The organism is Curtobacterium sp. MCLR17_055, assembly GCF_003234305.1.
Lineage (GTDB): Bacteria > Actinomycetota > Actinomycetes > Actinomycetales > Microbacteriaceae > Curtobacterium > Curtobacterium flaccumfaciens.
In genome coordinates, this window is the sequence record NZ_QKSX01000001.1 from 55,169 (window position 1) to 112,839 (window position 57,671).

Genomic DNA, 57,671 nt, shown 5'->3' on the forward strand with positions numbered 1-57,671 from the left:
AGCGCAACAGCGACCACTGGATCAAGGTTCGGTGCGGTCACGGCGAGCTGCGCGTCGCCGAGGAGTTGCGGTTTCGCGGCGCCCGCCCATGCCGTGATGGCGTCGGTACCAAAGGGAACGACGCACAGCGCTCGCACTCGCCGATCGTCCGCGATCTTCGCGAGGTGATCCCGGTCTGGCCAGGCCGCGAGGACGGGGCCGCCGCTCCAACCGGCGATGGTGCCGCGCCATCCAGTGGTCACGACTCCATTCTCCGCGGCAAGGCGCCCGATGAGGCCGTTCGAATCCGTAATGTTCTGCTTCGTTGGACCGTAGATGAGCACCTGACCGCCGACGGTTCGCGCCTGCTCAAGTACCCACTTCACTGCGTGTCGTTGCGCATCTTCGGGACGCTTCGAGCCGTCAACTGTGACAGCTGCCGGGTAATCACGATCGTGCTCAAACATGCGCCCTCCCTCTCATTGTCCGGGATGGCTCCCGTGGTCGGCATTGCCATAGTAGTCGGGTGTTTGTTGAGGTACGCTCCCTAACAGGCATCCCAAATTATCTATCGGCACTTATGTAATGTCGACAAGAGCACTGTCGCGGGCTAAACGCTCGATCACGCGGGGCGGGTGAGGTCGGGCCTGTCAGAACCTTCCGAACTGCCGGAGGTGCGGTCGTGCTTCCGTTCCGCCCGCTCGGCTCGCTCCTCGGCTTCTTCTAGCCGCTTTTGTAACGCATCGGTGTAATCCCGGAGATTCTTTACCTGCTGCCGCAGGCTGGCTGGACTCTCCTCAGAGGCGCTCCCGAAGGAGCGGTCGTGGGTGACCGCCCACCTCGTGACGAGAACCTGGACTGCGCCGACCGAAAGTAGGAGAAAGGCTAGTCCCCAGCCTGCCAGATGCCAATTTTGCGTCGCACCAAAAAGGTAGACGACCGCGAACGCAAGGCCGATCGCACAGACGTCAGCGATGGAACGAGCAGGGAGGGTTGCGGCGAGAGTAATCGCTAGCGCAACGAACGCGGCCGAAAAAGCGTACGCGCCTCCGGCTGCGTCAGCCGCGCCTCTTGCTTCCCAAAACGCCCCAAGGGCGATGGTGACTGCTGCTAGGAAAAAGGCCAGCACGAGGAAGATGCCAGAGACGCCCAAACGCCCTCGGCTCGAATCTGCGCGGCCATCGATCGTGTCGTCTCGCATGTCGCGGTCAGCTGATCTCGTCACCGGCGGACGCAATCGGTCTGACCCAACTGGCCCAACCACCCTCGATGGAGAACCATGCTGTCCCGACTACGCGTAGTCCCCGAGCCGCGACCAGGCTGTCAACGGCAGCACGGTCGTCGGCCCGACTGACAGACAGAAACTGATCGAGTTGCCGATTCCAAGCCGGTGCGCCGTCATATCGTAGTTCCCAGACACCTGCGAAGTCATTGCGGATGAGGACGACCCTGTCGTTCTCATCTTCAGCCTCACGCCGGTCTTTCTCGTCCAAGATGGCATTCGCCATCGCACGATCAACTTCATCCCTGTCCCATGACACGGACTCAGCTTAGGCGAACCGGGCTGCGGGCACGGCCTCCCGATCGATCCGGTCGCGTTCAAGTTCGACGACGCAGCCCGTCCTCCTTCTCAGCGCACCGACTGGCGAGTCGGCGCGGGCCGGAGCGATCCCTCTTCCGACCGCCACTTTCACATGGTGTCGCCGAGATCGAACGCCAACTGATTGGGGTCGTCAACTGCCTTCCGACGGCTCGATGGCTGCTTCGCTGGGAAGCACGGGCCAGGCAGGTAGGTAACGGCGGGACCTCGTTGGGCTCCCGCCTGTTTGACGAGAAGCTCCCGGTCAACCAGATCCGTAATCAATCGAGAGGTAGATCGAGTGTCCAAATCAAGCATGACCTTGATCATCCTCGCGTTCACCGTCCCGGCTTCGCGAAGCAGCTCAATAACCTTCCGATCGAGCTGATCGGTGGTGCGTCGCCGGTAGGTAACTGCAGCCCCCAACGCACTGAGCGCCCCTTCTCGCAGACGATACCGGGGATGCGCGCGCCGGACGCTCTCACGCGTCGGTTCCAGGAGCATCACCGGGTCTCCCTCGAGTCGATCTAGCACCCCCTGCGCTTCTTCAGGAGAACTCTTCTGGAACAGCAGGGCGGCGGTGTCGGCGTTGATGGTGCGATTTGTCAGCAGATGCAAGAGCACGAGCATCGTGTCCGCATCCCCGGCTTCTTCCGGGGGCAGCGTCGCTACGAAACGGGTGATAGCGGTATTCGGAGCACCGCCAGCGAGAGAGACACGGACCGTATCGCCCTCCAGTAAGAATGTGGGCGGCTGATGACCAACACGGACCATTTCCGCGTACATCTTGTCCACGCCGGTACCAGCAGCTTCGGCCAGGTTCAACGTTCGTAGTGCCTGCGCGAGTTGCGTATTCCGAGTTCGCGAGGACGTCGTGAGCAAATTGTCGGGCCGGACCCCGCTCACGAACGCGCCCGGTGAGGTAACTGCCAGCTGAGTCTGCGTGTGTTCGATCGTGACGCGCCCGTTTTGTCGATACTCCCGATGCATCACTGCGTTTGCGACAGCCTCCCGGACGGCGGCTTCGGGCAAGTCGGAAACATGCACCTGCTGTCCCTTACCGATCGACACGGCTGTGCTGTCGAGGCGACTCTCAATCAACTCGAACGTGCGGGCAACTGCTGTGAGAAGCGGCGCGGTCAGCTGTTCGTTGGCTACGAGCGCACCGGCGGGTGTTTTTCGATGGATGTATGCGATCTCCTCGCCTCGGTTCAGCTGGCCAGTGAAGAGGAGCGCGCCCGCGTTCGTGAGCGTCTGGCTACTGGTCACCACGCCGAGCCCCCGGAGGATGTCTGCATCGGAAGCGCGCGCGAGCCGGCGAAGGGCGTCCTTCGAGTGCCGCTCGAGCATTGACCGTGCGGTGGCGATTGCGAGCGCGTCCGCTTCAAGCACCGAGATTGCAGAGTCGCCAGCCGACCAGTCCTCCCCTCGACGCTCGGCGACAACCGAAGCGATCCGTTCCGCGGTCATCGGCACGCAGTTTGAGCCCACCCGCTCGGTCGGGAGGTGCTTCTTCATGGAGTGGACTGCAACGCCACGTTTCACCTCGATCGCGAGGACCTGCACCCCTTCGTAGTCGACGTTCTCGGCATCCAGGACGAGTCGTGGCTCGGTGATCTCCCAAATGCGGTGGCGCGTCTTGTCGGCGTCCAAGCGCGTTCCAAGGAACGCATCCGCGCCGGACACCTTGTCGTCCACGCCGACGATGAGAAGACCTCCGTCGGCGTTGGCGAAGCATGCGGCGGCGACCGCCAGGTTCTCCAGGTCTGCCTCCAGGGAACGACCATCGGTCTTGAACTCGAGGGCCTGTCCCTCGATGGCGTCCGCGACCGCACCCTCCCGGATCCGGTCAAGAGCCGTCCGCACATCGACGGCGATCGTATTCGCCAAGTTTTACCCAACCCTTCACTGTGTAGGGTTTGGTAAAACTAGTGGAAAACGCTCGCGGCCGCAACGATGCCCGTGAGACGGCGTCGCGTTTGCAGGAGAGGGGGCAGGTATCAGCGACTACCTGAAGTTCAAGCACGCGGTCGGCCAGTACGACCGTGGGCGACTGCTCGTGCACGTTGCTCGGGCATCGGCGCGGTATGAGGCGAAGCGCGTTCGCGGGGAGCAGCCCGATGGATGGCTGCCGTGGACCTTGAGTGCTGTCGCGAAGGAATCGGTACTCGGCCCGAACCGATCGCGCTTGGCCCCGGTCCAAGAGACTGTCGAGGCGCTTGCCCGGATGTACTGGGACATCATCGACACCGACAACGAAACGTCTTTGGACTCACTGCTGACCCCGATCATGCACGAGCAGCTTCCGTACGCGGAATCGATGTTCGAGGAGCTTGCGCGCTCGCTTGCGCTTTTCGACATCGCAGTACCGGGCCTCGATCCCGTGCCCTGGGACGAAGTGCTCGGACTGCCGCTGGAACGAGCCCTCATGTCGCTGTTCATCATCAACGTCGGCGTATTGCAGGACGACGGGCGCTTCAACGCGTCGCTGGTCGACGAACCGCAGTTCCGTGCGGCGCTCAGCCCTCAGGCGCGGGCGGATGTGCAAGCCACCATCCGCCACCTCTCCGGTACCCCCTCGCAGCATCAGGCTGCCTTCCGCAGTGCGCAGGAGCGTCATCCCATCGCAGGACGGCTGTCGTACAACCCGCTCACCACGCGACCGCTTGTGGACCTCGGGCCTCGAGGAACGTTGGCGCCCAGCGCACCATTGGTTCCACAGGCGCTGTCAACTCGGTCGCTCTACTACCTCGGTATGCGGCGATGGGAGAATCAGTTTGCGATCGACCTCGGACGTCGAGTGGAGGCGCTCACCGGCGCTCTCCTCCAACAGGTGCCGAATGCGCAGGCGTTCCCCGATACGGTGTGGCATCCGGACGGGGGCAAGCGGACCGCGGACTGGACGCTCGTCACTCCCACCGCCGTTGTCGTCATCGAGTGCAAATCCGCGCGTCCCAGCATTGGCGCCCTGGCTGGTGAGGCGATGACGGTGGCCAGCCAGCACATCGTCAAGGCGCGGAAACAACTCGACCTCACGGCACAGCTCATCCGTGACCGCAACCCGGCCGTCGCGCACATCCCGACTGACCGACCGATCGTCGGGCTGGTCGTGACGGCGGAACAGTTCTATCTCGCGAACTCTCAGCTGCCCTCGTACGGTACAAGCGGGCAGACACCGTCGATGGTCGTTTCGCTGCGCGGCCTGGAGCTTTTGACACGGCTCCCGGCGAGCGAGATCGGGAGTCGCCTATTGGGGATACTCGAAGACGAGCGGGCGACTTGGATGCTTGAGCGTGCGCTCGGTGACATCTCACAGTTCGAGCGCAACCCTGTCCTCACAGCGGCCTGGGATCGGTTCACAGACGTCCGGAACATCGCTTCCGACGCGGTGCTTTACGAACGCTCTTTAGATCCCCGCTTCCGGCTGAGCTGAAGCACCTGCTCAGCTACCGCTGCGGGAGGGGCGCTGCGTAGGCGCTGTGAGCAGCCACGCTTTGTTTCGTCGATTTCGCTGCAGTCGGTGTCGGGGTCAGGCGGTGCCGATGACGAGGGTGCCGCGGGCTGCTTCGGCGACGTCGTTGGCGACGACCTCGATCGGAGCGGGATACTTTTTGCCGATCACAAGATCCGCCCAGCCGGAGTGCGGCCACCTCGACCACGACGTGCACCGGCGACACCATCGCGCGAGCGCTGCCTCAGAGCTTCCGACACTGGTGGGCCTTCGGCGCTAAGACACAGAACCGGAGCAAGACACCAGTCAGGTCACGGCTCCTCGCTTCTCGCCCGGTTATCTCGGTTGCCGGACAGCACGGTTGCGGTGTTTGGCGGTTGGGAGACTGAGTAGATCCGTCCGTGATTCGAACAATTGCTGCAGTGCAGCGATGGAGATGGCGACTGCGTCGGAGGCCATCTGTCGGAGGGTCCAATCGTCCAATTCACTGTCGCCGTGCACCACGCGGCTCCGAGCGTTGTAGATATCCCGGAGGTGCTGTTTGTTGGCCTCCTGATCCTGGCCCGGTCGGTGCAGCAGGTGATCGAGTGCCTCCGTGACACCCTTCGTCGTGCCGGGCGTGATGCCGAACAAGCTCTCCCATACGATGACCGCGTCAACGAGGATGTCCTCAGCGCGCTTACGCTCGTTGATTGCCTGCAGCAACCGTCGGACGGCAACGCCAACGTGAGGGCGGTGATCATGTACGGCGACCGCCCACCGGCGCCAGGAATCGACCTCTGCTCTTGTCAGTCGAGCGGGCAACAGGCCCACGGCGTTTACCGGATCGCCCCAGTTGACAATGCGGCCGTAGCTGAAGGGCTCCACGGCTGCGCGCCATGTGGGGTAGATCGACGATTGAGGATTCCCGGTGCTCAGCAGCAGTGCGAGACGGAGTGTCTCGGCGGCCTCTTCGATCGCGGTAGTCGTCTGAAGCAGCGGCGGGATCCAGGGCTGGTCTGCGGGACGGTGGGTGATCGACGCTGTGTAGGGCGCCGACGTCTCAAGGACGAGGTCGCCGCTATAGGCGATGGCGGTTGTATAGCCGTCCTCGTCGGTGGTGCTTGTGCCGCCTGATATCCGAGCGATGTCGGCGAAGTAGCGATCGCGTTCGTCGACGCGTCGGAGGGTGCCCCAGCCGAGATCGATTCTCTCGACATCGCGAGGGAGCAGCACGCCGGTGAAGCCGATTCGTACTGGAATCTGAACAGCGCCGTCGAGCGCCTCGCGTGCGCGCTCGAGCTGGAGTTCGACTTCGGCGGCGAGATCATCAGGAGTCGGGACCGGCGACTGCAGCTGCGCTCCGATCCAGGCCGCTGTCACCAGTTGGTCGACAAATAGGGACGGTTGGAACGTGAACCCCTGCCCCACGCTGCGGTACAACAAGTCCTGTTCGTTGCCTGCCTCGCGCCCGATCGTGAAGAGAGGCCCGAGTGCCTCGTCCTCCATGGCCGCCGCTTGGAATCGCTCAAAGAGAGGATGTGTCCTCAGCGACACCATCGACATACCGAATCCGTCGGACCTGAAGCTGTCGTGGAGCAGCAAGCTCGGGTACGCGTCGACAGCGATCCGTGTCAGGAGGGTTGCGAGGGACAGACCCGTCACATCGAAGCCGTGGGCGGCGCCTCCGGCGAGTATTCGCCAGACTGTGCCGAGCCCGCGGTCGTCAATGTTTGCGCCATCGATGAGTACTTGTGACCAGGTGGCCTGCGGGTGGCTCCCGGATGACTCGATGCGGACAGCTCGAGTGAGGTTGAGCTGCTCGAGGACCGCGAGCTGCGATGGACCTAGCGTATCCAGTTCGATTTGACTGTCCCATGCGACGACGGCGCTCAAGTCTGCGCCGAGCAGGTACGCAAGGGTGCGGGGGCCGAGGTCTTCGCGCAAGAGGGTAAATCGATCCGGGGTCACCAGCAAACGCTAATTCACTATCGTGTGGGACTGCTGCAGGTTCGGTTGACCTCCTGAGAGGTAGGAGCATTGGCTCCTGCTGGAAGGACGTGCGCCATGGTGAAGGCGTATCCGGAAGAGTTCCGCCGAGATGTGATCGCGGTCGCCCGAAAGGGCGAGACGTCGGTGCGGCAAGTCGCGAAGGACTTCGGCGTGTCCGAGTCTTGCCTGGCCCGCTGGTTGCGGCTCGCTGACCGCGACGACGGCATCAATGTTGCAGCGGCGCCGTCGGCGAAAGCGGTCGAGCAAGCCGACCTGCGGGAAGCGCAGAAACGTATCCGGCTGCTCGATTAGGATAACGAGATCCTCCGTCGGGCGGCGGCGCACTTCGCCCAGTCCCAGCTCATGCACTGGTGGTCCGGCCCGGGTCAGGCCCCGTTTCTTCGCGTGCAGTGACCAGAGCCGCTGCTGCGAGCACGGTCGCCAAACGTGCCGCTCCGAGACGAGCAGGCCGGCTGCACGGAGGTCATCGGCGATGAACCGGCACACAAACGTCGGGTCGTCGCGGTGCACGTCGGCGGCGGCGACCGGGCGCGTCTGCGGTCGACGTTAGGCTGCCCGCATCCGATCAGGTGCTCTGCACCTTCCCGGCTGAAGGGCAACGATGACGCAGGCAACAGATCTTCTCGCGCAGCGCGGCGTCAATCTGCTTGCGCAAGAGGTCATGAAGCGCGGATGGATCTTCCGAGAGACAAGCGCAATCGACCAAGGCATCGACGGGCAGATCGAGATCGGCACCGACGGCATCGGCGAAGGGCAGCTCATCGCCGTTCAAGTGAAGACGGGTAAGGCCTACTTCAGCGAACGAACCGCTAGCGGATGGCGGTATCGGCCCTCACAACGTCACGCCACCTATTGGACGCAGGGAACCCTGCCGGTGATCCTGGTGCTCGTTGACCTCGATCGGGATGAAGCATTCTGGCAAGAAGTCACTCCCGCCGCGTTGCGCCCCACCGGGAAGGGCTTCGCGATCGACGTCCCCGAGACACACTCCTTTCGACACGAGGCAACCTGGAAGCGTCTCCAGGAACTCGCGCGCTGGAGCGCCGAGTACAGAACCTTCACCGACGACCTCACGAAGCTCCCGCCGGTGGCCGCTCACCGTCTCCGCGACGCGGAGCAATACGATCGGCGCAGTGCAGAACGACTCACCAGGCTGCTGTCCACAACCGACAACCCGGCAGCGATCTGCCGGTCCCTCGCCGATCAGCCGCCACACTGGCTCACCGCTCACGCCGCCCCACTGTGGGCAGCGATCGCCGGCTACGCAGAAGAGCACGGCCTGTGGGACGACGCTCGTCGCGCGCTCGAACGGATCGGGACGGGCAGCGATCAGGGAGCCGCGGACCGCGCCAATATTCGGCTGGCAACCATCGAGATGGACAACAGTCCGAAGGAAGTAGTCCGTATCCTCGACCGTCTCAGCGCCGCCGCCGATGGGGTGTGGGCTCGGATTCTCCGCCTGTGGGCTGAGGATCCTGAACACGGGGAACGAGCCTTCGACGCCGTTGATCTCACCACTCCCGAGGCGCTGGAGAACATCCACATTCTCGCGATGCGCGCAGAGTTCGCCTACCGCGGTGGCAACGTCAACGACGCAGTGCGATACGCGAACGACGCGCTCCGCCGAGCACCGTTCAGCAGCCCCACGATGCGGATGCTGGCACAATTCCTCCTTGCCCGCTCCCGAACAGTGCACGCCGAACGCTCCGACGTGGCGCAGGCGATCGACGCGTTGCAGGCAGCGGTCGATCAACGGCGGTCGTGGCGTGGCAGCACCGCCGGCTACCTCGACCTCCTCGCGCGCCTGTACGGGCTGAACGGACGCAACGACGCGGTTCTCCGTCTGTGCTGCCTTCCCCCGGTCGGACAAGCGCACCCTGAAGAAGCCAGCCGGCCAGAGGTCGCGCAGATGGCGATGGCGGCGGCGACCAACTTGGGCCGGCGTGATCTTCGGCCAGCGATCGTCGGCGCAGTCGACGATCGTGACGCCGCTCGACGTATCGAGGTCACGTTCGAACCTGCCCCACACGGAAGTGATCAGTACGTGGCGTACTGGGTGGAACAGCTCGAAGCTGCTGTCCGCGGCGGTGAAATCGCTCAGGCGTTCGACATTGTTCAAGAGCTGGCCTGGGCCGGACAAAATCACACTCTCGCGCTGCAACCATTCGTCGAGGCCGGCCAGATAGAAGCCACCCTCGTCGAGATCGTGGGCGCTGACGCCGACGCGGTAGCAGGGAAGCCCGGCGGTCGAGCGCACCTTCGAAGACTCGCCCGTGAGCGACTGGAAGCAGCCTCCAACCTCGTGATCCTCTACCAGCGCGAAGGCAAGCTGGCTGAGCTGTGTTCGGTGGCACGAGCCGCGGCGGTGCAGTTCGACACAGTCGAGCTGGTCGACCTCGAAGTGAAAGCGCTCCTCCACCTCGGCCGTATCGATGACGCCGCGACCGTGGCTTCGGGCGCGTTGCAGACCGGACGCGTCGTTCCCGAGGTACGTCCGACGTTGCACCGCGCGCTCGCCCAACGCGCCGCCACCAAGGGACAGTGGGGCGCCGCCGAAGCTCACTATCTCGATTCGCGAGCTGAACAGCCGGTCCTCGCGGTAGAGGACGCATGGAATCTCGTCCTCGTCCGGCTGCGCCTCTACCGATACGACCGAGCAGCCCAACTCATCGATGAAGAACACCTTGAGCCCGCCACGGACTACCAGGCTGAACTCTGGCTGTCCGCACGTATGGCATCCGAGTGGCAACCCGCAGACGCGCGCACCGCAATCCGCGCCGCCGAAGCGCACTCCGACCAGCAGATCGCTGGGACGCTCACATCCAATGTGGTCACTCGCGTCGACCTCAGCGACGCAGGTTGGGACGAAGTCGAACCTGGCACAGCTTCCTCGTGGCGAGACCGTTTCATAGCGCTGGTCACGCAGCATGCAACGTCAACTGAAGGAGCACCGCTTCGACCGGTCCCGAACCTGTCTGAAGAACTTGCTGCGGCCACGGAGCAAGCGCAGCAAGATCAGGAACGTCGGCGCCTTGTGCAACGGACGCTCCGACGCGGAGCCCCCATCGGGATCGTCGCCGACGCCGAACGCGAGCCCTACAGCGCCTACTACGACCGAACACCACTACCGGGGTACCCGGTCGGTGCCGGCGACGACGACACCCACCAAACCGAAGTCACAGTTGCCCGAGATGCGCTCGACGAAGCCGTCGTCGTCGACGCCTCGGCGCTGATCATCGGCCACCGACTTGAGCGGTGGGCAGAACTGCGCAGCTTGTTCTCATCGGCGCTCGTAACCCCGTCCGTAGTCCACGATCTGTTCGCTTCCGCCAACAACCGCCGGCTCGACGCTCATAATGACGGCGTCCTTGCGTACGACCACCGAACTGGCGGGATGGTTCGGATCGACAATACGGAGGCGCAGCGGGTCAAATGCCGTTCTGATGCGAGTCTCTACGCCGGAATGGTGCACGCGCTCGACGTTGACTCCCAAGAACTCACCGCGACCCTCAAGCTCCCCACCGACGACCCTGCCCCCTGGTCGGATGCGCTGCTGCTCGCTGCTCAGCGCAACGCACCGCTATGGTCCGATGACGCGGGCCAACGGGCCATAGCGCGCCAACTCGGCATCGCCGCATTCGGTACTGACGCCGTCCTCAAAGCCGCAGCCGAAGCGCAACACCTCCCAACCACGACCGATCACCACCAACTTGACCGCGACAACCGCCTCGCTCTGATCAGCCTCGGTGCCACCGGCATCACCCTCAGCAGGGAGGAGTTCAACGAGCTTGGCGAGGCCGAAGCCTGGTCCGGTACGACTGCGGCGCCATCGATATCTCGCCCAGCATGGTGGCTCGCCACGAAGAAACCATTCCAGTGGCTTCAACACGCTCTCACCGGCGCAGCTGCTCACCACGAACCCGAAGCGCTCGCACGGTGGGAGTTGTGCGCCAGCGAAGGACTCGCGACCGTCACCATCGCGGGAAACACCTCACCCATCGTCCACATCGCTGTGGTCCTTGTCATGAGTTGGGCGGCGAACCCGGACCCGCAGCGGCTGGAGGGAATGCTGCAACGTGCTCGAGCGGTGGCGTGGATCTACGGAGGTGGTGACCCCGCGAAGAAAGTTCTGACCGCCGCAACACTCCTTCGGGGCGCGTCGCTATCCACGGACTACCTTCCGCACGCCACGACTCTCTTCAGCGCCATCACCGCCGCGGAACTCTGACATCGTCAGCGCTTCAAGAACTCCGCTCTGTTGCTTGCCGGGGATCTGGCGGAGCGCCGACGCTGTTCATTTGCTTGTCGCCGAAGAGATCCGCGCAGGCAGGTCTGCTAATTCGGGGGAATCAGTGCGACGCATTGACCATCCCCTCCCATGAACTTGGAGCAGCAAATGGCGCAGAAGGTCACGACGACCCTCATCGATGATCTTGACGGATCGACCATCGAGGACGGTAACGGCGGCACCGTCAATTTCGCGTTCGACGGCGCTCACTACGAAATCGACCTGTCCGAGAGCAACACCTACACGCTCCGCGAAGCGCTCAGCGACTACGTTGCGGCGGCTCGGCGAGTCAGCGGACGAAACGCCGGTTCCGGGACGCGGAGCACCCGCACTCAGTCCGCTCAGAAGGAAGACCTCGCGGCGATCCGCGAATGGGCGAGCGCAAACGGACACGATGTGTCGCAGCGCGGCCGCATCGCACAGAGCGTGAAGGACGCGTTCTACGCAGAAAAGAAGTAGCAGCTGCTGCCAGCGCTGAGCTACAGCCAGGAGGCCGCTGAAGCGGCCGCTGGCCACAGCATCAAACGCGCAGCTTCGGTGCGGCCGCGGCCCGCGAAACGTGACGCCGTGAGCGGTGCCGCTTGCGCCCGCTGTTCACACAGCGGGAGATGATTCGACATCGCGCTCCGGGCTGCGCGCCGCTCGGTGAACACGTCTCTCACGCAACGGGTCAAACAATTGCCGAGTGAAGCGCACGCAGTACCCGGCCAAAGCCACGGTTCTCCTCCGGGAGACGAACGACCCCGCTGCTGGAACAGCTCTTCAGATCGCGGTCACGATCGAGCCACTGCTCAACACCGCCGTCACCGTCGCTGTTGAACTGCCTCACCAACTCACCCCGTACGCACGTTCCCTCCGGGTGCGCCTCGCGTCGAAACGAAACCACTGGAACGTGGCTTGCCGACGGTGATTACCGTCTCGGCGACTGAGCGCGATCAATCGGTGACGTTGCCGTCCAGACGCGGGCTCACAGTCGTAGGACGCTCGCGATTCGCGCCAGCCTTCACCCCCGCCCTGCCCCGTCCATCTAGCGGCCGCACGAACAGCGGACCGAGCGGACAGCCGCCGTCGGCTCCACCTGGTGCACGGGCAACGCCTTCTCGCGTCACCCTCGCGGACCATGACCACGCGCAGCAGGTGGCCGTCGAGACCGCAACTTTCGGCGTACCAGAACAGGTGCAAACTGCAGCAGCAGCGAGTTCCTGTGGCGCCAACGAGCCCATCGGGAGAACCGGTGTGATGCGCTCGGCGCGTCGGGTGCGACCCAGGTGCCGCTGGCGTCATCCGCCCGATTGCGAACCAAACCACCCGCATTCGAGCAGCGTCCGAACGCTGGCACGGCAGCGTCGGACGGAGCGCGTGGACAGCGACATGGGAGCGCTTAAGACCTCAGCGGTATGGCGTCTTGCTCCGCTGAACGGGAGCGTCGTAGCCGTAGCTCTGCAGAAGTGCCCGGGCTGCCTGCTTGGCGCCTGTTGGCGCGTTGGGGCCAACAGTGACGGACTTGATTGGAAGCTTCCCCGCCGAGGTTGCGAAGTCCTCTGATTCGTCCATCGTCGTCAACTCGATGTACGGGGTAACACCGAAGCGACCCGCACGGTACCGCACGAACTTCCACCACGGGTTCACCCAATGCACGGATCGCACCTCGCTTTCGTCGGCGAAGCCAGCGTCCTTGATGAAGTCCAACGCCGAGTTGGTGAGCATATAGCGGGGGATCCAGAAGCCCGGCTGGCCTTGTCGTGCACGGTACTGCTCCAAGTCACGCTCGAAGTGGTCCGCGATCGTCGGATCCTCCGGGCCGGTGACGTAGGTGACCTTCCGCCATCCGCCGCCCATGCAGGCGAGAGTGTCGGGATGCGGATCCTCCGACAAGCGGTCACCGGTTTCTGGGTCGGTCTGGTATTCGCGGTCAAAGTAACCAGCCGGGGGTGACGGATGAGCATCACCGGACACCTGCGCGAGCGGAACGAGTCGCGTTGCTGGATCGAGTTCCACCGAGTACGCAACCTCGGATACGCCGTAGTTGCGCCACAAGGTGAGCTTGTCCGGGTCCGTAGCAGCCGACAGGAGGAAGTTGCCGAACGCGCCCGTGCCCGTGACAAGGCCGCTCGCTTCGATGTGCTCGATCTCGTCCTCAGTCAAATCTTCCCTGCGTGACTCCAGCAGCCCGGCGAAAGCGGTCGCCCCGGTCTGCATCTCCTCGGAATCATTCATGAACGTGGCAGAGGTCGCCCAAAGGGTCCCGCTACGCAGGATCGACAGAAGCCCGTCAGCACTCGTGTAATGGCAAACGCGGAAGTCACTCAGCACAACGCTCACCGTAGCCCGACGCCGAGGACGCGGTGTAGCGGCGCACAGACCGCGTCTTCGCCCCTCTGCGGAAGGTGCGCCGTCGGCCACCAAGCCTCTGCGTTGAGAAGATCATCCCAGGCGGCCTCCGCGGCAACGGCTCCGCACGACGGCCGGCACCGTCGCAGCTGCCCTTTGACGTTCCCTTCTTCGCCCCAGAGTTATTCCAGGCCCCCGGAATCGCCACGATCGGGCCCGACAGGAGATTGCTACGGTAACCAGCATGCCCCCGCTCACCCGCTGACCGCCTCGGAGCACTCCTCACTGAGGGACGGACTACTGCGGACGGTCCTCCGAATGCTCCGGATCGTCGGCCGCTTCGATTGCCTCCTCGGCGATCTCCGCAACATCGACGGCAAGCTCGTCCTCGTCCTCGCCCTCGTGGGCCCCGGTCCAAGCCGCACCCTCCTCGCCGCCCCGCTCAACGTCGTCCACCCACGACTGAAACGAAACGCCGTGCTTCTCAGCGAGGTAACGCACCCGGTAGACGCGGGTGGCGTCCTTCAGCGCACGGTCCAACATTTCGTAGCTCAACGCGGCCGAGAACAGACCGCCGAGCACCGGTACGAGTTGCGCGAGCCGCTTATGCGTCAGGTTCACCCCAACCTTCTCGAACACTGCTTGCACGATCTTGACGAGGACTTCTTTCTCAAGGTCCTTCCACGTCGCTCTTCGCATCATCTGCTGACTGAGACGAGCGAGCCCCGCCAGCGAAGCAGTCTTGGCCTGAAGACTTGTGGCGGTGCTGTACGACAGCGCGCCGAGGAGGAAAACCTCCTCTTCGGGCTCGGCGGGGTCATAACCGTAGTGCACAGCGACTTCCGCGATAGCCCGGCCAAGAAGTGCCAGAGACGACGCTATATCGCTCGCAATCGCAAGGCCAATCGCGGCCGCTGACGCGCCCCCGGTCACTGTCGTCAAAACCTCTAGCCCCGTGATGACGAGGGAGGCGCCAGCGGATTCCACCGTGCCCGCGATTGGCGGGATCTGCCTCGGCCGCCCTTTGTCGAGCACCCGAAGGTCAAGCGCTTCAAATAGGGATGCTTCGACAACGTCCGGGTGCTTCGCGTGCAGGCGACGGACTCTGCGTTCATACGACAAGGTCGACACTGCCGGCGCGAACGCGGCGGTCGCGGCGCCGCCGAGCGGGGCCTTGATGTGCTCTTCCAAAACCACGTCGACGCGGCTCACACCGGGGATGTGCTTGACGAACTCGCCGGTAGAAGACGCCATCTCTGCGGCCTTGGGCGAAGCGCGTGCGCGCAAACCGCGTCGGCGCACACGCTCATAATCGACGAGCTTGTCCCACGCGCGCCGCTCGTACTCGGACATGCCGTCGATCACTACGTCTCCGCTCGAAATGAAGCCTCCTGGTAAGTAGACCACGGACCATGAGCCACACGACACCTCGCGGATGTATGGCCCAAGCAGAGGAGGCCCCGTTTCGTCATAACCGAGATTGTCTGCCCGTGTAGGTAGGTACGGGATCCGTGGCCAACCGCATTGGTCGTGTCGATGCTGCCGCTGAGCTGCGGAAGGATGCTCAGAGGACGGCAAGTTGCTTGCAACCGGCGCTCGGTGGAAGCTCCCCACCTGGACAGGAGGCTCTCGACAGCTCGGCGAGCCGACGCTTCCATCGTGGCTTGGTACCAGGCGTCCCGTTCTGCTGGAGCGTCTCGTGCCATGATGTCGTCGATGAGCCAAGCCGAGCATGTCTCGTGACACGCTTGTCCGGCCGACGCACTGCGGCGAGCAGCGGAACCGGCCGCTGCAATCGCCCCTACGGGGAGAATTGGAACAGTTGATGACTCGTATGGATGTTGTTGACGTCGGTGACGGTGCCTGCAGTGTGGTCGACAGTTTGCGCACTTCTTCGATGATGGTCATCGACTGCGGCAGTCTCTACGACGTCTCCGGCGCTCTGTCGGCTCATCGGCTCGCAAAGTCGATCCTGCCGCGTATATCGCGACTGCAAAGCCTTGCGGTGTCGCACTTCGACGCCGATCACTGGAAGGGTCTCGCGGCGCTGCCAGCATTGCTGCCGCAGGCAGCGGTCATTCGTGGGACTCTCGACTTCATTTACCCGGATCTGCCCGCGACGGCCCGCTGGGTGCCCGCTTTGCTACAAGCTCTAGCGACGCATATGCCCGCGTACCCGGCGGGCAGCACGGCGGAGGTAATTGACGCTTGGGCGGCACGAGGGGTCCGGCTGCAGCGCTGCCCGAAGCACGCCGGGCAGTCTTTTCACGCGGCAGGACAGGATTGGAATGTGCTCTGGCCGCCAGCCCTGTTACCCGTCGGCTGGGGGCGGCGAGCAACAGCCCTCATTCGACGTGCTCGCGAATTGGCGAACCGTCCGGAGAACGACTGGCTCAACGATGCGTTCGAGAAAGCCTACGGAGGATCCTGGGGCGCCGACATCGATCTCGACGTCAGCGAACGCGACGCCTTCGATCCGTGGGAGCGGGCTCAGAACGACCTCGCCGGACCATTCGATGAGTCCGAAGACGCGTTCGATGACGACGGCGACAACAGTGACGACGGCGGCGAGTTCGAGGACGCCAGTAAGCTAGGGGACTCCTACGGCACCGGTGCACGGGTTGAGACCAGCGGAAAGACAACCGTGTCCGAACCGATAAAAGACCTGTTCGGTCGCCTGCAGGGGTTGAACAACGAGCTGAGTCTCGTACTTTCGAGCGGTAGCGGTCGACTCCTTGCAATGGGGGATGTGAAGGGGTTCGGCCTCCGACGGACACTTCAGCACCCCAGACTGAGGGCACGCTACATGACGATCCTCGTTCCGCACCACGGCACGATTGCACCGACTGCTCGCCAAGCATCTCTCCTACCTCAGGCTTGTTGGTTGGTTGCGCAGAACGGTCCGATTCACCACCCGCGGCTCAGGCAGGCGTACATCTCCCGGAGCGTTCGATGCACCCATCACGAAGGCGATATCCGTGTCTGAGGAGGGCGTGCGCATGTCCGACGCCTCCTGCGGTGATTCCACTGGGCCAGAGTGGCTTCGGGGCGACGGAAGCTGTCGTCCTTGTCATGAGCCGTGAGACTACCGGCGAGTTGAAGCGCGAAGGTGTGCACGCGAACGCGGCTGCGTCGGATACGAAGCCATCGACCTCGAAAGTGATCGTCAGCCAGCCTGAGTCTACTGGGGGATCGACAAACTTGCAGAACGCTCTCTATGTTGGCGTGGGGGCACGGCTCGGCAGTGCCTGCGAGTAGGGCACAGTGGACCCATCTCCGCTTCGAAGAAAGGTCAGCAGCATGCTTTCAAACGCCGCCTCTGGTGAGCCAATCGGGTCGCCCCCGGAGGCACACGCGTCTGATGATCCCGGTTCGCGCGCTGACAGTTCCGTTCATGATGCGCCCGAGATAAGTGGGCCAGCGCCACAGGAAGCGGACGCGCCAGCTTTGGACCAGCCGCAGACGACTTTGCGAACTGAGTCGGAGCCCGCTGCAGCCTCGGCGGAGTCTGAATCCTGCAAACGCGAGCCCGCCGACGAACCTCCGCCCACCCCAAAGGGCCCTTGGAGTCGAGAACATTTTCAGCGAAACAAGCGCACGAGTGTGCGCGCGAAAGTGTTGTATATCGCCAGTGCTGTTGTGATCATTTTGCTGTTGAGTTTGGCGCTGTTCAGGATCTTGCCATTGGAGGCCTTCCGCGCCATCAACCTGCTCATCTTATTCATCGGTGGAGGTCTCCGACTTGCCGCACACGACCAGCAAGCGCAAGGCTGGAAAGACCTTGACGGCACAGGAAAGGTCATTGCCTACTACGGAGCATTCAGCACGCTCGTTACTTTGGGGACTTGAACTGTCCTGCCAATAGCAGGGCCTTGGGCAGTCAATCTATGGTGAAGCCTGCCAAAGGTTTCGTCTCCGACTTCAATCTGCTGCGTTCCAACCGCCCAGAAATCAAGTGCTCACTTCCCGAGGGGGATTTCAGGCGGTGGCTTCGATTCGAACTGCCGTACGAATCTCTTGAAGCTGGACGCCGGAGCTGATGAGGCCAGCTCGTATCTCATTGAAGACGTTCTCGCCGCCAGCGGGATCGGCGATCGTAAGAACGAGCGAGAATGGGACGCCTTCCTCTGGGAGATCGGTGGCGTTGCGCATTTGGTAGCCGATGTCGACGCGCCAGTCTGGAGACGACCCGCGCCCTTTTGGCATCGCGGTAGCATACGTCTTTACAGGCCACCACTTCCCGAGCGCTTGAACGCGCTTACGCTCGTTGGCGTGTTCAATGCCAGTGAAGAGGACATGCGTCTCTTTTGGCTGCCCTCGGAACCCGTCGCCGTTTGACTGTTGGAACGCTGCTTCGACATTGACGCGAACCCGCTCGTCGCCGTGGCGGGGATCGAGGAGCGGCCTATGCACGAGTGTGAGACGAATCTCCCCCCGGCTCTTTCCGTCGGCCGTCGTCAGCGACGCCGGCCAGGTGACGGGGAAGTGGATGCGCTTACCGGGGAGGAGTGTGTCGTGGATCACGAACGTCATCTCGGACGCTACCCCCTCCAACATTTGGTCCACGTTCGCGGGCGTGCCATATCCGACAAGTGTCCGGCTGTAAGGGTTCGCGTCCTTCCAAGCGTGCGCTGTGAAGACTGACGGCAACGTACTGAAGTGCGTCATGAGCGCGATCAGCGTCTCCCGACTCACAGGGCCCTGAATCGCCGCGTCGAGGCCGGCGGCTTTCCTCGCTGCCAACGGCGCTGCGTAACTTGTTCCATGTACGGAGACACGGTTGCCCGTCGCGTTGAGGACTGAAAGGCCCGATGGTTCGAGCTTCGAGGGGGCGGCTCCTCCGACCTCCGCGAGGTCAGGTTTGTTGGCGGAGGGGGTTGGAGCGCCCCGGGGCGTGTACTGCGTGGGCGCGCCATCGACAGCTTCGAACAGACCCGGCGGATTCAGTGCCGCGATCGCAAGATTTGCCAAGCTCTCCGCAGGAGAGCGGACACCGCCCTCCGAACGATCACCAGCCATATACAGCGGCACTTCATCACCCCGGCGAGGCCAAGGATCTCGTTGCTCCTCCTCGGAGAGATTGCCCGCGGAGATAACGAACAGGACGTCCTCGTCCAGTGCGATGCGGTCAAGGGCCTCAGCCGCGTGGCTATAACCGCGGCTTCCCTGCGGAGTCCGGAACCGATAGGACAGGTTGAAAACGCGAACGCCTGCTTCGTCCCGGGCCTGCCGAACCGAGGCTCTGACCTGATCGAGGAGGTCCTCCAAGGACGAGTAGTACAGAGGTGTCCGGTGCCACGCGGGGAAGAGGTCAAGATCGTAGACGTCGCAAGCGTCGTGCTCCGCGAGATAGTCGTTGAACCAATGACCCCAGGCGATCAGGAACGCGATGCCGCTTCCATGCGAGAGTTCGCTTCCAATTTTGTCCTCGTCTGCCACCACACCGCTCTGGCCGACAACGGCCCCCTTTGCGAACCCGGCAACGCCTCCGTCGATCACGCCGACCACCCCGCGTCGTCCGCCGGTCGGCGGCGCCGACGGCTGCTCTTCCTCAAGCGCCTCCGCCTCCGGCGGGAGTGTGTCCAGGTCGTCGTCGAGCGAGATCTCGCGCACAACTGCGCTGGATTCCAACGCAGCAATCACCCGCCGTAGCTGCGCGACGATCGCGTCGCGTGTCTCGTCACGTTGCTCTGGCTGAAAGCGATCAGCTCGTGGGAGCGCGCTCGCGTCATCGCCGGCAAGCTCTGGGAGGATGAAGCGCGCCTGCAACGCGGGCTGAGCATCGAATGGCGTCGCGAACGACACCAGGTCAGTAGCGGACACGAAAGCGTCCAAAGCAGTGTGAGCCGCGATCGAGACTCGACGCGCCTCCTGGAGCGATTCGTTGATCGACGAAGCTTCGGGCAGCGCAAAGGTCGACACGCGAAGCCCAGGCAATATCGCCTGCGCCAGCCACTCTTCGGCATCGTCCAACGTGAACCGCCGAGCCAACTCCGCTGACCACACCGAGATGGACTGAATCGCGCCAACCTCGCAACGCACGGTCGTCGGCGCCGGCTGATCCTCCCCAGACGGACCTAATTCGGTCTGGACCGTTTCCTCAGCCGACGCAACGAGATCCCGAACTTCAGAGAGCAGCGCGGCGGAGGTCGCAAAAATCAGCTCCCCAAAACGCTGCGTTCCAACGTGCGTAGCTAGACGCGTCCGAAACAGCGACGTGAACGGCCTATGCGACTTCGCCAACGCGTCGCCCCGCATCATCACCCGCACGTGGATCAACGGTGCGTCGGCGTGCGATGTCAGGACCTCGGTCAGCGCGGCTACGAGGCTGTCCCGATGCATCACGAAGACCGCGTCACGACCGGCATAGAAATCGTGGCCTTCTCCGCCTCCGACACCATCCCGGTCCGCGCGGAACTGCGCAGAATTGAGTACCAACTGAACCGGCGCATCTGCCACGCCTTCCCCCTTCGCCAAGCGTGATGCCTATCCTTGCACCCACCTCGCAACGGTTCGGCGATCGCGATCAAAAAGCTGACCGATCTCGCCTCCCGTCATCCCGGCCGTATCCGCCAGCACCTTCGCCAGATCTGCGTCGGAGCCGCTCAGGGCACGGTCAGCATCACCGCTGAGGTGCGCGCCGTTATAGGAAGCGGCCCGCAACAGCCCTGCCTGCGAGACAGTCCGACCCGAAAGAACCCAAACCTTCGTCAACGCGAGCGCCAGCGACCGAACATCCGCACCCGACCGACCCTCCGTTGCCCAGACCACGGCCTTTGCCAGGGAAGCTGGAGACCCAAGGTGCTTCAGGTAGACGTCAGCAATCAGCCGTCGAACGTCCGCATCCGGCAGACCCAACCGAATCTGATGCTCGAATCGTCGCCAAATCGCGGCGTCAAGCAGCTGATCATGATTCGTGATCGCGATGGTGAGCCCGACATCGGCACGCTTGTCGAGGTTCTGCAGCAACGCGTTGACCACGCGCTTGATCTCGCCGACCTCATTTGGGTCGTCACGGATCTTCGCAACAGCATCGAACTCGTCGAGAACGAGAACGGTGTCATACCGGTTACAGAAGTCGAACAGCGCTCCCAAGTTACGGGCCGTGTTACCAAGGAACGACGAGATCAGCCCGTCAAGTCGCGCTACCACCGCAGGCCGGCCCATCCGCGACGCGAGGTTCAGTGCGAGCGTGGTCTTACCCGTTCCCGGGGGTCCGTAGAGCAGCAGTGACCGGCTCACAGACAGGCCGGCCTTTCGCAGAGCTTCCTCGTGGCTCCACTCCCTAACAAGGCTCTCGAACGCAGCTTCAGCCCGCTCCGGCAGCACCGGCTGCACTGAACCGGCGTCCGGGAACACCACCTCGCACAGCGGGGCGCTGGTCTCCCGGTCGACCGGGAGCGACGACTTCGCCGACAAGCGCGGCAAAGGAGCACCCGTCGACGCTGCGCTCGGTACCAAGTCCAACGGTTCGACCGCTTGGACCCGCGACGCACGGTCAAGGATCCCGCGAAGCGAACGGGCCTCCTTCGCGCTGCCGTCAGCAGCAAGCGCCGTCTCCAGGCGCTCGATCTGACGCGTCACCGCAGCCCGACCTCCACCGAGCGCTGTCCGCGCCAACGCCTGCACGACATCGAAGTGCTCCACAGCGACAAAGGTACGGCACTCCTGTGACATCGGAGACACACGATGTGACACGAATGATCGTCCCGGCGGCATCGGATCCGCGCAACCGCGCCATTCAAAGCCGACGGTGCGACACCAGTCGACCTCGCACAACCATACGACCTCCGGCGTTTCGAGACACGCCAACGACAAGACATACACGTACGAACGCGTGCCTGCCTCTCCGGGGGTGATGCATCGACGAGCAACACCATCAGGTCCCGAGTTGTGCCAAACATCACGGACCAGCTGTGCCAACCGCCGCTCAGTCGATGCGCCGGATCGGCGAGAACATCGGCCTCTCCGCAGACTCGTTAACTACCCGCACGACGATGAAGCCCGGTCCGATCGGACCGGGCTTTCGTCGTTCCTAGCGCCCGAAGCGCCCGCGTCAGACGGTCACGATGCTCCCCGTCGTCGTGGTCCGTACGCCCGAGCGCCCCCGACGCACCGCGCCCATGGCCACGAGCGTCAGCACCACGGCCGCCAGGGTGATCCCCGACCCCGCCCAGATCGGCGACGTGTACCCGAGGCCGGCGGCGATGGTCAGGCCACCGATCCAAGCGCCGAGTGCGTTGCCGAGGTTGAACGCGGCGATGTTCGCCCCGCTCGCCAGGGTCGGTGCGTGGTCGGCGTACTGCATCACCCGCGTCTGCAGGGCCGGGACGGTCGCGAACCCGAACGCCCCCATCAACACGAGGGCGATCACGGTGAGCACCGGCGAGGTCGCGACGAGGGCGAACACCGCGAGCACCACGGTCAGCACGACGAGCACCACGAGCAGCGTGCGGTCGATCGAGCGGGCCGCGAGCTTGCCGCCGGCGAAGTTGCCGACGAACAGCCCGATGCCGAACACGATGAGCAGCCACGGCACCGCCGACGGCGGGAACCCGGACACCGAGGTCAGCGTGTACGCGATGTAGGTGAAGGCGCCGAACATCCCGCCGTAGCCGAGCACGGTCATGCCGAGTGACAGCCAGACCTGCCCGGACCGGAAGGCGCCGAGCTCGCGGGCGAGGGACGGAACCTCGGTGGAGCGGACCGCGGGGACGAGGACGAGCACGCCGATCAGGGCGACGACGCCGATGGCCGCGATCGCCCAGAACGTCGCACGCCAGCCGGCGGCCTGGCCGAGGAAGGTGCCGAACGGCACGCCGAGCACGTTCGACGCGGTGAGCCCGGTGAACATGAGCGCGACGGCCGAGGCGCGCTTGGACCGCTCGACCATGTTCGCGGCGACGACCGAGCCGATGCCGAAGAACGCGCCGTGGCACAGGGCGGCGATGACACGGCCGGTCATCATCACGCCGTAGGTCGGGGCGATCGCGGACAGGGTGTTGCCGACGATGAACAGCACGAGCAGCCCGAGCAGGACGGGCTTGCGGGGGGGTCGGGTGGTCGCGGCGGTGAGCCCGAGGGCCCCGACGATGACCGCCAGGGCGTACCCGGTGACGAGCCAGCCGGCGGTGGTCTCGGTGACGCCGTAGTCGGCCGCCACCTCGGGCAGCAGGCCGGTGATGACGAACTCGGTCAGGCCGATGCCGAATCCGCCGAGTGCGAGGGCGATGAGTCCCGCGGGCATGGATGTCCTTCCGTTGTGCACCTGTGCCGCGTACGCTGGTTGTTGCAGACGCGGGATATCGATAGTTGCATACGCGGGGTATCCGCGCAAGCAACTGTCGTCGTCCGCAATGACCGAAGGAGCCCCGATGTCCGTCGACGACACCTCCACCGCCGTCCGTGCCCACGGCTGGCGCACCCTGGCGGCGCTGCACGGCCTGATCGAGACGCGCCTGGAGCGGGCCCTCCGGCAGGTCGACCTGTCCGTCGTGGAGTTCACGGTGCTCGATGCCCTGCGCCGCCAGGACGGCTTCCACATGCGCATGCAGCAGCTCGCCCGCGCGGCCGCCCTCAGCCCCAGTGCGACCACCCGGCTGGTGAACCGGCTCGAGGAGCGTGCCCTGCTGACCCGTGTCCTGTGCGCCGACGATCGTCGCGGGCTCTACACGGAGCTCACGCACGCCGGGCAGGTCCTGCTCGAGCGTGCGACACCGATCCACGCCGAGGCGCTCGAGGGCGCCCTCGCCGAGGCGCACGAGGTCCCCGAACTCGCCGACCTGGCCGAGTCCGTCGACCGGCTCGAGGGTGCGCGCGTCTGACCTCGGGTCACCTCGCACCCGGCCTGGAGGCCCGGCGCACCTCCGCCCCGCCGGCGTCGGCCCCGTGGCGGTCACCGCTCAGGCGGGCGGCGGCCCCGTCGTCGACCGCACGACCAGCGTCGGCGGCACGAGCGTCCGGATGGGATCCGTCGGCGTCCCCGCTGCGGCGCCGATCCGCTCGACCAACCGCGCAGCCGCCAGGCGCCCGACCTCGTCGTTGTGCGGGTCGACCGTCGTCAGGCGCAGCAAGGGGGAGGCGGCGAGCGGGGTCTCGTCGTTGCCGATCACCGAGACGTCCTGCGGCACGCGGAGTCCGGCTTCCTGCACGGCGGCGATCGCGCCCATCGCCATGACGTCGTTCGCGGCGAACACCGCGGTCAGGTCGGGGTGCTCCCGCAGGGCGAGCCGCATGCCCTCGTAGCCGGTCGTCTCCGAGGTCGGGCCGGAGCCGTAGACCAGTGGCTCGATGCCGGACGCGACCAGCTGCGCGACGGTGGCGTCGCGGCGGAGCGCAGCCGGGCCTCCCGAGCCGGTGACGTGGGCGATGCGGCGGTGACCCAGGCTGATCAAGTGATCCGCTGCCAACCGTCCGCCGGCGGCTTCGTCGGAGGCGACCACGTCGAGTCCGCCGGGGACGTCCTCGCGTGCGCCGGCGACCACGACCGGGGTGTCGGCGGGGACGACGACGTCGGGGAAGCCCTCGGCGGCGAGCACCACGCCGTCGACCCGCAGGGAGACCAGGTCGTCGAACGGGGATGAGCCGAGGTGGGCGTTGGCGCGGGTGTCGGCGAGGGTGAGGCGGAGTCCGTGCGGGGCGAGGGCCTCGCGGATGCCGTCGAGCATCGGGACGTACCAGGGGTTCCGGAAGTCGTCGACGATGACCCCGATGGTGCGGGTCCGGGTGCCGGCGAGGATGGCGGCGGCGCGGTTCGGGCGGTAGCCGAGTTCCGCGACGGCGGCGAGCACCGCGGAGCGGCGGGCGGGGGAGACCCCGGGATCGTCGCGCAGCACCATCGACACCAGGGACTTCGAGACGCCTGCGCGTGCGGCGACGTCGATGATCGTCGGCGGGCGAGGGGTCACGCTGAGCCTTTCCGGCACGGTGCTTGACAGGACATGGGCTGGTGCGGCTACAGTCTACCGACACGTTCTGGAACGTTCCAGAATCAGGATCCAGCGACCTTCTCGAAGGAGAGAACATGAGCGACAGCATCGGCGTCGCCGTCATCGGCGCGGGCATGGCGGGCAAGGCCCACATGGCTGCGTGGCGGAACGCACCCTCCCTCTTCACCTCGACGCTGCCGCCGGTCCGGCTCGTCTCGGTCGGCGACGTCTACGAGCCCCTCGCCGCCGAGGCCGCACGGCGCTTCGGCTACGAGCGGCACGACACCGACTGGCGGGCCATCGCGGCAGCGGACGACATCGACGTGGTGAGTGTCGTCGTCGCGAACACCCTGCACCGCGAGATCGTCGAGGGCCTGCTCGCCGCCGGCAAGCACGTGCTGTGCGAGAAGCCGCTGTCCGACTCGCTCGACGACGCACGCGCGATGGCGTCCGCCGCTGCCGAGGCCGAGCAGCGCGGGGTGCTCGGCCGCATCGGCTTCACCTACCGCCGGGCTCCCGGTCTCGCGGCCATCAGGGAGCTCGTCGAGGACGGCACGCTCGGCCGGGTCCTGCACGTCTCCGGCCGGTACTGGACCGACTACGGCGCCTCGCCCGACGTCCCGTTCTCGTGGCGCTTCGCCGGGGCGCCGGGGTCCGGCGCGCTCGCCGACGTCGGCTCGCACCTGTCCTACGTCGCCGAGTTCCTGGCCGGCCCGGTCCGGAGCGTCAGCGGTGGGACGTTCACCACGTCGATCACCGAGCGACCCGTGGCCGCCGGACACGCCCTGCGGGGGCAGGCCGTCCCGCTCACCGGAGAGACCGCGGCCGTCGGCAACGACGACTACGCCACGTTCAGTGCACGCTTCGGCGACGGCACGGTCGTCGGGTCGCTCGAGGCCTCCCGCGTCGCGGCCGGGCACCCGAACGGCCTCGTCATCGAGGTGTTCTGCGAGCGCGGCGCCGCCCGCTGGGACCAGGAGCGCGCCTCCGAGATCGGCCTCGCGCTGCGGTCCGACGGCTCGCGTCTGGGTGGGTACCGACAGGTCGTGCTCGGCCCCGACCACCCGTACGTCGCGGGCGGTATGGCGATGGACGCCCCGGGCGTCGGCTGGGGGCAGAACCAGATGTTCGAGTACCAGGCGCGGGCGTTCCTCGACGAGATCGCCGGGCTGTCCGGCGCCGTGCCCGACGCCCTGCCCGCGAACGCCACGTTCGACGACGGCGTGCACAACATGGAGGTCCTCGACGCGGTGGCACGGTCCGCCGCAGCTGGGGGCACGTCCGTCGACGTTGCCGACGCCGTCGTCCCGACCACGGAGGGTGGTGTCCGCGCATGAAGCTCGGTCTCTACAACGCGATCCTGCACGACCGGCCCCTCGCCGACGCACTCCGGGTCATCGCGGCCAACGGCCTCACCGGCATCGAGCTGAACACCGGCGGGTTCCTGCCCCCGGTGCACGTGCCCGACATCGACGCGATCCTGCAGGACGACGGGGCGCGTGACGCGTTCCTCGCGCAGTTCGCGGGGACCGGCGTCGAGATCGCCGGGCTCAACTGCAACGGCAACCCGCTGCACCCCGACCCGGCGATCGGTCCCGCGCACGCCGAGGACGTCCGGCGCAGCATCCGCCTGGCGGCCCGCCTCGGGCAGGACCGCGTCGTCACGATGTCCGGACTGCCGGCGGGGGAGCCGGGCGGGACGCGGCCGAACTGGATCGTGAACGCCTGGAACTCGGCTGCGCTCGACGTCCTCGAACACCAGTGGAGCGTCGCGGTGCCGTTCTGGCAGGAGATCGACGCCCTGGCCCGGGAGCACGGCGTCAAGGTCGCACTCGAGCTGCACCCGCAGAACCTCGTGTTCAACCCGGCGTCGATCCGGGAGCTCGTCGAGCGCGGCGGGCTGACCAACGTCGGGGTGGAGCTCGACGCCTCGCACCTGTTCTGGCAGCAGATGGACCCGGTGGCAGTCGCCCACGACCTCGGTCCGCTCGTGTTCCACGCCGCCGCGAAGGACGTCCGGATCAACCCGCACGCCGCGATCAACGGGGTGCTCGACAACTCGTTCCGCCGGTTGTCGCCGGACGAGTCGCGCACGAACCTCGGCGGCGACGAGTGGGCGAACGAGTGGCCGAAGCCGTCGGCGTGGGACTTCGTCGCGCTCGGCAAGGGCCACGACGAGGCGTACTGGACGACGTTCCTCGAGGCCCTGCGTGCGATCGACCCGGACATGTGGGTGAACATCGAGCACGAGGACACCGAGCTCGGGCGCGAGGAAGGAGTCGCGGTCGCCGCACGCGTGCTGCGCGCCGCGGATGCGGCGCTGGCGCCCCGGTCCTGACGGTCCGTCAGCCGACCCGGACACTGCCTGGAGGCCCGTGAACCGTTCCGCGCACCGGGTGACGGACCCGCAAGTGGTGGGCCGTGCCTCCCGGCCCCACCACACGCGGATCGGCCGCCGGTGCGCGGAACGACCAGTCCGTGCACCCGTACCGGGTGCTGTCACCGGCCCGATGTAGCATGCACGACACCTGTCCCCGACGATGGAGCCCTGCGTGCCGGAGCCGACCCACCCCGCCTTCCCGCTCGAACACGTGCGGGCGGTGGGCGACGACATCGTGGCCTCCGTCGCCACGGTGATCGACGGCAAGGCGGAAGCCATCCGCACGGCCCTGACGGTGATGCTCGCCGAGGGGCACCTGCTCGTCGAGGACGTCCCCGGCGTCGGCAAGACCGTGCTCGCCAAGGCGCTCGGCGCCTCGGTCGGCGGGTCCGTGAACCGCATCCAGTTCACCTCGGACATGCTGCCGTCCGACGTCACGGGCGTGAACATCTTCGACCAGTCGTCCGGCACCTTCCGGTTCTCGCCCGGCCCGGTGTTCGCGAACGTGGTCATCGGCGACGAGATCAACCGCACCAGCCCGAAGACACAGTCGGCCCTGCTCGAGGCGATGGCGGAGTCGCAGGTCACCGTCGACGGTGTGACGCGTCCGCTCGACCGGCCGTTCATGATCGTCGCGACGCAGAACCCGATCGACATGGAGGGCACGTACCCGCTGCCCGAGGCGCAGCGCGACCGCTTCATGGCCCGCATCGCGATGGGCTACCCGAGCGTCGACGCCGAACGGCAGATGCTCGCGAACCGCGGCGGCAGCGACCCGCTGTCGCGCCTGCGGCCGATCGTCGACGTCACCACGCTGCGGGCGATCATCGAGACCGTCGCCGGGGTGCACATCGCCCCCGACGTCGAGGCGTACATCATCGCGATCGTCCGGTCGACGCGCACCCACCCCGACCTCGTGCTCGGTGCGAGCCCCCGCGCGACGCTGCACCTGGCGCAGGCAGCCCGTGCGCACGCAGCCCTGCTCGGCCGCCCGTTCGTCACGCCCGACGACGTCGCGACGCTCGCCCCGATCGTGCTCGCGCACCGGCTCGTGCCGGTCGCCCGTGGGCTCGGCGGCACCGGCGAGGACACCGTGCGCGAGATCGTCGTCCGCATCGTCTCCGACACCGCCATCCCGTTCACGGCCACCCCCGTCCGCTCCTGATGGCCGGTCCATCGGCACCGCCGTCGCTGCTGCGACGCGTCGGTGCCGCGCGGTCCACGGCGGCACGGTTCGGCCGCCGGGGGCTGTCGTTGGCCCGACGCACCCCGTTCCCGCGCCCGACGATCCGGGGCTGGACGGTCATCGCCGTCGGCATCGGCCTGGTCGGCGGCGGTCTGGTCGGCACCACGAGCGTCGCCGTCACGGCCGGCCTGCTGCTGCTCGTGCTGGTCGTGCTCGGCATCGTGATGGCGTTCGTCGTCGCCACCCCGCTCCGCGGCAGCCGCAGCACCGCACGGGCGATCGTCCAGGTGGGCGAGGTCTACCGGGAACGCATCACCCTCGGCAGCACCAGCCTGCCGATCGGCCCGCGGGCGACGCTGCTCGTGCGCGAACAGCTCGAGGACGCCTTCGCCAGCCTGGCCGAGGCGGAGACCTACGCCGAGGTCGGGCCGAACCTGCCGCCGGCCGTGCTCGACGTCGAGGCACTCGCGATGCACCGCGGCCGCTCGCTGGTCGGCCCCGTGACGATCCGGGTCGAGGACCCGTTCGGCCTGCTCCGCATCGACCGACCCGTCGTCCCTGCTGAGGAGGTCGTCGTCGTCCCCGCCTCGGCACCCCTCGGGGCGATCGACGCCGGGGCGCTCGCCGGTGCGGTCTCGGCCGACGAGGGCCGGGTCGGACAGGGTGGTTCCGCCGACGACAGCGAACTCCGCCCCTACCGACCGGGTGACCCGATCCGCCGGGTGCACTGGGCCCAGAGCGCACGGCGCGGGGAACTCCACGTCCGCCAGACCACCCAGGCCCAGCCGCCCGAGGCCGTGATCGCCCTCGACGTCCGGCGCGAGTCCTACCAGCGGCTCGGCCGAGAGGACCTCGCCGAGCTCTCCGACCTGGGCGGCGACCAGGCCTTCGAGCACGCCGTCGTGGTGGCCGCCAGCGTCGCCCGCGCGCTCGCCGCCCGGACCTCCCGTGTCGTGCTCGTGTTCGACGGCCCCGAAGGTGCGACCCGGCACGCGGGCGACGTCGGCGGGCTCACCGACGTGCTCGTCGGGCTCGCCGACGTCCGGCTCCGCTCCGACGCCCGCGAAGTCACCGACGTCCTGCCCGAGGTCCGTGGCCGCGACGTGCACGGCATGACCGCCGTCGTGACGGGCACCTGCACCGCGGAGGAAGCCGCCGAGCTCGTCAGCGCGACCAGCGGTTCGAGCCGCGGCATCTTGGCGACCATCGTGCCGCCGGACCCCGCCGTGCGGGGCATCCTCGACCGCGGCGGCTGGCGGACACTCGTGGTGCCGGTCGTCGGCGCGACGCCGTCCGGAGCCGCCCGGTGACCGGGGTGAGCGCACCGGCGCGTGGCCGTGCCGACGTGCGCGAGATCCTCGACCGCGACGACGACCTGCGTGACGTCCCGAGCGCCTGGGTCGTGGCCCTCGCGCCGGTGCCCGTGCTCCTCGCCGCCCTCGCCATCCGGCCGCTCGTGCAGGGCATCGCCTGGTGGGCATCGGGTGTCGTCGTCGTCGCCGTGCTCGTCGCCGTGATGCTCGCCGTGCGCCGCCAGACGCCCGGCATCCGCTTCGTCGTCCTGGTCGGCACGGTCATCGCCTGCTCGTGCGCCGCCGCGCTGGTCAACGACATCCAACCGCTCGGGTGGCTCGACGCCGACGGGGCCCTCGGGGAGACGCTCGCCGCGATCCGCCTGAACCCCGCACCACTGCCGCAGACCGACGCGATCCGGCTCGTCGTCACCGCGTCGATCGGCTGGGTCGCTGCGGTCTCGCTGTTCCTCGCCGCCATCGCGCGGATCCCGTCGCTCGCCGCGGCCCCGGCCCTCGTCATCCTGATCGTGCCGGGCGTCATCACCGGGCAGCCCGCCGGCACCCCGCTCGTCATCGCCACGGCGGTGGCGTTCCTCGCCCTGCTCTGGCTGTCCGTGCGTCCGGTGCAGCGCGCACTGCCGGCCGCGGTCGTCGGGGCGATCGGGCTCGTCGTGGCCATCGGGCTGCCGACGATCGTGCCGCTCAACGCCAGCTGGTTGTCCGGCGTGACCGGTGCGATCCAGTCGCCGATCCAGCCCGGACGGCCCGGCACCCTGCTCGAACTCGGCAACGACCTGCGCCGTCCGAGCGAGCTCGAGGTGTTCCGGTACCGCTCGTCCGACGGGCAGCCCGAGTACCTCAAGCTCGCCGACCTGGACGAGTTCGGCACGGGGGACTGGGTGCCGACCGTGACGAACGCGGCCGAGGCTGACACCGCCGACGAGCAGCAGTGGGCCGAGGGCGTCAACCCGCGCCTGGCGAGCCGTGGCGACGTGACGGTCCGGATCACCGGGCTGTCCAGCACCTACCTGCCGGTGCCGTCGGGTGCGGTGTCGATCGAGTCGCAGTCCACCAACCTCGACCTGTCGCAGTGGCGGTGGATGGGGAACTCGAGCACCGTGCGGTCGACGGGTGCCGCGACCGCCCGGGGGGCGATGTACGAGGTCTACGGGGCTTCGACGTTCGCCAACGACTACCTTGACGCAGTCGCCGCCTCGGGGGTGCTCGCCCGCTCCGACGGCCGTGGCTTCCGGGAGCCCAGCCGCGAGCAGCTCCGCACCGACCTCGCCCTGCCCGACGACCTGCCCGCCAACATCTCGACCACCGCGACCCGGGTCGCCGCCGCCGCGACCGACGACTACGGGCGGGCGCGGGCCCTCGAGCAGTGGTTCCGCAGCGACCTGTTCACCTACTCCGAGACCGCCCCCGTCGAGCAGGGCTACGACGGCGACAGCATGGACGTCGTCTCGACGTTCCTGAAGGTCCGCGACGGGTACTGCGTGCACTTCTCGTCCGCGATGGCCGTGATGGCCCGCACGCTCGGCATCCCCTCGCGCATCGCGGTCGGGTACCGGGCCGGGTCGCCGCAGCCCGACGGCGAGTACGCGGTGTCGAACCGGCAGCTGCACTCCTGGCCCGAGCTGTACATCCAGGGCGCAGGGTGGGTCGCCTTCGAGCCGACGCCCGACTCCGACGAGGCCGCTCCGTCCGAGGAGCCCTCGGCCTCGCCGACGGCGGCGGCACCGGAGACCCCGCTGCCGGCGCCCGAGCAGACCACGCCGGCGGACGAATCAGCGTCACCGACCCCGTCGGCGTCCCCGGTTCCGGGTGCCACGGGTGCGTCCGGCACCGGCGGCGGCGGAGGACCGGTCGGGCTGCTCGTGGGCCTGCTGCTCGTGCTCGCGGTCCTCGTCGCCCCGGGCCTCGTGCGTGCTGTTCGCCGTCGGTCGAGGCTGTCGGCGATCGCTGCCGGTCGGTCACCCGCCGTGCAGGCGTGGCGCGAGTTGCTCGACGACGTCGCCGACCACGGGTACGCCCCGGGCCTCGCGCCGCCGGGTGACGCCGCCGCCGTGGCCCGGACCGCCCGAGCCGTCCTCGGACGCCTGCGTCCCGGGTTGCCGGAGTCGGTCGTGCCGCACCTGGAGGCCGCGGTCGACGCGGTCGATCGTGAGCGCTTCGCCGCCGACGGGGCCGCATCGGTGGACACGGCGGCGTTGGAGCGTCACGTCCGCGACGCTCGCGGGGCTCTCGACGCCTCGGTCCCCACGGTGCGCGTCGTGCGGTCGCGCCTGCTGCCGCCGAGTCTGTTGCCGTCGTCCGCCTGGTCCCACGACGGGCCGAAGCCCCGCCGTCGGGATCGTCGCACGGCCTGACGCGGGCGCGTGCCGGCTGGCGGGTGCTGCACGGTGCAGGGTTCGTCGGGTGGTGCGTGGTTGGTGGCTCGGTGCTGGGCTGTAGGCGGGCACGGGGCGGTCGTGCGGGCACGGGGTGGCGAACCTCGCACGGTGCGGGTTCCGTTGGGCGTCGCGTCGGCGGGTGTTGCACGGTGCGGGGTTCGTCGGGTGGTGCGTGGTTGGTGTCTGGGTGCGGGGCTGTAGGCGGGCACGGGGCGGTCGAGCGGGCACGGGGTGGCGAACCTCGCACGGTGAGGGTTCCGTTGGGCGTCGGCTCGGCGGGTGTTGCACGGTGCGGGGTTCGTCGGGTGGTGCGTGGTTGGTGGTTCGGTGCGGGGCTGTAGGCGGGCACGGGGCGGTCGAGCGGGCACGGGGTGGCGAACCTCGCACGGTGCGAAGCCCCGACCGCCGCGCCTCGCCGCCGCACGCCGCCCGCCGCCCGCGCCCGCGCCGCCGGGCGCGGCACCGCGCGTCAGCGCCGGCGGATGACCGCCTCGACCAGGGTGGCGACGAGCTCGCCCGGATCGACCCCGGGCAGCGCCGGCGCGTCGAACACCAGGCCGACGTTCGCCCCGATGAGCACGGTCGCGAACTCCTCCGGGGTCATGCCGACCTCGACCTCGGGGTGGGCACCGAGCCACAGCCGCACGAGCTCGAGCACCCCGTCCTGCAGGATCCGGCGCTGCCGGATGAACTCGGGCAGCAGCTCCGGGTGCCGCACCGCGTACCCGCGGAACGCCGAGAGCAGCGCGAACTGCTCGCTCTGGTCGTTCTGCCCGAACGCGGCGCGCAGGACGTCCCCGACGTCGACCGCGGCGATGTCCGCGTGCACGAGTTCCTGCAGTGAGCCGAGCACGACGTTCGTGGACCGCTGCATGACCTGGGCGAGCAGGTCTTCCTTGGACGAGAAGTTCGAGTAGACCGCACCCTTGCTGAACCCCGCGCGTGCTGCGACGTCGTCGAGCCGCGCGCCGTACACACCCTGTTCGGCGAAGACCGCGGCTCCGGCGGCGAGCAGGCGTTCCCGGACCTCGGCGCGCGGGATGCGCTGGGTGGGGGAAGCGTCGTCGCTCATCGGTTGCTGCTCCGACCTGTGGTGGTGGTCGTCGGGGAGAGCATCGTGGTGGAGACCTGCCGCGCCGCGCGTCTGATCCCGCGCGGCATCAGCGAAGCCCCCATCCCCACGTCTGCTCGGAACCGGCGCGTTCGGGTCGCGTCGGTGCTGTGCGGACAGCGTTCACCGGGACCATCCCCGGCAGAACTGCCAGGACGATACCCGGCGGTACTGATCGTAGCGTCGCGGGGCCGCGGAGGACAGCCCCTCAGTCCTCGTGCTCTTCTCGGACACTGCCGGCACCGGTCCGACGGCCCGGGCGCCGGAGCAACCGGAGCGCGTCCGGTCGCAGGCTCCGACCCCGCCGCAGCAGCGAACCGAGGGTCGACTTCGGCTGCCAGTCACGGCCGTTCGGCAGCCCCCAGCCCCGGCGGACCGCTCCCCAGCGGAGCCCGAGCGACAGCGTGATCGCGAGCAGGATGCCGAGGGACGGCGACCCGAGCGCCGAGGCGATCACCATCACGGCCGACGCCGCGACGGCCACGGTGGCGTACAGCGCGTTCCCGCCGAACACCGCCGGCACCCGCCGTAGCAGCAGGTCACGCATGGCCCCGCCGCCGACCGCGGTGATGGTCCCCATGATGATCGCGGCGGGCCAGTCGAGCCCGGCGTCGTAGGTCCGCTGCACGCCGACCACGGCCCAGAACCCGATCACGGCGGCGTCGAGCACGGTGAACAGCCGGTCCCAGGTGAGCTCGGAGAACGACACGAGGAACGCGATGAGCGCCCCGGCGACGGCGACCGGCACGTACAGCGGGTCGACGAGCGCGACGGGTGGTCCGTTCTGCAGCAGGGTGTCGCGGAGCATCCCGCCGCCGAGTCCGGAGACGAACCCGACGACCAGGAACCCGAACAGGTCGAAGTCCATCGCGCGGGCGATGGAGCCGCCGAGCAGGGCGGACGCGAAGACCCCGGCGAGGTCGAGCACGTTCGTGACCGACGCCAGGCCGTCGACGGACAGCAGGTTCATGAGAACCATCAAACATCACGTCGCACGACTGGCGGGCCGTTCGGCGGTTAGGTTAGCCTCACCTTCGTCATGCTCGCCACTCTCGTCATCGGTCTCCGTGAAGGCCTCGAAGCCACGCTCATCGTCGGCATCATCGCCGCGTTCCTGCGTCGCAACCGCGTCCCGCTCGCCCCGATGTGGTCGGGCGTCGGGCTCGCGGTGCTGCTCAGCATCGCCGTCGGCTTCGGGCTGCAGGCCGTCGAGCAGGCACTGCCGCAGGCCCAGCAGGAGGGCATGGAGGCGGTCATCGGCATCGTCGCCGTCGTCTTCGTCACGGGCATGATCGTCTGGATGCGCACGCACGCGCGCACCCTGACCGCCGATCTCGAGGCCAGTGCCACCGCGGCGCTCGGCCGGGGCACCGCCTGGGCACTCGCCGGCATGGCGTTCCTCGCCGTCCTGAAGGAGGGCTTCGAGACCTCGGTGTTCCTCCTCGCCACGTTCCAGGCGTCGTCGGACACCGGCCTCGCCGCCCTCGGCGCCGTGATCGGCATCGCGGCCGCGGTCGTCGTCGGCTTCGGCATCTACACCGGTGGCGTCCGCCTCAACCTGTCGCGGTTCTTCACCGGCACCGGGGTCTTCCTGGTCTTCGTCGCCGGCGGCCTGGTGCTGACCGTCCTCCGCCGCGCGCACGAGGCCGGCTGGATCGTCATCGGCCAGCAGCGCACCGTCGACCTGTCGTGGCTCGCCCCGAACGGTTCGGTGCAGGGCGCCCTGGTCACCGGCGTGCTCGGCATCCCGCCGGACCCGCGGGTCATCGAGGTGCTCGGCTGGGTCCTCTACGTCGTCCCGGTACTGGCCCTGACGCTCTGGCCGCGCGCCTGGCGTCCGTCGCCGGACCGCGTGCCCCGGGTGCGCGCCGTCATCGCCGGCGCACTCGCCGTGGCGGCAGCGGCACTCGCGATCGCCGTGCCGACAGGCGGGGTCGACCTGCCCCGCACCACCGCGGTCAGCGGCGACGCCAGCTCCGTCTCCGCCAGCGTCGACGGTGCGTCCGGCGTCCTCCGCGTGTCGGGCACCGGCCGGGAGGCCCGGATCACCCTGCCGACGTCGGCCCACCGCCGCGTCACCCGCGCGGGCGTGGCCGCCGACCGATGGCGCGTCGTGCAGGACGGAACCAGTGAGCAGGGGAGCGGTGCCGACCGTCCGTCGACGCTGACGCTCGACGACCTCGTCACCCTGTTCGGTCGCCTGCCCGTCGGGGTCTCCCCGTCGACGAACCCCGGTCCCTTCGCGGCGCGCTGGGCCGTGCGCGACACGGTGACCCTGTGGACCGTCCGCGGTGGGGTCCTGGACGCGACCCGCGACGAACGCGAGGTGCTGACGCTGAGCGGTGGGGGCCTCCCGTCCGCACGCACCACGACCCTGGACCGCACCGTCTGGTCCGTCCCCGACGCCCGCGTCGAGCGGTCGGCCGCCTCGGTGGCCGCAGCGGACTCGCGATCAGCCGACCTGCTGCTCTGGAAGGCCTGGCTGCCGATCGCCCTCGGCATCGCGGCCGCCGCGCAGGCGCTGCTGGCCCTCCGTGACCGCCGTCGCCGGCGACTCCCCACCGTCCCCACCCCCGAACCCGTCCCCGCTCGTGGCCCTCCGGCCGCGGACCCTGCAAGGAGCACCGACCATGTCCTTCGGTAAGCCCGTCCGACCCCTGATCACCCTTGGCGCCCTCGGCGCCGTCACCGCCCTCGCACTCACCGGGTGCGCCGGCGGGTCCACCGGAGCCGACGGCTCCGGCTCCGGCGACGCGAAGGTCTCCCGCGTCACCATCACGCTCACCAACGACGGGCAGGACGCCTGCGCGGTGTCCTCGACGAAGGTCCCCGCGGGCCCCGTCACCTTCACGGTGAAGAACGAGTCGTCGACCGCGATCACCGAGGTCGAGCTGCTGCAGGACCAGCGGATCCTCGGCGAGAAGGAGAACCTGGCACCCGGCCTCGACGCCGTCCGCTTCACCGCCACGCTGACCGGTGGGAAGTACCAGGTGTACTGCCCCGGCGCCGAGACCGAGCTGACGGACTTCACCGTCACCGGCAAGGCCGTGTCGACCGCGAACAGCAGTGCCTCGACCCTGCTCCGCGACGGGACGAAGGGGTACGCGACCTACGTCGACGGCCAGGTCACCGACATGGTCGCCGCGGTCGAGCAGATGCAGAAGCACATCGACGCCGGCGACCTCGACGCGGCGAAGACCGACTACGCGAACGCCCGTCCGTTCTACGAGCACGTCGAGAGCGACGTCGACGGCTTCGTCAAGAAGGGGTTCAAGGCCACCGACAACGCCGGCAACCTCGACTACCTGATCGACATGCGTGCCTCGAACCTCGACCCCGCCGTCGGCTGGAGCGGGTTCCACGCCGTCGAGAAGGACCTGTTCCAGGCCGGGAAGATCACCGCTTCGACGAAGCAGACCGCCGCGGACCTGACCGAGGACGTGCAGCTGCTCGCGAAGCTCGTGCCGACCCTGGACTACAAGCCGGAGGACCTGGCGAACGGCGCCGCGGGTCTGCTCGAAGAGGTGCAGTCGAACAAGATCACCGGCGAGGAAGAGGCGTACAGCCACATCGACCTCGTCGACCTCGCCGCCAACGTCGAGGGCGCCCGTCAGGCCTTCGCGTACCTCAAGCCGGGGCTGACCAAGCTCGACCCGACCCTGACGAAGCAGATCGCCAAGCAGTTCGACGCCACGAACACGATGATGGACGGCTACCGCGACGCCGACGACCTGGGCGGTTTCGCCACGTGGGACGCCGCCACCAAGAAGTCCGACGCGAACACGATCTCGCAGCAGATCCAGGCGCTGCAGGACCCGCTGTCCCGTCTGGCCGAGAAGGTCGCGACCGCGTGACCGAGCCGGACGAGGCACCGCGGGCGGACGACGCACCCCGGGCGAACGTCTCCCGCCGTGGGCTGTTCGGCGCCGGCCTGGCCGTGGCCGGTGCCGGGGTCGGCGCGGCAGCGGGCATCGGCGGCGCCACCGCGGCGACCGGCGTGAACCCGTTCACGGCGGCGACGAACGGCGACGAGTCGATCGACCTGTCGCAGAGCCAGCCGTTCTACGCCACCGCGGCACGGCAGCCGCAGGGCGGGATCCGCACCACCCCGCAGCGGTACTGCGTCTACATGACGTTCGACCTGTCGACGACCGTCACGACCGAGCTGCAGGTGCTCCTCGCCCGCTGGTCGGCCGCGATCGCCCAGCTGCAGGCCGGCAAGACCGTCGGCAGCGTCGAGCCGGCGCACGGCAACGGGGTCGGTGCCGACACCGGCGAGGCGCTCGACCTCGGGCCGGCGTCCCTGACCGTCACGGTGGGCCTTGGACCCGGCGTCTTCGACGAGCGCTTCGGGCTGGCCGACCGCCGTCCGGCCTCGCTCGCCGACATCCCGACGCTGCCGAGCGACAACCTGCAGGAGGGCCTGACCGGCGGGGACCTGTCCCTGCAGGCCTGCGCCGATGACCCCCAGGTGGCGTACCACGCGGTGCGTGACCTGGCACGGATGGCCCGCGGCACCGCGACCGTCCGCTGGACCGTGCTCGGCTTCGGCCGGGCATCGGCGGGGCCGCACCAGAGCACGCCCCGCAACCTGATGGGGTTCAAGGACGGCACCCGGAACATCACGACCGACGCCGACCACGACCGCTTCGTCTGGCTCGACCGCGACGCCGGGTGGATGGCCGGCGGCAGCTACCAGGTGGTGCGGAAGATCCGCATGAACATCGAGACCTGGGACGCGGACGTCGTCAGCGACCAGCAGCGGGTGTTCGGGCGGACGAAGATCCAGGGCGCACCGCTCTCCGGCGGGCAGGAGCACACCAACCCGGACTTCCACGCCAAGGACGACGACGGTGCGACGAAGATCGACGCGACGTCGCACATCGCCCTCGCCGCGCACGAGGCCAACGGCGGCGTGAAGATCCTGCGCCGGCCGTACAACTACACCGACGGGCTCAACGAGTACGGCCAGCTCGACGCCGGGCTGCTGTTCATCGCCTACGTGAACGACCCGGACCACTTCACGCGCCTGCAGCGGAAGCTCGGCGCCTCGGACCGGCTGAACGAGTACGTCTCGCACATCGGCTCCGCGGTGTTCGCCGTGCCGCCGGCACCGCGCAAGGGGTCGTACATCGGCGAGCAGCTCTTCCGCTGACCTGAGTCGCTGACCCGAAGGGGTGGGCGCCCTCCGCCGTTTCCCTGGAGGCGGAGGACGCCCGCGTCGCGGAGTCTCGCCGAACGGAACCACCGTCGACTTGCTGAAAGCGACCCGGCACGACGCGTCGCGGTGCGACAACCCCGAGAGTACCCCGCGGATCCGCGGATCCGCAGTGATCGACCGGGATGGGACAGCAACCGTGACCGCCGGGTCGCGCGAGGTGTGCGCCGGACGTGCTCCGGGCCTCCTGACCGACGCGAACGGGCCGCCCCACCAGGGTGAGACGGCCCGTTCGCGTGTGTGCCCGCAGGCTCGGGGTCAGTCCGTCAGGACCGTCGCGGCACGTCGTGCGCGGTTGCGGCGGAGGACCACGAGTGCCGCGATCCCGGCGAGCAGGAGCAGGCCCGCCGCGATCGCCGGAGCGGTCAGGTCCGCACCCGTGTAGGCGAGGTCGCCACCGGCGCGCGGGTCGTCGTCGGTCCCGCCGACGCCACCGATGCCCGCGTCGTCACCGTCACCCGCGCCGGGGCCGGGGATGACCCCGCCACCCGGGTTCGGGGTCGGAGCCGGGGTCGGGTCGACCGGGTCCGTAGGGTCGGTCGGGTCCGTCGGGTCCGTCGGGTCCGTCGGGTCCGTCGGGTCGGTCGGGTCGACCGCTGCGGCGACCGGGATCGTCACGGCGAGGGTGACGGTCTGGCCACCCGGCAGGGTGACGACGAGCGGCGCGTCCGTCGTGGCGACCGGCTCGGCCACCGCGGCGAGCGAGACGGAACCGGCGGTGCGGGCGGAAGCGCGTGCGGCCGGCGCCTCGATCTCGGGGACCGTGACGGTCAGGGTCGCGCGACCCTGCTCGTCGTTCTTGTCGGTGATCGTCGGGTCGATCGCCGACGATGCGAGCTCCTTGCCGTCCGCGGTGACCGAGACGGAGCCGGCCTTCGCCGGGTCCTCGCTGCTGAACACGAGCGACGACAGGTCGAGCTCGATTGCGTCACCGGGCTGGAAGCCACCGGCCGGGGTCGGCGTGACCGTGACGCCGACGGCGCGCTGGTCGACCGGGGGCGTGACCTTCGGGTTGGCGAGGAAGTAGTCCACCTGGGCCTGCAGGTCGACCTGGCCGGAGTCGGCGACGTTCGTGCCGGTCGCGAAGGCGGCGAAGTTGTCGCCACCGGTCGACAGGAACGAGTTGACGGTCACCTTGAGGGTGTCGGTCAGCGCGATCGCCTTGCCGTCGAGGGTCATGCCGGTGATGCGCTCGCCGCGACCCTTCGACGGGTCGTAGGTGTACGCGAAGCCGTCCGAGACGCCGAGCTTCAGGAACGGACGCTCGAGGCCGTCCGGCTGCCACTGCTGCTCGAGGGCGTTCTTGATCTGCTGGCCGGTCATGTCCTTCGTCACCAGGGTGTTGGCGAACGGCTGGACGAGCGCGGCCTCCTTGTAGGTGACGGTGCCGTCCGGGTCGCCGGCGCCGCTGGACGCGTAGACCATGTCGGTGCGGAGCCCGCCCGGGTTCATGAAGGCGACCTGCGAGCCGTTCCGCTCGGTGGCGCTGCGCTGGACCTCGGCGATGTAGTTGCCCAGGACGGACTCGCCGCCGCGGTTCTCGGCCTTGCGGTCGGACTGCACGGCACGACGCAGGTCACCCGTGATCTCGCCGAGCTTCTCGCTGCCCTTGACGTCGGCGACGGCCTTCGCGGCGGTCACGATGTCGCTCACGGCGTTGACCGAGGTGGTGTCGGCGGGGACACGCTTGTCCTCGTTGACGGGGGTGACCGACGACGTGATGCCGGTGAGCTGCTTGTCGGCGTCCACCGTGAGCTGCAGGTGCCCGAGGTTCACCCCGTAGGACCCGGCCTGGATCACCGGACGCTTCGTGCCGTCGGGGCCCGCGATGGAGTGGTTGTACGTCGCGTGGGTGTGCGCCGACACGATGGCCGAGACCTTCGACGAGACGCCCGAGGTGATCTTGCCGAAGGCACCGGTGCCGGTGGCGTCGGTGAGCGCGCTCGTGGTGGCCCCCTCGTGCACGAGCAGGACGAGCACGTCGGCCTCGCCGTTGTCGTCCTTGCCGTCGGTGAGCTGCTCGGCGTACCGATTGACCTGGCTGACGATCGGGGCCATCGCGAGGCCCTCGACCCCGCCGGGGCTGACGAGCCCGGGGATGAGGTCCTCGGTGGTGGCACCGATGAAGCCGACCTTGACGCCGCCCTTCTCCACGATGGAGTACGGCGTGAAGGCGGGGTCGGTGGTGCCGGCCTTGACGATGTTCGCCGAGACGTACGGCCAGTCGGCGCGGTCCTCGATGCGGCCGGTCAGGTCGTCCTGGCCCTTGTCGAGCTCGTGGTTGCCGATCGCGCTGACGTCGAGGTCCATGGCGTTCAGGGCGTCGATCGTGGGGGAGTCCTGCTGGATGAGCGAGGTGAAGGTCGAGGCGCCCACGTTGTCGCCGACGCTGGCGAAGATCGTGTTCGGGTTGGCCTCGCGGTACGACTGCACGACGCCGGCGAGTTTCGCGGCGCCGGCGGCCTTGTCGGCGGCGGTGCCCTCGGACTCGATGCGACCGTGGAAGTCGTTGACGTCGATGATGTCGATCGTCGTGTCGCCCTCGGCGGCGACGGCTGCGGACGGGACGGACAGTGCGACCAGGACCCCGGCGGTGGCGAGGGCCGCGCCGGCGCCGAGGCGTCGTCGGGTCGTCGCACCGGCGGTTCCGGTGATGTGGGAAGTGTTCATCGCCGTCGAACCTACGAAGACGCACAGGCGACTCGCCAGACCCCTGCGCAACTCGTCACACGACGTTCACACGGCCGTCCCCTCCGCTCGGCAGACCTGGTTCAGTCGCGGCCGAGGGCGCCCTTCACCCGCTCGGTGACCTCGGTCGCCATCGCCTTGGCGGAGTCCTTCACGACGTCGAACTCGACCGGGTCACCCTTCAGCAGGCTCTTCGCCGTGTTGATCGCGTACTCCTTCGTGATGTGCGGGGGCAGCGGCGGGACGCTCCGGCTGACGTACGCGTCGATGAGGGTGACCCCCTGGTGGGCGAAGGCCCGCTCGACGGCCGCCTCGACCTCGGAGTCCTCGTGCACCGCGATGCCCTGGAACCCGAGCAGCGTCGCGTACCCGGCGTAGTCGATCGACTCGACGTCCTGCGAGTCGCGCCACATCGGGTTGCCGTCCTCGGCGCGCATCTCCCACGACACCTGGCCGAGGTCGTCGTTGTGCATGACCACGATGACGAGCTGCTGGTTCGGCCAGGCCGCCAGGTACTTCTTCACGGTGATCAGCTCGTTCATGCCGAGCATCTGGAAGGCACCGTCGCCGATCGTGCACACCGCCGGACGATCCGGGAACGCGAACTTCGCCGTCACCGCGTACGGCATCGCCGCGAGCATCGTCGCGAGGCGGCCGGACATGTCGCCGCGCATGCCCTCGCGCAGCCGGATGTGGTGGCCGTACCAGTCGGCGGTCGTGCCGGCGTCCGCGGTGACCGTGACGCCGTCGGGCAGCCGGTCGTTCACCGCCTGGATCACCCGGCGCGGGTTCACGCCGTCGTCGTAGGCGACCTCGGACTGGGCGCGCATCTCCGACTCCCACTCGCGCATCTCGTCGGCGACGGTCTGCTGGAAGGACTTGTCGGTCTTCTGCTCGAGCAGCGGGAGTACGGCGTCGAGCGTCGAGCCGACGTCGCCCCACAGGTTCAGCTCGGTCGGGTACCGCAGGCCGAGCTGCTCCGGCTTGATGTCGACCTGGATGCCCCGGGCCTGCCCCGTCTTCGGCATGTACTCGCCGTACGGGTAGTTCGTGCCGAGCAGCACGAGGGTGTCGCAGTCGCGGATCTGGTGCAGCGACGGCAGCGACCCGAGCAGCCCGAGCTGCTGCGAGTGGTACGGCACGTCGGACGGGATCACGTCCTTGCCGCGGAGTGCCGTGATGATCCCCGCACCCGCCTTCTCGGCCGCTGCGAGCACCTGGGCCGTCGCACCGCGCGCGCCCGCACCGACCAGGAACGTCACCTTCGACCCGGCGTTGATGATCTCCGCCATCTTCCGGACCTCGTCGGCGGGCGGCGTGATCCGGGTGGACGCGGGGACGTCGCTCGACCGCGAGGCCCAGTGCTCCAGCGGCGGTGCGTCGTACGCCATCGCCTGCACGTCGTGGGGCAGCACGACGACGGCCGGCTGCTTGCGGAGGGACGCCGTGCGGAACGCGGTGTCGAGCACCACGCCGACGGCTTCGGGCGTGGCCACCGTCTGCACGTAGCAGGCGACGTCGGCGAACACGCGCTCCAGGTTCGACTCCTGCTGGGTGAACGACCCCATCGCCGCGAGCCCCTGCTGGCCGACGATCGCCACCACCGGCTGGTTGTCCATCTGCGCGTCGTACAGCCCGTTCAGCAGGTGGAAGGCGCCGGGACTCGACGTCGCGACGCAGACCCCGACCTCACCGGTGAACTTCGCGTGCGCGGTCGCCATCAGCGCCGCGATCTCCTCGTGCGTGGGGCGGACGTACTCCAGGCCGTCGCCCTTCGACGCCGCCTTGCCGAGCGCGCCGTCGAAGGCGCCGATCCCGTCGCCGGGGTACCCGAACACGCGGGAGACCCCCCATGCCTTGATGCGGTCGATGACGAAGTCGCTCACGGTCGTGCTCATGGCACCAGCGTGCGCGGGCGCGCACGGGTCCGTTCACAGGCACCGGTCTGGAGGCCCGGATCACGTGACCGACGTCGGTCACGTGATCCGGGCCTCCAGACCAGGGCCCTGTGCTCGTTGCCGGTGGCTGCTCGCTACTGCTCCTGCGCGATCAGCGGACGCAGCGTGCGGTGCGCGATGCGCAGCCCCTCGAGCACCCGGTCGTCGGTGCCGCCCCAGAGCGGGTCCTCGTGCTCGACGCTCAGCGTGCCGTCGAAGCCCGCCTCGTAGAGGCGGTCGACGACGCGTCGCCAGTCCACGACACCGCGGCCCGGCACCCGGAACCGCCACCAGCCCATGTCCCACGGGTCGTCGCCCTTGTCGACCTTGCCGAAGAACCCGTACTCGTTGCGCCGCTCGGGGAACAGCTCCAGGTCCTTCGCCTGGGCGTGCACGATGTGCTCGGCGAACGGCAGGATCGTCTCGACCGGGTCGATGCCGATCCACGTCAGGTGCGACGGGTCCCAGTTCAGGCCGAAGCCCAGGCCGGTGACCCAGCCCCAGAGCTCGGGGGAGTACGCGATGTTGCCGGGGTACCCGTCGGGGTGCCAGCCCTCCATCACGCAGTTCTCGATGATGAGCCGCACGCCCCGCTCGCCGGCGTAGTCGACGAGCTCGGGCAGGACCCGGTTCCCCTCGGCCATGTTCTCGCGGACGGACTTCGTGGTGTCGCGGCCGATGAACGTGCCGACGTACGGGATGCCGAGCGTCTGCGCGGTGTCGATCGCGTGCTTGAGGTGGGTCCGCACCGCGGACCGGTTCTCCGGGTCCTGGTGCAGGTTGTTCTCGTAGTACGCGAGCGCCGAGATCTCGAGACCGGTGCGGTCGAGCAGGGCGCGGGTGGCCAGGGCGTCCTCGTCGGTGAACGTGGCGACCGGCAGGTGCGCCGCCTCGAAGTCGCGGCCGCCGGTGCCGGGCCAGACGGCGACCTCGAGCCGCTCGTAGCCCTGCTGCTGGGCGAACCCGGCGATCCGGTCGAGCGACCAACCGGGCAGGCAGGCGGTCAGCATGCCGAGCTTCACCGGATCTCCCGCCAGGTCGTCTCGGCCGCGCTGCCGATCACGGCCTCGATGATGTCGGCGGAGCGGGCGCCGTCCGCGAACGTCGGCAGTCCGTCGGGGGCCACTCCGGTGCGGACCGCGGTGTAGGTGTCGGCGACGAAGGCCGCGAAGGCGTCGAGGTACCCCTGCGGGTGCCCGGCCGGCACGATCGCCAGCCGGCGCTGGTCCGGGTACCCCTGCGACGGGTCGCGGACCACGATCTGGGCACCGCGCTCGTTGCCGAACCAGGCCGACTCGGGCTGCTCCTGGTCGAACGCCGCGCTGCCGCGGGTGCCGTCGACCTCGAACCACAGGCGGTTCTTCCGGCCCGACGCGACCTGCGAGATCACGACGTTCCCGATGCGGCCCGTGGCGGTGCGGAAGGTGGCGACGGCGGTGTCCTCGGTGGTGACCTCGGCGCGTTCGGCCGCGTCGGCCACCGGGTCCGGGTCGGGGGAGCCGGAGAACGACGGGCCGGACGCCGCCGGCCGCGTCGGGTAGACGATGTCGGTCGCGGCGGACACCGAGGCGAAGCGCTCACCCGTCACGAACTCGACCAGGTCGCACCAGTGCGAGCCGATGTCGGCGAACGCGCGGGACAGGCCGCTCGAGGTCGGGTCGACCCGCCAGCTCGAGGCGTCCTCGTCGAGCATCCAGTCCTGCAGGTAGTGGCCGTGCACCGCGAGCAGCCGGCCGAGCTCCCCGTCGGCGATGCGCGCCCGGATCTCGCGGACCATCGGGTGGTACCGGTACACGAACGGCACCGTGGCCACGACACCGGCCTCGGCAGCGGCGGCGACGAGCTCGGCGGCCTGCGCGGGGTCGATCGCCAGGGGCTTCTCGCACACCACGTTGATGCCGGCCGCGATCACCGCGAGCGCCTGCGGGTGGTGCTGGTCGTTCGGGGTGCAGATGTGCACGACGTCGGGGGCGTCGGCGATGACCTCGTCGAGGGAGGCGTAGCCACGGGGCAGGTCGAGCTGCGCCGCCACCTGCTCGGAGCGGGCGGCGTTCCGGCCGAGCACACCGAGGACCTCGGCACCGGAGGCCCGGGCAGCCCGGGCGTGGACGCCGGCGATCATGCCCGTCCCGACCACGGCGACACGGAGGCGTCGCCCTTCGTACCCACTGCTCATGGTGCTCCCTCGCGCCGGACTGACACCACCGTAGCGGCCCGGTCATCCACCGGGGCCGATGAGTACCGTCTGCAGCATGTCGAGCCTCCAGACCAGCCTGCTCATCCTCGGAGCCAGCGGCGACCTGTCCAAGCGCCTGCTCCTGCCCGGCCTCGCCACCCTGCTCCAGGTGAAGGACGACTGGGACGTCCAGCTCGTCGGGGCCGGTGTCGAGGACCTGTCCGACGCCGACTGGAAGGCGCAGGTGCGCGAGTCCTTCGAGAACGCGCAGGCGTCGAAGAACGAGGAGGACGAGGGCGCCTCGGGTGACACAGCGCTGCCGGAGCGACTGCAGGCCGTGGTCGACGCCTCGACCTACCGGAAGGCCGACGTCACCGACCCGGACGACCTGCGCGCACTGCTCGCCGCGTGCGAGCACGACCCCGCGATCTACTTCGCGCTGCCGCCGGCGGTCACCGAGAAGAGCTGCGAGCAGCTCGCCCACCTCGACCTGCCCGCCGGCACCCGCCTGGCGCTCGAGAAGCCGTTCGGCACCGACGCCGACAGTGCCTCGCACCTGAACGACCTGCTGCACTCGTTCATCCCCGAGGAGCGCATCCACCGGGTCGACCACTTCCTCGGCCGCTCCACCGTCCTCAACCTGCTCGGGCTGCGCTTCGCCAACCGCATCATCGAACCGCTGCTCTCGTCGCAGCACGTCGAGCGCGTCGACATCGTCTACGACGAGACCCTCGGGCTCGAGGGCCGGGCGCGCTACTACGACAAGGCCGGGGCGCTCACCGACATGATCCAGAGCCACCTGCTGCAGGTGATGGCCGTCGTCGCGATGGAGGCCCCCGCCTCGATCAAGGCCGACGACCTGCGCACCCAGAAGGAGCTCGTGCTGCGGGCCGTCCGACCGTGGGGCGGCGACGTCGTCACCGCGGGCAAGCGCGCCCGGTACACCGCCGGCACCGTCGGGGACCGCCAGCTGCCGTCGTACGTCGACGAGGACGGCGTGGACCCGTCGCTCGGCACCGAGACCCTCGCCCAGCTCACCCTGGAGATCGCGAACTGGCGCTGGGCCGGCGTCCCGTTCACCCTGCGGTCCGGCAAGGCGCTCGCCGCGCAGCGCCGCGAGATCGTCATCACGTTCAAGGACTCCCCGCACGTGCCCGAGGGACTCACCGGCACCGAGTTGCCCGACCGGCTGCGCATCTGGATCGCCCCGGACGAGATGCAGCTCGAGCTCAACGTCAACGGCGCCGGTGACCCGTACACGATCGACCACACCAGCCTCGAGGTGACGTTCAACCCCGGGCGCCTGAGTGCCTACGGCGAGGTGCTGGCCGGCGTGCTCGAGGGCGACGCCACGCTGTCGGTGCGCGGCGACAGCGCCGTGCAGGGCTGGAAGGTGGTCGGGCCGTTCCTCGACGCGTGGAAGGCCGACAAGACACCCCTCGACGAGTACGCCGCCGGGTCGGTCGGCCCGGACGGCTGGGACAACATCGAGGCCTGAGCCCGAGTGGCGGCGTAGCGTCGGGCGACGTGAACACCACCGACGACGTCCTGCAGACCGTTCCCGAACCCGCCGGCGCCGACATCCGTGTCGACGACGTCCCCTACGACCACGAGGGCACCGAACTGCTCGGTGTGCTCGCGAAGGACGCCGCGATCGCGGGCCGTCGTCCGGCCGTCCTCGTCGTGCACGACTGGCACGGCGTGAACGAGCACGTCGAGGCCCGGGTGACGATGCTCGCCCGGCTCGGCTACGTCGCGTTCGGCGCGGACATCTACGGCGCCGGTGTCCGCCCGGGCGACGACACGGCGGCCCAGGTCGCCGGCGGTTTCTACCAGGACCTGCCCCTGCTGCGGGCCCGCGCCACCGCCGGACTCGAGCGACTGCTCGCCGACCCGGACGTCGACCCCACCCGCGTCGTCGTGATGGGGTACTGCTTCGGTGGGTCGACCGCACTCGAGCTCGCACGGACCGGGGCCGACCTGGTCGGCGCCGTGGCGTTCCACGGTGGCCTCATCGCGCACGACCCCTCGGACGCCGCGGACATCCGGGCGAAGCTGCTCGTCCTCACCGGGGGTGCCGACCCCGTCGTGCCGGACGACGCCGTGCACGCGTGGCAGGACGAGATGCGGGCGGCTCCGGACGTCGACTGGCAGGTCGTGACGTACTCGGGCGCGATGCACGCGTTCGCCGTGCCGGGCACCGACGCCCCGGACCACGGCGCGCAGTACCAGGAGCGTGCCGACCGCCGGTCGTGGCAGGCGCTCCGGGTGTTCCTGGCCGAGGTGTTCGACGAGGAGCCCGTGGCGCTGTGACGGTGCGGCCGTCGGAGACCGTTCGCGACACGCCGAGCACCGGGGCCGGAGGGCCTCGATTGGCGCCCGGGCCGCACCTGTTGTAGAGTCTTCCACGGCCGCAAGGCCACGCGCTCGTAGCTCAATGGATAGAGCATCTGACTACGGATCAGAAGGTTGGGGGTTCGAGTCCCTTCGAGCGCACAGGCAAGCAGAACGAGGAAGGGCCCCGGTGGATTCCACCGGGGTCCTTCGTCGTTCCCCGGCAGCGGCGCGTCTTCGCAGGCGTTCCCCGGGCGACGGGGTGACGATGGTGAGTCGGTCCGTCCGACCGGAGAACGAGGTGCCCGTGCTGTCCATCGACTTCGCGACCCGTGACGCCGAGGTCGCCGCCACGGCCCTGGGGGCGCTGTACGACCGCCCGGAGATCCGTGACGTCGGCCCGCTCTTCCGGTACGAGCAGCACGTGCGCGGCGACGGCGCGATGACCGTCGAACGGCACCACTTCGGCGGATCGATGGAGACGACCGCAGAGATCGCGGACACGCTGGTGTCGGTCCAGGTGCACAGTGGCGACTTCGTCCCGCGCGGGACGGGCGGGGTGCCGAACGGGTCGTTGCACGGCCTCGGCATGGTCCACAACGACACCCTCGACGTGGACTTCAGCGTCGTCAGCCTGCCGCTGTCGGTCCTGCTGGGGGTCGGGTTGCAGCAGCAGGGCGCGGAGCGAGGGCGGCTCGTCGTCGACGGCCGGGCGCCTCGTTCGGAACTGGCGAACTACTGGGCGAGTGTCATCGGGCACGCGCACGCGGTCACGAGCGATGAGCGGGCCTTCGGGAACGACCTGGTCCGCGCCGAGGTGTTCCGCCACGTCGCCGCCGCGGCATTCCAGGTGTTCCCGGTGCACATCGAGCCGGACGCGATCGTCCCGACCTCGGCGGCCGCCGGCGGGGTTGTGCGCCGCGCCGTGCAGTACATCGACGACCACCTCACCGAACCGATCTCGGTCCCCGACATCGCCACGGCCGCCCGGGTGTCGTCCCGCGGGCTGCAGTCCGCGTTCCAGCGCGAGCTCGGGGTGAGCCCGGCAGCCTACGTCCGGCGGGTGCGGCTGGCCGAGGCGCACCTCGAGTTGCTGGTGGCCGATCCGGACGCCGGAGCGACGGTCGCGTCCATCGGGTTGCGGTGGGGGTTCAGCAACGCGACGCGGTTCTCCGCCGCCTACCGCGAGGCCTACGGGCGGTCGCCGAGCCGGGCGCTCCGCGACGAGGTCCCGCGGCAGGGCGACTGAGCGACTGAGCGACCAGGGTCAGGACCCGGGGGAGTACGGCTGGGCCGCCGCGATGACCTCGGACGCACCGGCGATGCCGAACGACGTGAAGAGCGGTGCCCACAGCGCCTTGAGCTGCGCCACGAGCTCGTCGTCGGTCAGCTGCGTCGAACCGTCCACCATGCCCAGCGTCGTGTTGAGGAGCAGCAGGACGGACGGCTGGACCGCGGCCGCGTCGACGTCCGCCGCCGCGACCCCGGCGCTGACGAGCTCGCCCCGCGTCATCTCGAACCAGTCGAAGCCGCGCGGCACCGGCACGCCGGCCTTGCCGAGTTCGTGCAGGAGCCGGACCGCGCCGCCCGCGACCGAGCCCCGGCGGACGTCCATCCCGGTGGTCAGGAGGAACACCGTCAGCCGCTCGATGCCCGGCTGCGCGGGGAGTGCGTCGAAGAGTTCACGCCAGCGCTGCTGCTGCAGTTCGATGACCGCCGTCGCCAGGTCCTTCTTCGACGGGAACAGGTGGTACCCGATCGCCGACTTCGGCTTCCCCATCGCCTCGGCGACACGGGAGAACGTGGTCGCCTCGTAGCCGAAGGCGGCGAACTGCTGCCCTGCGGCATCGATGATGGCTCGTCGAGAGGCCTCCATGGCGAGCTGCCGCTGGTTCATCTGGCGCGGTGTCCTTCCTCGCCCGGAGCTGAGCGATCAGTGAACACCACATCCTAGGGCCGCTCATGATGACGGCCCGTCCCCTGCCCGCGTCAGGCGGCGCAGAACGTGTGCCAGGCCACGTCGATCCCCTTCCGGTGCAGCGAGTCGAGTCCGACGTCGAGGTGCTTCCGCTCCGCGTCCACCAGGTGTGCGCACCGGTGGTCCTGGGCGACGGTCTGGGCCTGGCCGAGCGCGGTCACCAGGTCCGTGTCGATGGCGTCGAGCTGGGGGCGGATGGTCGTCAGGTCGGGGGCCGTCGTGGGTGCGGTCCACGGGTTGTGCGTCCAGTGGTTGATGAGGCCGCGCTGGACGACCTTGCTCGCGGCGATCTGTGCGCGGATCACCCGGGTCACCAGGACGGGGTCGACGCCCTGCTGCTCCGCCAGGGTCACCGCTTCGTCCACGACGGCCTGTTCGCGCACCGGGTCGGCGACCGGCTTGCCGCTGAGCCACTTCGACTCCGCCACCGGGTCGGCGAGCTCGAGCCGTCGGAGGATGAGCGTGCCGATGGTGTCGAGCTCCGCCGTCGACGCCGCGGGACGGGAACCGTCGTGGGAGATGGTCATCGTGGAACCCGTCGGTTCGGCGGACGTGGGCAGGGGGTCGGCGTTCGCCGCCGTGGTCGGCAGGGCGATGCCCGCCGCGAGCAGCCCGAGGGTCAGGGCCGTCGCGGCGGTCCGACGGCTGCGGTGCCGGGCGGTGGTCGGGGTGGTGGGGTGTGCGGTGTTCACGGGGTTTCCTTCCCGAACCGGCGCCGGACGCGTCGGGTCAGATCGTCGATGATCGGTTTGATGACCTCGTCGTAGAACGGGTAGACGCCGAAGTGGTCGGCGCCCTCGTCGCAGTAGCAGTCCATCGAGATCGCCTCCTCGAAGTTCGAGAAGACGTAGGTGGCACGGTGCGGGAACACGGCGTGCGGCTCGTCGTCACGCGGGGTCGTGGTGGTCACGGCGGCGCTCGATCCCGGTCGGCAGTCCGTCAGCCGGCCAGCCGAGCCGCGGGGACGCCGGGGTCGCGCCCGGAGTCCACCACCGCGTCGATCTCGGTGGACCCGTTGCCCGACCCGACCGTGCGGTTCTGGATCTGGTTGAGCGACCAGTTGCCCGGCAGTGGCTCGAGCTGGTTGCCCGCCCAGGCCGGCGACATCCCGGCGACGAACGAGAAGTGCGCGAGTCCGGCGCTGCTCACGGCGGTGCACGTGGCGCGGGAGCCGTAGACGCCCGCCTTGTACAGGTTCCCGCGGTCCCGCAGGCCGGCGGCGACGCCACGGAAGTACGGGACCACGAGCGACTCGTCCTGCGCCGCGGTCGCGTCGAAGTCGGCGGCGAAGTAGACGGTGGTCTGCTTCGGGATCCCGAGCTTCCGGGCCGCGTCGTGGGCGCGGTGGGCGTCGCGGACGCCCTGTTCCTCCGTGAACCACGAGGCAGCGAACCCGCCTTCCTCGAAGATCGGCCACAGCCCGAGCCCGGCGCTCGCCATCACACGGAGTTCCTCGGGGGTGAGGGCCTTGTCGAGCGCTCCGGAACGCTGGTGGTTCGTGAGGTACCGACCGACGCTGGTGGCACCGGACGCCCGGACGGCGGCCGCGCGGGCGTCGTCGAGGCGCACCGCGGTGTCGGCACCGGTCGTCGCACGGTCCGGGTCACCCGTGCTCGCCGCCAGGGCTGCCCAGGTGCCGGCGTCACACGTCCCGGTCTGCTCGGCGGGCGGGAACGCCTGGAACTGCTGGAACGCACGGACCACCGCGGCGTCCGCCGCCGAGTAGGCACTGCTGAACACGACGCGCTCGCCGTTCAGCACCAGGAGCGCCTTGACGAGCAGCACCCAGGCGCCGGTGGCCCCGACCCCGACGACGCTCGGGCCCGCGGCACGGAGCGCAGCAGCCGTCCCCGGGCCCCAGGCGCCGTCGACCGTGACGCCCACCGCGACCTGCACCGCGCGGATCGCCGCCGAGTACGTGCTCGTGTCGACGAGTCCGCTCGTGCTGCCGTACGCGCCGCCGGTCGCCTCGGCGTAGGTGCGGTTGAGGTACTGCTGCACCGTGCGCACCGCTCGGGACCCGCCGGAGGCGAGCCGGACCGGGTCGACGGTCAGGAGTGCGCCGTACAGGTGCGCCGACAGCGGGAGCGCGCCGGGCTCGGCACCCAGGTCGGACCGGAGCGCCTGCACGGCCGCGACGGTGGCCGCGTCGTACTCACCGGTGAGCGTGACGGTCGAGGCGCCCTTGCAGACCAGTCCGGCCTGGACCAGCCGGCGCCAGGTCGCGGCGTCGTCGCCCGTCTCGGCCCCGACGTCGCCGTGCTGCTCGAGCTTCCGACGGGTCGTCGGCCCGAACGTCGCGACGACGGGGGAGATCCCGAGCAGCGACTGGGTGGCCTGCACGATCCCGAGCACGGTGCCGCTGCCGGTCAGCCCGTCCTCGTCCACGTGCACCCATCCGTGCAGGTGCCCGAAGGTCGTGTTGAGCCAGCGCTGCACAGCGAGCACGCCCGAGTCGGCGGAGCCGGACGAGCCGGAGGAACCGGTCGACCCGGTGGAGCCGGCCGCACCGGACGGGGTGGCGGCGTCGGCCGGGGCCGCGAGCGCGGTCGTGACGAGCGGGACGGTGGCGGTGATGCCGATGAGCGCAGTTCGGCGCGAGATGTGCACGGGGGTGCCCCTTCAGTTGCCTCGAGCGTCCGCTGGCCGTTGATCGCACTGTGCGATGCTGATGGCCGCGGCATGGTCCGAGCAACTTTGTCCCTCAACTTGGGACGGTCCTGCAATTCGGCAGACGATCGTCTGATGAAGCGCTCAGTCCTCCCGTTCGGGCCGTCCGGCTCAGCGCGCGAACGCCGCCAACCGGTCCTGCAGCGCACGCTCCAGGTACGGCTCGAGCGACGACGCCCACGTCGCCGTGATGTGCGTGCTGTCCCGGTAGACCAGGACGCCCCCGACGACCGCCGGGCACGTGGTGTCGGTGCAGTAGTAGCGGCTCAGGTCGATCGAGGCTGCCCTGCCCCCGGCCGCCCGGAACGCGGCGACGGCCTCGACCGACGAGTCCGTCAGGCCGAGTGCTTCGGCGCGCGACCGGTCGCAGGCGTCCGTCGTCGGTCCGGACATCGTGCTCAGGCAGGCGACGACGTCGGGGCGGGGCACCGGGTTGTCACGGACCGCGATGACGGGCAGCTCGTCACCGGCGGCCTGCTCCCACGCGTCGACCAGGCCGTTGCGGGTGGCCTTGTCGCGGGCCGGTCCGGGCGGCAGGCTGACCGGCATCTGCGTGGTGGAGTGGGTGACGACCAGGGCGTCGGCGTCGCGGTGCTCGCGGACGTAGTCGATGGCGGCGTGCTTCCACGAGTTGCAGCCCCGCATCGACGAGGGGCTCAGTGAGTCCTGCTGCGCGGTGGTGAGGTAACACCCGCCGGCGCCGGCCAGGTCGATCCGCCAGCCGTTGTCGTCGGCGATCTTCTCGTACGCACCGAGCAGTGCGTTGCTGTGCGAGTCGCCGATGACGATGAGGTGCTTCGACCAGCCGGTGGTCTTGCCGAGGACGCAGGGCCGGAACGTGCCGCTCCAGCACTCGGCGCGGTTGTCGTCGTCGTCCTTGGCCACGGCCGGAGCGGGCACACGGACGTCGGCGAGCTCGGGGTCGACGCAGGGGTCCGCGAACCCGATGCGCGCGGCGGCACCGAAGCAGGACTCGTCGTCGTCCTCCTGCTCCGCGGTGACCTGCTTCGTGACCGTGGTCGCGTTGACCTCCTGCACGTAGACGGCGGTCAGGGTGGCTGCCCCGAGCGTCACGACGGTGAAGCTGCAGATGACGGCGAGCGAGACGACGCCCCGGGGCTGCAGGTCCCGCAGCCACGTCGAGAACCGGACCGGTTCCTCGAACCAGATCGTCGTCACGGTGGCCAGACCGATCGCGACGAGCAGCACCGCCGAGCTCGTCGCCCAGTCGAGCGGACGGCCGAGCATGATCGGCAGGATGACGACGAGGGGCCAGTGCCAGAGGTAGAGCGCGTACGAGATCCGACCGAAGAAGGCGACGGGCCGCAGCGCACCGACGTCCTCGAACTCGGTCCCCGCACCGAACAGCAGCACCAGTGCCGCACCGGCGACCGGCAGCAGCGCCGCGATCCCGGGGAACGCCGTCTCCGGGGTGATCACGACGAGGGACAGTGCGAGGGCCACGACGCCGATGCCGGTGGCGACCAGGCGGACCCGTCGGGCGACCTCGGTGCGGACCTCGGGCAGGTGCACGGTGGCGACGAGACCGCCGAGTGCGAACTCCCACGCGCGGGTGCCGGTGGAGAAGTAGGCGACGCCGGGGTCGGTGGCGGTCTGCACGATGCTCCACACGAGGGACAGCACGACGACGCTGCCGAGCAGCAGCCGCGCGGTCACCAGCGGCGTGAAGCGCCGGCGTGCGAGTGCCCCGACGCCGAGCAGCAGGAGTGGCAGGAGGATGTAGAACTGCTCCTCGACCGACAGCGACCAGAAGTGCTGGAACGGTGAGGGGGCGTCGGCCGACGCCAGGTAGTCGACGGCGTTCGCCGCGAGCTCCCAGTTCTGCAGGTACACCGTCGAGGCGATCAGCTCACGCCCGTACTGCCCCCACAGCGCGCTCGGCACGGCGACGAGCACCGCGATGCCCGTGACGACGATGGTGAGGAACGCGGCCGGCAGCAGGCGTTTGGCCCGGCGCGACCAGAACCGTCCGAGCCGGATCGTGCCCGTCGCGAGCTGTTCCCGCAGCAGCAGCCCGGTGATCAGGAAGCCGGAGATCACGAAGAAGACGTCGACGCCGACGAACCCGCCGTGCAGGGCGCCCGGCCACAGGTGGTAGACGACGACCGCGAGGACGGCGAACGCGCGGAGGCCCTGGATGTCCCACCGCGTGGTGTCGCGCGCTCGGTGCGCGGGGCCCCGCTCGCCCGGCGTTGCTGTACTCACTGCGTCGATCCTAGGAGACGTGGACGGCTCCGCCGGGCGTTCTCGGCGCGGACGCTACGATCCTTCTCCAGAGGGGGGCCGATGGATCTGCGCTGGTTGACCGCGTCCGACGACGAGTTCGCGGCGGAGACGGCGCGACGACCGGGGATGCGCCGCCCGCGACAGGCTCCGCGGTGGTGGAACGCGCTGCTCCTGGCGATCGAGGTCCCGCTCGCGTGGCTCGCGTCCGCGCTCGTGGTCTGGGGCACCGGGCTCGTCCACAACGGTGCGGGTGTCGGCGACGTCGTCCACTGGGTGGCCTGGTTCGTGGTGCTCGTCGCCGGTGTGGTCGGGCTCGTCGTGCTCCTGGTCCGGGGCGAACGACCTCGGACCCTGCGTCCGGACGAGGTTCGGGCGGTGCTGACGGGGGAGGCCAGTGGGTACCCGGCGCGTCCGGTCCGTCCGAAGCCGCTCGACTCGATGATCACCCCGCGCTACTCCGGCATCCGCGTCCACCCCCGGTTCGGCGCCGCCCCCGTGCACGTCGACGGCGTCCCGGACGTCGAGTTCGGCTGCGTCCTGCGGCGCTGGATGGTCTCGCGGGACTGGACGTACCTGACCGTCCGGCTGCCCGGCACGTTGCCGCACCTGCTCCTCGACGCCACGGCGAACGACGGTCGTCGCAGCGACCTGCCGGTGGTGCTCCGCCACCGGCAGCGGATGTCCCTGGAGGGCGACTTCGACCGGCACTTCCGGGTGTGGGCGCCGGAGGACTACGGCCGGGACGCGCTGTACGTCCTCACCCCTGACGTGATGGCGGCGCTCGTCGACCACGCGGCCGGCTGGAACGTCGAGATGGTCGACGACCGGCTGGTCTTCTCGGCGCCGGGGACCGCGGACTGGTCGCGCCCTGCGCCGTGGATGCAGGTCGAGGCAGTCCTGGGCGAGGTCGTGCCCCGTGTCGTGCGCGCCGCCTCCCGGTACCAGGACGACCGCTCGCTGCTCGAGGACGGGCACGCCGACGCGATCGCCGCCGCGGGGCGTCGCCTGGTGCTCCGCGACCGGCGGAAGAGCCGTCTGCGAGCGACGTGGGCGGGGGCCGTGTGGATGGGCGTCGTCTGCGTGTCCTACAGCGGACCGTTGGCCGTCGCGGTGGTCGGTTCGCTCTCGGTCCTCGACCACTGACCGTCGGCGCACGCCTGCGACGTGGCCCCGGTACGGACGGGAGGCCCGTGGCGGTGTCGCCACGGACCTCCCGTTTCTCAGGTGGTGCGTCGACTACGCGACGGTCGCGCGCGCCTCGGCCAGCGACGGGTAGTCGGTGTAGCCCTCGGCGGTCGCGCCGTAGAAGAGCTCCGGACGCGGCTCGTTGAGCTCGGCGTCGTGCTCCCAGCGGTGCGCGAGGTCCGGGTTGGCGATCGCGGCGCGGCCCACGGCGACGGCGTCGGCGTGGTCGCCGTCGACGATCGCGATGGCCTCGTCGCGGGTGGTGAGCGACGAGAAGCCCGAGTTCACGATGAACGGCGCGCCCGCGGTACGGCGGACGTGCTGCACCAGGTCGCCGGTCGGCTCGGCGTGCAGGACGTCGACGAAGGCGAGGCCGAGCGGCGCGAGGCCCTCGGCGACGGCGGTGTAGGTGGCGCGCACGTCGTCGGCGTCGTCCTCGATGACGCCCTGGATCCCGTGCTCGGGCGACAGGCGGATGCCGGTGCGGTCGGCGCCGATGGCCTCGGCGATGGCCGTGGTGACCTCGATCGCGAAGCGTGCGCGGTTCTCGGGGGAGCCGCCGTACTGGTCGGTGCGGGTGTTCGACACCGGCGACATGAACTCGTGCACCAGGTAGCCGTTGGCGCCGTGGACCTCGACCCCGTCGAGTCCGGCGGCGATCGCGTTGCGGGCGGCCTGCACGAAGCCCTGCACGGCCTCCTGCACCTCGGCGGTGGTCAGCTCGTGCGGGACGGGCATGTCGGCCTTCGAGCCGTCGGCCAGGTGCGTCTGCCCGGGGGCGGCGATGGCGGACGGGGCGACGATGCGCGGGGTCTGCGAGATGTCGGTGTGCGAGACGCGGCCGCCGTGCATGAGCTGCATGACGATCGTGCCGCCGGCGGCGTGCACGGCGTCGGTCACGCGGCGCCAGCCGGCGATCTGGTCGTCGGTCTCGATGCCGGGCTGCCCGGGGTACGAGCGGCCCTCCTGCACGGGCCAGGTGCCCTCGGTGATGATCATGCCGAGGCCGGCGCGCTGCCGGTAGTGCTCGACGAGCAGGTCGTTCGGGACGCCGTGCTCGCCGGCGCGGGTGCGCGTGAGCGGGGCCATGACGACGCGGTTCGACAGGGACAGGGCGCCGATGGAGGCGGGTTCGAAGAGCTTCACGTCAAGGCGAACGACGAGTTGTCCCATGCAATTCCACCTCGGAGCACTTCTTCAGTCAGCGCGGTCAGTCGCGCGGGCACACCAGCGTCGACGAGCGCACCTGGCCCTCGGGCCGGATCACCTGGTGCTGGGAGAGGGGCTTGCCGCACAGGGGGCAGCCCCGGTCGATCGTCCGGTCGTCGATGCCCTCGGGGCGACCGGCGCCGATCTGCGAGGGGCCCATCTTGTTGATGAGCGTCGTGTTCCACCGTTCGTACCACTGGCCGAAGCGTCCCACGGTGCATCCTTTCGTTCGTGCACGAACCATTATGGCACTGATGGCCGCGGATCACACCTGGTCGACGCGCTCCAGCAGCTCGGTCAGCTCGTCCTTCAGGGACTCGAGCCGGGCGAGTGGCCACCCGAGCCGGTCGGCGACGGCGAGCGGGACCGCCTCGGCTCGGTCGCGCAGGGCGTGCCCGGCGGTCGTCAGGGACACCTCGAGCTGTCGTTCGTCGGCGGCGCTGCGGGTGCGGCGGACGTAGCCGGAGGCCTCCAGTCGCTTGAGCAGCGGGCTCAGCGTGGCGGAGTCGAGTCGCAGTTCGCCGGCGATCTCGCGCACCGACCGCGGGTCCCGCTCCCACAGGGCGAGCATGACGAGGTACTGCGGGTGGGTCAGGCCCATCGGCTCGAGCAGGTCGCGGTACAGCCCGATGACACTGCGGCTCGTTGCCGCGAGTGCGAAGCAGAGCTGCCGGTCGAGCGCGAGCGGGTCCGGTGCGGTCTGGGTCATGCCCTCAGGGTACTTCGTTCGTGCACGAAGTGGTGTGGTCGCGACCCGGGGCGGTGGGCGCAACGGCCTGGAGGCCCGGTGCCGGTCTCGTGGACCGGCACCGGGCCTCCAGGGTGGTGGCGCTGGCGCGTCGACTACGCGCGGTGCGCGGGCGGGTGGCCCGAGTCGTGCGCGTTCGCGTCCGGCTCCACGGGGAGCGCGTGGGTGCCGGTGTGCGTGTCCTCGTGGCCGGCGACCGGGTGGGTGCGCTCGAGCTTCGCGCCCTCCACGTCGACGTCCGGCACGATGCGGTCGAGCCACTTCGGGAACCACCAGGCGCTCTTGCCGAGCAGGTGCATCGCCGACGGGATGAGCAGCATGCGGACGACGAAGGCGTCGATCAGCACACCGAACGCCAGCCCGAA

Annotated in this window: 45 protein-coding genes and 1 tRNA gene (2 of these 46 running past the window's edge); 20 read left to right on the forward strand and 26 right to left on the reverse strand. The window is 69.0% G+C overall.

Features of this window, described 5'->3' with window-relative positions; genetic code table 11:
* The 4 genes from DEJ09_RS00290 to DEJ09_RS00295 all read right to left on the reverse strand — a co-directional run.
* Positions 1 to 446: the 5' portion of a hypothetical protein gene (locus DEJ09_RS00290; protein WP_146245633.1), read on the reverse strand. 289 nt of this gene lie to the left of the window's left edge; 446 of the gene's 735 nt are visible here — the first part of the coding sequence; it begins with the start codon at positions 444 to 446; the stop codon falls past the left edge of the window.
* A gap of 155 nt (positions 447 to 601) precedes the next feature.
* Entirely contained in the window at positions 602 to 1,180 is a 579-nt protein-coding gene (locus DEJ09_RS17875; RefSeq protein ID WP_146245634.1) for a hypothetical protein, read from the reverse strand.
* Between the two features lie 7 nt (positions 1,181 to 1,187).
* Complete coding sequence (locus DEJ09_RS17880; RefSeq protein WP_146245635.1) at positions 1,188 to 1,520, reverse strand: hypothetical protein; 333 nt, start codon at positions 1,518 to 1,520, stop codon at positions 1,188 to 1,190.
* 149 nt (positions 1,521 to 1,669) lie between these two features.
* The gene (locus tag DEJ09_RS00295; RefSeq protein ID WP_111087278.1) at positions 1,670 to 3,448 is read right to left on the reverse strand and encodes an ATP-binding protein; all 1,779 of its coding nucleotides are present in this window, start codon (positions 3,446 to 3,448) and stop codon (positions 1,670 to 1,672) included.
* A 337-nt stretch (positions 3,449 to 3,785) separates the two neighbouring features.
* Between DEJ09_RS00295 and DEJ09_RS00300 the strand changes: the two genes are divergently transcribed.
* Positions 3,786 to 4,991, forward strand: a complete 1,206-nt coding sequence (locus tag DEJ09_RS00300; RefSeq protein WP_146245636.1) for a hypothetical protein — start codon at positions 3,786 to 3,788, stop codon at positions 4,989 to 4,991.
* A 354-nt stretch (positions 4,992 to 5,345) separates the two neighbouring features.
* On the opposite strand, the gene DEJ09_RS00305 is transcribed toward DEJ09_RS00300, so the two are convergent.
* Positions 5,346 to 6,959 (reverse strand): HEPN domain-containing protein, encoded by a 1,614-nt coding sequence (locus tag DEJ09_RS00305; protein WP_111087280.1) that lies wholly within the window; start codon positions 6,957 to 6,959, stop codon positions 5,346 to 5,348.
* A gap of 96 nt (positions 6,960 to 7,055) precedes the next feature.
* Between DEJ09_RS00305 and DEJ09_RS00310 the strand changes: the two genes are divergently transcribed.
* The 3 genes from DEJ09_RS00310 (at position 7,056) to DEJ09_RS00320 (ending at position 11,748) form a co-directional block, all read left to right on the forward strand.
* Positions 7,056 to 7,292 carry a transposase gene (locus tag DEJ09_RS00310; protein WP_111087281.1) on the forward strand — a complete coding sequence of 79 codons (237 nt, stop codon included), beginning with the start codon at positions 7,056 to 7,058 and terminating at the stop codon, positions 7,290 to 7,292.
* A 310-nt stretch (positions 7,293 to 7,602) separates the two neighbouring features.
* Positions 7,603 to 11,229, forward strand: coding sequence for a DUF4365 domain-containing protein (locus tag DEJ09_RS00315; protein ID WP_111087282.1), 3,627 nt, complete (start codon positions 7,603 to 7,605; stop codon positions 11,227 to 11,229).
* A 150-nt stretch (positions 11,230 to 11,379) separates the two neighbouring features.
* A complete protein-coding gene (locus DEJ09_RS00320) occupies positions 11,380 to 11,748 on the forward strand; it encodes an Lsr2 family protein (protein ID WP_375537948.1) in 369 nt (122 codons plus the stop codon).
* A 930-nt stretch (positions 11,749 to 12,678) separates the two neighbouring features.
* On the opposite strand, the gene DEJ09_RS00325 is transcribed toward DEJ09_RS00320, so the two are convergent.
* Both DEJ09_RS00325 and DEJ09_RS00330 read right to left on the reverse strand, forming a co-directional pair.
* Positions 12,679 to 13,602 (reverse strand): hypothetical protein, encoded by a 924-nt coding sequence (locus DEJ09_RS00325; RefSeq protein ID WP_111087283.1) that lies wholly within the window; start codon positions 13,600 to 13,602, stop codon positions 12,679 to 12,681.
* Between the two features lie 315 nt (positions 13,603 to 13,917).
* A complete protein-coding gene (locus DEJ09_RS00330) occupies positions 13,918 to 14,985 on the reverse strand; it encodes an EcsC family protein (protein WP_181433211.1) in 1,068 nt (355 codons plus the stop codon).
* 367 nt (positions 14,986 to 15,352) lie between these two features.
* On the opposite strand from DEJ09_RS00330, the gene DEJ09_RS17885 reads away from it, so the two are divergent.
* Together DEJ09_RS17885 and DEJ09_RS00335 are read left to right on the forward strand one after the other, a co-directional pair.
* Positions 15,353 to 16,606 (forward strand): hypothetical protein, encoded by a 1,254-nt coding sequence (locus DEJ09_RS17885; RefSeq protein ID WP_181433212.1) that lies wholly within the window; start codon positions 15,353 to 15,355, stop codon positions 16,604 to 16,606.
* Between the two features lie 617 nt (positions 16,607 to 17,223).
* Positions 17,224 to 17,469 carry a hypothetical protein gene (locus tag DEJ09_RS00335; RefSeq protein WP_146245638.1) on the forward strand — a complete coding sequence of 82 codons (246 nt, stop codon included), beginning with the start codon at positions 17,224 to 17,226 and terminating at the stop codon, positions 17,467 to 17,469.
* 129 nt (positions 17,470 to 17,598) lie between these two features.
* Here the strand turns inward: DEJ09_RS00335 and DEJ09_RS00340 are convergent, their stop codons facing one another.
* The 3 genes from DEJ09_RS00340 to DEJ09_RS00350 form a co-directional block, all read right to left on the reverse strand.
* Positions 17,599 to 20,079, reverse strand: a complete 2,481-nt coding sequence (locus DEJ09_RS00340) for a S8 family serine peptidase (protein WP_146245639.1) — start codon at positions 20,077 to 20,079, stop codon at positions 17,599 to 17,601.
* 27 nt (positions 20,080 to 20,106) lie between these two features.
* A complete protein-coding gene (locus DEJ09_RS00345; protein WP_181433213.1) occupies positions 20,107 to 21,267 on the reverse strand; it encodes an ATP-binding protein in 1,161 nt (386 codons plus the stop codon).
* Positions 21,268 to 21,676: 409 nt separating this feature from the next.
* Positions 21,677 to 22,867, reverse strand: a complete 1,191-nt coding sequence (locus DEJ09_RS00350) for an MFS transporter (protein ID WP_111087288.1) — start codon at positions 22,865 to 22,867, stop codon at positions 21,677 to 21,679.
* Positions 22,868 to 22,994: 127 nt separating this feature from the next.
* On the opposite strand from DEJ09_RS00350, the gene DEJ09_RS00355 reads away from it, so the two are divergent.
* On the forward strand, positions 22,995 to 23,444 hold the full coding sequence (locus tag DEJ09_RS00355; protein WP_071406491.1) for a MarR family winged helix-turn-helix transcriptional regulator: 450 nt from the start codon (positions 22,995 to 22,997) through the stop codon (positions 23,442 to 23,444).
* Positions 23,445 to 23,522: 78 nt separating this feature from the next.
* Here DEJ09_RS00355 and DEJ09_RS00360 read toward each other — a convergent pair whose 3' ends face one another.
* Positions 23,523 to 24,527, reverse strand: coding sequence for a LacI family DNA-binding transcriptional regulator (locus DEJ09_RS00360; protein WP_111087289.1), 1,005 nt, complete (start codon positions 24,525 to 24,527; stop codon positions 23,523 to 23,525).
* A gap of 116 nt (positions 24,528 to 24,643) precedes the next feature.
* Here DEJ09_RS00360 and DEJ09_RS00365 point away from each other — a divergent pair, with 116 nt between their 5' ends.
* The 5 genes from DEJ09_RS00365 to DEJ09_RS00385 all read left to right on the forward strand — a co-directional run bounded on the left by DEJ09_RS00365 (position 24,644) and on the right by DEJ09_RS00385 (position 31,781).
* Positions 24,644 to 25,885: a Gfo/Idh/MocA family protein gene (locus tag DEJ09_RS00365; protein ID WP_111087290.1), complete on the forward strand. Its 1,242-nt coding sequence runs from the start codon at positions 24,644 to 24,646 to the stop codon at positions 25,883 to 25,885.
* Positions 25,882 to 26,886 carry a sugar phosphate isomerase/epimerase gene (locus DEJ09_RS00370; protein ID WP_111032895.1) on the forward strand — a complete coding sequence of 335 codons (1,005 nt, stop codon included), beginning with the start codon at positions 25,882 to 25,884 and terminating at the stop codon, positions 26,884 to 26,886. Before DEJ09_RS00365 ends, DEJ09_RS00370 begins: the two co-directional genes overlap by 4 nt.
* A 202-nt stretch (positions 26,887 to 27,088) precedes the next feature.
* Positions 27,089 to 28,093, forward strand: coding sequence for a MoxR family ATPase (locus tag DEJ09_RS00375; RefSeq protein WP_071406487.1), 1,005 nt, complete (start codon positions 27,089 to 27,091; stop codon positions 28,091 to 28,093).
* A complete protein-coding gene (locus DEJ09_RS00380; RefSeq protein WP_111032893.1) occupies positions 28,093 to 29,424 on the forward strand; it encodes a DUF58 domain-containing protein in 1,332 nt (443 codons plus the stop codon). Before DEJ09_RS00375 ends, DEJ09_RS00380 begins: the two co-directional genes overlap by 1 nt.
* The gene (locus tag DEJ09_RS00385; protein ID WP_111087291.1) at positions 29,421 to 31,781 is read left to right on the forward strand and encodes a DUF3488 and transglutaminase-like domain-containing protein; all 2,361 of its coding nucleotides are present in this window, start codon (positions 29,421 to 29,423) and stop codon (positions 31,779 to 31,781) included. The genes DEJ09_RS00380 and DEJ09_RS00385 overlap by 4 nt, the downstream gene beginning before the upstream one ends.
* Before the next feature lie 493 nt (positions 31,782 to 32,274).
* Here the strand turns inward: DEJ09_RS00385 and DEJ09_RS00390 are convergent, their stop codons facing one another.
* Positions 32,275 to 32,877, reverse strand: a complete 603-nt coding sequence (locus DEJ09_RS00390) for a TetR/AcrR family transcriptional regulator (protein WP_111029886.1) — start codon at positions 32,875 to 32,877, stop codon at positions 32,275 to 32,277.
* 247 nt (positions 32,878 to 33,124) lie between these two features.
* Positions 33,125 to 33,886 carry a trimeric intracellular cation channel family protein gene (locus DEJ09_RS00395; RefSeq protein WP_071406483.1) on the reverse strand — a complete coding sequence of 254 codons (762 nt, stop codon included), beginning with the start codon at positions 33,884 to 33,886 and terminating at the stop codon, positions 33,125 to 33,127.
* Positions 33,887 to 33,955: 69 nt separating this feature from the next.
* Here DEJ09_RS00395 and efeU point away from each other — a divergent pair, with 69 nt between their 5' ends.
* Genes efeU through efeB form a run of 3 tightly spaced genes read left to right on the forward strand, consistent with a single transcriptional unit; the run spans position 33,956 to position 38,071 of the window.
* Positions 33,956 to 35,560 (forward strand): iron uptake transporter permease EfeU, encoded by a 1,605-nt coding sequence (gene efeU, locus DEJ09_RS00400; protein ID WP_111087292.1) that lies wholly within the window; start codon positions 33,956 to 33,958, stop codon positions 35,558 to 35,560.
* Positions 35,547 to 36,770 (forward strand): iron uptake system protein EfeO, encoded by a 1,224-nt coding sequence (gene efeO / locus DEJ09_RS00405; protein ID WP_111087293.1) that lies wholly within the window; start codon positions 35,547 to 35,549, stop codon positions 36,768 to 36,770. The genes efeU and efeO overlap by 14 nt, the downstream gene beginning before the upstream one ends.
* Complete coding sequence (gene efeB / locus DEJ09_RS00410) at positions 36,767 to 38,071, forward strand: iron uptake transporter deferrochelatase/peroxidase subunit (protein ID WP_111087294.1); 1,305 nt, start codon at positions 36,767 to 36,769, stop codon at positions 38,069 to 38,071. The genes efeO and efeB overlap by 4 nt, the downstream gene beginning before the upstream one ends.
* 321 nt (positions 38,072 to 38,392) lie before the next feature.
* On the opposite strand, the gene DEJ09_RS00415 is transcribed toward efeB, so the two are convergent.
* From DEJ09_RS00415 to DEJ09_RS00430, 4 genes are all read right to left on the reverse strand, one after another.
* Positions 38,393 to 40,804, reverse strand: a complete 2,412-nt coding sequence (locus DEJ09_RS00415) for a bifunctional UDP-sugar hydrolase/5'-nucleotidase (RefSeq protein ID WP_111087295.1) — start codon at positions 40,802 to 40,804, stop codon at positions 38,393 to 38,395.
* A gap of 101 nt (positions 40,805 to 40,905) precedes the next feature.
* A complete protein-coding gene (locus DEJ09_RS00420) occupies positions 40,906 to 42,720 on the reverse strand; it encodes a thiamine pyrophosphate-requiring protein (protein ID WP_111087296.1) in 1,815 nt (604 codons plus the stop codon).
* A 134-nt stretch (positions 42,721 to 42,854) separates the two neighbouring features.
* On the reverse strand, positions 42,855 to 43,781 hold the full coding sequence (locus DEJ09_RS00425; protein ID WP_111087297.1) for a sugar phosphate isomerase/epimerase: 927 nt from the start codon (positions 43,779 to 43,781) through the stop codon (positions 42,855 to 42,857).
* Positions 43,778 to 44,935, reverse strand: a complete 1,158-nt coding sequence (locus DEJ09_RS00430) for a Gfo/Idh/MocA family protein (RefSeq protein ID WP_035808774.1) — start codon at positions 44,933 to 44,935, stop codon at positions 43,778 to 43,780. The genes DEJ09_RS00425 and DEJ09_RS00430 overlap by 4 nt, the downstream gene beginning before the upstream one ends.
* A gap of 76 nt (positions 44,936 to 45,011) precedes the next feature.
* Between DEJ09_RS00430 and DEJ09_RS00435 the strand changes: the two genes are divergently transcribed.
* From DEJ09_RS00435 to DEJ09_RS00450, 4 genes are all read left to right on the forward strand, one after another.
* Entirely contained in the window at positions 45,012 to 46,433 is a 1,422-nt protein-coding gene (locus DEJ09_RS00435) for a glucose-6-phosphate dehydrogenase (RefSeq protein WP_111087298.1), read from the forward strand.
* 29 nt (positions 46,434 to 46,462) lie between these two features.
* Entirely contained in the window at positions 46,463 to 47,248 is a 786-nt protein-coding gene (locus tag DEJ09_RS00440; protein ID WP_111087299.1) for a dienelactone hydrolase family protein, read from the forward strand.
* A 110-nt stretch (positions 47,249 to 47,358) separates the two neighbouring features.
* Positions 47,359 to 47,431: transfer RNA gene (locus DEJ09_RS00445), tRNA-Arg, on the forward strand.
* A 106-nt stretch (positions 47,432 to 47,537) separates the two neighbouring features.
* The gene (locus DEJ09_RS00450) at positions 47,538 to 48,518 is read left to right on the forward strand and encodes an AraC family transcriptional regulator (RefSeq protein WP_146245641.1); all 981 of its coding nucleotides are present in this window, start codon (positions 47,538 to 47,540) and stop codon (positions 48,516 to 48,518) included.
* A gap of 18 nt (positions 48,519 to 48,536) precedes the next feature.
* Here the strand turns inward: DEJ09_RS00450 and DEJ09_RS00455 are convergent, their stop codons facing one another.
* The 5 genes from DEJ09_RS00455 to DEJ09_RS00475 form a co-directional block, all read right to left on the reverse strand.
* Positions 48,537 to 49,166, reverse strand: coding sequence for a TetR/AcrR family transcriptional regulator (locus tag DEJ09_RS00455; protein ID WP_111087301.1), 630 nt, complete (start codon positions 49,164 to 49,166; stop codon positions 48,537 to 48,539).
* A gap of 92 nt (positions 49,167 to 49,258) precedes the next feature.
* On the reverse strand, positions 49,259 to 49,939 hold the full coding sequence (gene aroQ, locus DEJ09_RS00460) for a gamma subclass chorismate mutase AroQ (protein ID WP_258373739.1): 681 nt from the start codon (positions 49,937 to 49,939) through the stop codon (positions 49,259 to 49,261).
* Positions 49,936 to 50,157, reverse strand: a complete 222-nt coding sequence (locus DEJ09_RS00465) for a hypothetical protein (RefSeq protein ID WP_071406470.1) — start codon at positions 50,155 to 50,157, stop codon at positions 49,936 to 49,938. Before DEJ09_RS00465 ends, aroQ begins: the two co-directional genes overlap by 4 nt.
* A gap of 29 nt (positions 50,158 to 50,186) precedes the next feature.
* Positions 50,187 to 51,857 (reverse strand): glycoside hydrolase domain-containing protein, encoded by a 1,671-nt coding sequence (locus DEJ09_RS00470; RefSeq protein ID WP_111087302.1) that lies wholly within the window; start codon positions 51,855 to 51,857, stop codon positions 50,187 to 50,189.
* A 171-nt stretch (positions 51,858 to 52,028) separates the two neighbouring features.
* A complete protein-coding gene (locus tag DEJ09_RS00475) occupies positions 52,029 to 54,143 on the reverse strand; it encodes an acyltransferase family protein (RefSeq protein ID WP_146245642.1) in 2,115 nt (704 codons plus the stop codon).
* An 81-nt stretch (positions 54,144 to 54,224) separates the two neighbouring features.
* On the opposite strand from DEJ09_RS00475, the gene DEJ09_RS00480 reads away from it, so the two are divergent.
* Positions 54,225 to 55,307, forward strand: a complete 1,083-nt coding sequence (locus DEJ09_RS00480; protein WP_111087304.1) for a hypothetical protein — start codon at positions 54,225 to 54,227, stop codon at positions 55,305 to 55,307.
* Between the two features lie 93 nt (positions 55,308 to 55,400).
* On the opposite strand, the gene DEJ09_RS00485 is transcribed toward DEJ09_RS00480, so the two are convergent.
* The 4 genes from DEJ09_RS00485 to DEJ09_RS00500 form a co-directional block, all read right to left on the reverse strand.
* Entirely contained in the window at positions 55,401 to 56,522 is a 1,122-nt protein-coding gene (locus DEJ09_RS00485; protein WP_111087305.1) for an alkene reductase, read from the reverse strand.
* Between the two features lie 37 nt (positions 56,523 to 56,559).
* Positions 56,560 to 56,772 carry a hypothetical protein gene (locus DEJ09_RS00490; RefSeq protein WP_027466129.1) on the reverse strand — a complete coding sequence of 71 codons (213 nt, stop codon included), beginning with the start codon at positions 56,770 to 56,772 and terminating at the stop codon, positions 56,560 to 56,562.
* A gap of 51 nt (positions 56,773 to 56,823) precedes the next feature.
* A complete protein-coding gene (locus tag DEJ09_RS00495; RefSeq protein ID WP_071406464.1) occupies positions 56,824 to 57,267 on the reverse strand; it encodes a MarR family winged helix-turn-helix transcriptional regulator in 444 nt (147 codons plus the stop codon).
* Between the two features lie 134 nt (positions 57,268 to 57,401).
* On the reverse strand, positions 57,402 to 57,671 hold the 3' end of the coding sequence (locus DEJ09_RS00500) for an MMPL family transporter (RefSeq protein WP_111087306.1). Its footprint extends 2,382 nt past the window's final position; only the last 270 of its 2,652 coding nucleotides appear in the window; its start codon lies off the right edge, out of view — the gene reads right to left on this strand; its stop codon occupies positions 57,402 to 57,404.

Coding starts and splice junctions, on each gene's coding strand:
- DEJ09_RS17885 (WP_181433212.1), top strand. CDS start 15,353: ATGTCTCGTGACACGCTTGTCCGGCCGACGCACTGCGGCGAGCAGCGG.
- DEJ09_RS00350 (WP_111087288.1), bottom strand. CDS start 22,867: ATGCCCGCGGGACTCATCGCCCTCGCACTCGGCGGATTCGGCATCGGC.
- DEJ09_RS00380 (WP_111032893.1), top strand. CDS start 28,093: ATGGCCGGTCCATCGGCACCGCCGTCGCTGCTGCGACGCGTCGGTGCC.
- DEJ09_RS00320 (WP_375537948.1), top strand. CDS start 11,380: ATGAACTTGGAGCAGCAAATGGCGCAGAAGGTCACGACGACCCTCATC.
- DEJ09_RS00450 (WP_146245641.1), top strand. CDS start 47,538: ATGGTGAGTCGGTCCGTCCGACCGGAGAACGAGGTGCCCGTGCTGTCC.
- DEJ09_RS00395 (WP_071406483.1), bottom strand. CDS start 33,886: ATGAACCTGCTGTCCGTCGACGGCCTGGCGTCGGTCACGAACGTGCTC.
- DEJ09_RS00315 (WP_111087282.1), top strand. CDS start 7,603: ATGACGCAGGCAACAGATCTTCTCGCGCAGCGCGGCGTCAATCTGCTT.
- efeO (WP_111087293.1), top strand. CDS start 35,547: ATGTCCTTCGGTAAGCCCGTCCGACCCCTGATCACCCTTGGCGCCCTC.
- DEJ09_RS00430 (WP_035808774.1), bottom strand. CDS start 44,935: ATGAGCAGTGGGTACGAAGGGCGACGCCTCCGTGTCGCCGTGGTCGGG.
- DEJ09_RS00415 (WP_111087295.1), bottom strand. CDS start 40,804: ATGAACACTTCCCACATCACCGGAACCGCCGGTGCGACGACCCGACGA.
- DEJ09_RS00455 (WP_111087301.1), bottom strand. CDS start 49,166: ATGAACCAGCGGCAGCTCGCCATGGAGGCCTCTCGACGAGCCATCATC.
- efeU (WP_111087292.1), top strand. CDS start 33,956: ATGCTCGCCACTCTCGTCATCGGTCTCCGTGAAGGCCTCGAAGCCACG.
- DEJ09_RS17875 (WP_146245634.1), bottom strand. CDS start 1,180: ATGCGAGACGACACGATCGATGGCCGCGCAGATTCGAGCCGAGGGCGT.
- DEJ09_RS00375 (WP_071406487.1), top strand. CDS start 27,089: ATGGAGCCCTGCGTGCCGGAGCCGACCCACCCCGCCTTCCCGCTCGAA.
- DEJ09_RS00310 (WP_111087281.1), top strand. CDS start 7,056: ATGGTGAAGGCGTATCCGGAAGAGTTCCGCCGAGATGTGATCGCGGTC.
- DEJ09_RS00495 (WP_071406464.1), bottom strand. CDS start 57,267: ATGACCCAGACCGCACCGGACCCGCTCGCGCTCGACCGGCAGCTCTGC.
- DEJ09_RS00370 (WP_111032895.1), top strand. CDS start 25,882: ATGAAGCTCGGTCTCTACAACGCGATCCTGCACGACCGGCCCCTCGCC.
- DEJ09_RS00300 (WP_146245636.1), top strand. CDS start 3,786: ATGTACTGGGACATCATCGACACCGACAACGAAACGTCTTTGGACTCA.
- DEJ09_RS00365 (WP_111087290.1), top strand. CDS start 24,644: ATGAGCGACAGCATCGGCGTCGCCGTCATCGGCGCGGGCATGGCGGGC.
- DEJ09_RS00485 (WP_111087305.1), bottom strand. CDS start 56,522: ATGGGACAACTCGTCGTTCGCCTTGACGTGAAGCTCTTCGAACCCGCC.
- DEJ09_RS00420 (WP_111087296.1), bottom strand. CDS start 42,720: ATGAGCACGACCGTGAGCGACTTCGTCATCGACCGCATCAAGGCATGG.
- DEJ09_RS00390 (WP_111029886.1), bottom strand. CDS start 32,877: ATGAGCGACGACGCTTCCCCCACCCAGCGCATCCCGCGCGCCGAGGTC.
- DEJ09_RS00355 (WP_071406491.1), top strand. CDS start 22,995: ATGTCCGTCGACGACACCTCCACCGCCGTCCGTGCCCACGGCTGGCGC.
- DEJ09_RS00480 (WP_111087304.1), top strand. CDS start 54,225: ATGGATCTGCGCTGGTTGACCGCGTCCGACGACGAGTTCGCGGCGGAG.
- DEJ09_RS00435 (WP_111087298.1), top strand. CDS start 45,012: ATGTCGAGCCTCCAGACCAGCCTGCTCATCCTCGGAGCCAGCGGCGAC.